Raw genomic sequence first — 57,671 nt, 5'->3', positions numbered from 1 at the left:
CGCCTGCCGACTTGGGCCTTTCTAACCTAGCACTCTCCGACGTGCTGGGCGGTGACGCCGCACACAACGCCGCCATCATCCGCCGGGTTTTGGGCGGGGAGCGAAGCGCTTATCGCGAAGTGGTGCTGGCGAATGCAGGCGCGTGCATTTATGTAGCCGGCCGGGCCGAATCGCTCCGCGACGGCGTGAGGGTGGCCGCCGAGACGATCGATTCCGGCCGCGCGGCCGACAAACTGGGGCAATGGATCGCCACGACAGGAGAGTTGAGCCATGTTTCTTGATCGAATCGTTGCCACCAAACGGCAAGAAATGGAAGTTTTGCGGCGGGAGCTGCAGGTTGCGGAAGCGGAGAAAGCCATTTCGCAGCTGGCGCCTTGCCGGGGGTTTGAAAAGGCGCTGCGCAGCCGGCGCCGCCCCGTAGGGCTCATCGCCGAAGTGAAGAAGGCGAGCCCGTCGAAAGGACTCATCCGCGCGGACTTCGATCCCGTCTCGCTCGCACGCTCGTACGAATTAGCGGGAACGGATTGCATTTCGGTGTTGACGGATGCGCAGTATTTTCAAGGCAGCAACACCTATTTGAAGCAAGTTAGAGATTCCGTGTCCGTACCGCTCCTGCGCAAAGATTTTATGATCGACGAGCTGCAGATTTACGAGGCCAGGCTCATCGGGGCGGACGCCGTGCTGCTCATTGCGGCGATCCTGACGCCGGCACAGCTAAGATCCTTTCACGATCTGGCCTGCGCCCTAGGATTGGACGTGTTGGTCGAAGTCCATAACCGGCCGGAGCTGGAGACGGTATTGGAAATCGGCACCGCCACGCTGATCGGTGTGAACAACCGGAATCTTCATACGTTCGAAACGGACCTGAACGTGACCCGGGAGTTAATCGGGTTGATGCCGAAAGGTGTCACGGCGGTGAGCGAGAGCGCCATCTCTTCCCCTGACGATATCGCGTTTGTGCGAGAGGCGGGAGCGCAAGCCGTTCTGGTGGGCGAACACTTCATGCGCCAGCCCGATCCGGGCGAAGCGGTGGAACGCCTTCTTGGCCCCGTATCCGCCGCAAAAGAAGGTTCGGCACGATGAGCAAAGGAATTGAACGGATAACCAACGTGAAAATATGCGGCATCCGGGATGAACGGACGATCCGGGACATGGACGGGCTGCCGGTTCATTATATCGGCTTCGTATTTGCGCCGAGCAAGCGCCAAGTGACTGTAGAGCAAGCGGCACATCTTCATGAAGCTGTGCGCAAAGGGAAGAACCGAAGCGGACAGCCTCCTCGGACCGTAGGCGTGTTCGTCAACCCGTCGCTGGAGCAGCTGGCGTACGTGCTCGACCGGGTACCGCTGGATGCGGTTCAGCTTCATGGTCAGGAGTCGCCGGCGTTTTGCCGGGAAGTCGGTGAGCGGTTCGGGGTGGAGGTTTGGCGGGCGCTCTCAGCGGACGAACCGGATGACGGCGGCCGGGACGAAGCACATTCCGGACCCTCCAGGCTTGATGAATACGAAGGCGTTGTGTCGACGATCTTGATCGACACGGCCGGAGGCGGAACGGGTCGGACTTTCCGGTGGGAACTCATTCCATCCTATCAGGAGCGGGCCGCTCTACTCGGCATTCGATTGTTTGTAGCCGGAGGGCTGGGGCCCGATAACATAACGGAGCTGTTGTCCGGCTATCAACCGGACGGCGTGGATGTATCCAGCGGCGTCGAAACCGACGGTGCGAAGGACAGCAAGAAAATCGCCGCATTCGCGGAAAGGGTGAACCGATCATGATACAAGTGCCGGATCAGCACGGACGCTTCGGTCCGTTCGGGGGCAAATACGTGCCGGAGACGCTGATGAACGCGTTAATCGAGCTGGAAGAGGCGTATAACCGGTATAAGGACGATCCCGATTTTGTCGCCGAGGTCCGTTATTTGCTGAAACAATACTCCGGACGTCCGACGCCGCTCTACTATGCGGAACGGTTAAGCGAGTACGCCGGCGGGGCGAAGATTTACCTGAAGCGGGAAGACTTGAACCATACAGGGGCGCACAAAATCAATAACACGATCGGCCAAGCCGTTCTGGCGAAGCGGATGGGCAAAAAGAAAGTAATCGCCGAAACCGGAGCTGGACAGCACGGCGTCGCATCGGCGACCGTTGCGGCGCTCATGGGGCTCGAGTGCAAGGTGTTCATGGGCGAGGAAGATACGAAACGCCAGCAGCTCAACGTATTCCGGATGAAGCTGCTCGGCGCTGAAGTCATTCCGGTCATGTCCGGCACACGCACGCTCAAAGACGCCTGCAACGAAACGCTCCGTTACTGGGTCAGCAATGTCGACGATACTTACTACATTCTCGGCTCCGTTACCGGACCGCACCCGTATCCGATGATGGTGCGCGATTTCCAGCGAGTCATCGGACTTGAGACGCGAGAGCAAATCGTCGAAGCCGAAGGCCGGCTGCCCGACGCCGTCATCGCGGCTGTCGGCGGAGGAAGCAACGCGATCGGCATGTTTCACCCGTTCATCGATGACGCGGGCGTAAGGCTGATCGGCGTCGAGGCCGCGGGACGCGGCGTTGAAACGGATGAGCACGCGGCTACGATGACGAAAGGACGCCCCGGCGTATTTCAAGGATCGCTCAGCTACGTCCTGCAGGACGAAGGCGGTCAGGTGCTGCCCGCGCATTCCATTTCCGCGGGACTGGACTATCCCGGCATCGGCCCCGAGCATGCTTACCTGAAGGACATCAAGCGGGCGGAGTATGAACCGATTACCGACCGGGAAGCGTTAGAAGCCCTCGTGCTGCTCTCCCGGACGGAAGGCATCATCCCGGCGCTGGAGTCGGCGCACGCCGTTGCGCAAGCGTTGAAAACGGCCAAAACGATGAAGCGGGACGAAATCCTGATCATCAACCTCTCCGGCCGGGGAGACAAAGACGTGGAATCGATCATGAAGTATGAAGAGGAAGGGGGCGTCAAGCTGTGAACAAGGTGATGACTCCGAACGCCATCGATGCTGTCTTTGCCGAACTCAAAGCCAAAGGGGAGACGGCGCTTATTCCGTTCCTCACCATGGGAGACCCCAATCTCGACACTTCCGTTGCGCTCGTGCAGGCCGCGGAAGCAGCCGGCGCCCACATGATCGAACTGGGCGTTCCGTATTCCGATCCGCTTGCGGACGGTCCGGTCATTCAACGGGCCTCCGAGCGGGCGCTCCGAAACCGGATTTCCTTGACGGACTGTATCGGCGTCGCCTCCAAAGCGCGCAGTCTCGGCGTCAAGATGCCCTTTATCCTGTTTACCTACTATAATCCCGCTCTCCAGCTCGGACTTGAGCGATTCTTTGGACTGCTCCGGGAACACGGCTTCAGCGGCGTCATCATTCCCGACCTCCCGATGGAAGAGGATGAGGAGACGAGGGCGATGGCCGAGCAAGCCGGCATTCATCTCATTCCGCTTGTGGCGCCCACATCCGACGCGAGAGTGGAACGCATTGCCGCCCGAGCCAAAGGTTTCGTGTACTGCGTCTCTTCTCTTGGGGTGACCGGAGTGCGTTCGAGTTTTCATGAAGGCATCGACCGCTTTCTGCAGACCGTCCGGCAAGCCGCCAACGTTCCGATCTGCGTCGGTTTCGGGATTTCTTCCCGCGAGCAGGCCGAACGCTTCGCGGGACAATGCGACGGCGTCATCGTGGGCAGCGCTATCGTTCGCCAAGTGGAGGAAGTGCTTCCGGATCTGACTTCTCCCAACGACGCAGTGAAAGGCCGAGGACTCCGTTCCATCCAACAGTTCATCTCCGGACTGAAGCCGCGGGGCTTGGGTTAAAGCGCAATTGTCATCTATACACGGAGAATCGTTTATGTCACAATAGAATACAAAATTCCGATGCGGAGCGCCTACGCTCCGTTTTCCGTTCACGCAGGATCAGGAGGGGTTCCCATGCAGCCGAAACCAAATATCGTTCATCTGCCGGTTTACCAGCCCGGCAAACCCGTGGAAGATGTAAAACGTGAGCTGGGACTAAGCGAAGTCATCAAGCTTGCATCCAATGAAAATCCGTACGGAGCTTCACCGAAGGCCAAGGAAGCGATCGTGCGGGAAGCCGAAAATGTGAGCATCTACCCGGACGGCGCCGCCGTGGAGTTGACCGCCGCCGTCGCCCGTCATTACGGAGTGCAGCCGGACCAAATCATTTTCGGTGCGGGCTCGGACGAGATCATTCTTATGATCGCCCGCGCGTTCATCGTGCCCGGAGACGAAACGATCATGGCGGAGTCCACTTTTCCGCAATACAAGCACAATACGCAGATCGAGAATGCGGTCATCATCGAAGTGCCGCTGAAAGACGGCACGCACGATCTTCCTGCCATGCTGGACAAAGTAACTGGCAAGACGAAAGTCATCTGGGTGTGCAATCCGAACAACCCGACCGGCACGATCGTCTCCGCGGAAGAACTCGAATCGTTTCTGGACAACGTTCCCTCCTCCGTTCTGGTCGTACTGGACGAAGCCTACTGCGAATACATCGAGGATCCGGCGTTTCCCGACGGCATCCGCATGGTGGATAAATATCCGAACGTCATTACGCTGCGCACGTTCTCCAAAATTTACGGACTTGCTTCGCTGCGGATCGGGTATGGAATCGGCCGATCCGGCGTGATCCGCTCGATCAATCAGGTTCGCGAACCGTTCAACACGTCGCGCTATGCCCAGGCAGCGGCCCTTGCCGCCATACAAGACCAGACGTTCATTGAGGAATGCCGCCGCGCGAACCTCGAAGGCCTCCGCACGCTGCGTGCCGCTTTCGAACGGCTCGGCCTGCAAGCATTCCCGGCATACGGCAATTTCATAATGGTAGACGTGCAGCGTCCGGCAACCGAAGTGTTCGACGCCTTGCTCCGTAAAGGGATTATCGTTCGTGCCGGGCATCGCGGTTACCCGAATCACATACGTATCACGGTCGGGACTCCGGAGCAGAACGCCAAAGCCATCTCCGCTTTGGAGGCTGTTTTGAAGGAAGCTAAGGTGTAATGGAATGAACAACGAAGACATCAGCGGTTTTAGCCGAAGCACTCCGCAAACAGACGCCCATCCGATCCGGATCGCGATTTTCGGCGTAGGGCTCATCGGCGGGTCTTTGGCGCTTTGCTTCAAGGACAAGCCAGGGGTAACCGTGGTCGGGCATTCTGTAAACCCGGCATCCGTGGTGAAGTATAAGGCCCGAGGGGTAGTAGACGAAGCTACAGTCTCGATCGAGGAAGCTGCCCGCGAAGCCGATTTTTTGTTCCTTTGCGTGCCGGTAGGCAGGCTGGAGGATTATATCGACCAATTGTCCCGGCTGCCGCTGAAGCCGGGCTGCATCGTGACCGATGTAGGCAGCACGAAAGTGTCGGTGGTCCGCCATGCCTCCGTGCTGGAAAGACGGGGAGCAGTGTTTATCGGGGGACATCCGATGGCCGGCTCGGAGCGTTCAGGCGTGGAAGCGGCCAGCTCTCATCTGTTCGAGAACGCCTACTACGTGCTGACTCCTGGTGAGACCACGCCGGCGGAGGCGGTGGAGAGGCTGGAGCGCCTGCTTCGCTGGACCAAGGCCCATATCGTGAAAACGGACCCCGTTCTCCACGATGATATCGTCGGTGCGATCAGCCATCTTCCGCACATGATCGCCGTCGGGCTCGTGAACCAGATTGCCGGTTACAACGAAACGAACGAGCTGTATGCCAGTCTCGCGGCCGGGGGGTTCCGTGACATTACCCGGATTGCCAGCGGCGAACCGCTGATCTGGCGGGATATCCTGCTGAACAACCGGGAAGTGTTGTTGAAGCTGCTGACGGAATGGCAGGCGGAGATGGATCACTTCCGCAAGCTGCTCTTGAGCGGAGACGGGGAAGGGGTGGCGGACGCCTTCCGCCGCGCCGGCGGGTTTCGCAGCCAACTCCCGGAATGGCGCAAAGGCATGATCAGTTCCTTGTTCGAATGTTACGTGGATGTGCCGGATCATCCGGGCATCATCGGCAAAATCGCCACGGAGCTCGGCCAGGCCCGCATCAATTTAAGCAATTTGCACATTATCGAAAGCCGGGAGGATGTACCAGGCGTGCTGCAGCTATCGTTCCGGCAGGAGGACGATCTCGAGAAAGCAGTCGCGCTGCTGACATCTCTGCAATACTCGGTGCATTTTTAACCGGACGGGGAGCGTACACGCGCTCCTTTTTTTATCCCTAAATTTATTATGTAAACGCTTATTGACAAAATGAAAACGTATACATATAATAAAAGTACAGTATGGTTTCTCTCCACTCCTATCCAATACTCGCACTCTGTGCAGCCACCCGTCAGGGTGGTTCTTTTTTTTGTCCCTCGAAAAATTGCGCCGTCCTGCCAGAATGCGTTCCACGGCGTTAAAGAGTGAGGAAGTTTCCGTAAATTGGACATAAACTTCCGTATCCACTGTGCCGAATAAACAGGTATGATGCTGTAATGGAAGTACGGTTGAGTCCGAACAGACACTTTTTTGCGTTATCTTTGAGAATATTTTAAACTCAACCAAGCCGAGGCTGTGTTACAATAACGGATATGATTGTAAATATCTGGTTTCACTAGATGCAACTGTGCCTTTCAGCGCAACTTTTTCGTTTTTGGCCGGTATAATACGATACGCCGGCTGAGAACGATCAACCCTGCCACGGGGGAGGGTCGCGGTTATGATGACCGATTCTCAGCTCATCCGGGAAATCAAAGACGGCAACGTAGAGATGTATTCCGTCTTGATGACCCGATATCAAAAAAAGATATTATCTTTTATTTATCATATGCTGAAGAGCGCGAAGCTCGAGCTGCTGGCCGAAGACCTTTGCTCCGAAACGTTCTACAAAGCGTATCGAAGCTTGCATTCGTTCCGGGAAATTGACGCCTCGTTTTCCACATGGTTATATACCATTGCGAGAAACACGGTGCTCAGCGAGCTGCGAAAGCAAAAAACGGCACACGTTTCTTTAGACGATTCCACCTACATACCTGCCGCCCCCCCGGAAGCCTCGCCGGATCAGCGATTGCTCCGCAACGAGAAAGTGACGATGGTTCGCGAAGCGATCAACAGCCTGCCCGAGAAACAGCGTTCCGCCTTGATTCTGCGGGAGTACGACGGCATGGATTATCAGGAAATCGCGAACATATTGGGTCAGTCGGTCAGTTCCGTGAAGTCGTTGTTGTTCCGGGCACGAGCCAGTGTCAAATTGCAACTGGAATCGTACTTCAGCGAACCGGCTATAATGAAGGAGTACGAGGAGATGAAATTTCGATGAAATGCGAACAAATTTCCGAATGGATCGCAGAGTATCGTGATTTTCCGGAGGATTCGCATGAACGTCTGGCGGTAGATCTTCACATCCCCGGCTGTGCCGCCTGCGCGGAAGAATTCCGCTTATGGGAAGAGAGCGCGGAATTGATTCGGGCGTTGTCCGGTGCCGATCAGCTGGAGGATCCGAACCTGCCGTCCCGGGAACTGAACCAATCGGTCATGAGCCGAATTTATTCCGAGCAATCCTGGTACATGCCGGCCATACGGCGAACTTACGCCTTCTCGTTCGCGTTTCGCCGTACAGTCGCGCTGCTGCTGGCCGGTCTGTTGGCCATTTTCGGCAGTGCGTTCCTGTATACCGCCTGGAACCGCATAGCGGGGGATCAAGGCAGCCCGGGCGGTCTAATGGAGAGCGCGGGCACTTTCGACGGCCAGTCGATTACGGTTGACGTTCCGGTCGCCAGCTTGAGCGATCCGGTCGTGCTTCACGTAACGCCGGTGATGCCGGAATATTGGGTGGCGCTGTCCATGCTGGGCATGATCATGACGCTGCTCATTCTGAACTGGTTCTCCCGCGTCCGCTCATGACGATGAAGGCGACCCGTATCGGATGGATTCGCCATGGCATTACGGCTTGGAACCGGCTGGGCAAAATCCAGGGCGTAACGGATATTCCCCTCAGTCCGGAAGGCATCGATCAAGCCCGGAAGCTGGCGGATCGCCTTCTTCGCGACGGAGAGGAGTGGAACGGCGTCTATTGCAGCGATTTGACACGCGCGTATCAGACCGCGGAGATCATCGCAAATCGGCTGGGCATTCCGCTGCGGCCGGAGCCGCGTCTGCGGGAGCGCTCGTTTGGCGCAGCGGAAGGCACTACGGAGGCGGAACGTCTGGCCCGGTGGGGAACGGATTGGCGACGGCTCGTACCCGACCAGGAAACGGATGAACAGGTACGCGCCAGAGGCCACGAATTTGTGAAAGACCTTATGCTCCGGCATCCCGGAGAGGCGTGGCTCGTCGTCACCCACGGTAGTTTTTTGGCTCGGATGCTTCAGTCGATGTGCCGGGATTTGAAAGATTCCCATCTGTCGAACGTGTCTCTCTCCATTCTGGAGAGACGGGAGCAGGGATGGGTTCCGCTGCTTCATAACTGCACGGCGCATTTGGATTTGGACCGTGTGGAAGCGGCCGAATAAGATGAACCTTTGCCGATCGACGGCTGAACGGAGAAATCCGCTCAGCCGTTTTTCTTTATACGTTTAAACCGCTTGCCGGGGGCCGATACTGGAAAGTAAATCCATCCGAAGCGGGGAATGCCGATGAATCTGGCCGATATGCTTTGTTACGCCGATATTGACCAATTAACCCGGATCGCCCAAGCCTATCAATGCAGCTGCAGCAGCCACTCCAAAAACGAGCTGATTCAGTCCATCCTGACGGCGGTGCAGCGGCGCGATAATTTGGAGTCTCGGGTGGAGGAAATGAGCGGAGACGATCTGCGGTTCCTCAATTCGTTATTGTTCGAGAATCGCAGCGCCTACAGTTTGGAAGAGTTGAAAGCGAGGGCGGCCGGGACAACCGCGAAGCTGACCCAAGAATCCGTGACGGCTCCATCGCCGGCCATGCCCGCCGCTCCGCCGGCCGCGCCGGTGAAAAGCGGACGTTCCCGCAAAAAAAGGACGCCTCCGTCCTCTGCACCGGCAAGTCCGGAAGATGAGGCGCGCCAGACGATTTCGCGGTTCAAGCGTTTCGGCTGGCTGTTCAATGGATTCTCCCATCAAACCCGGTATCTGTACCAGGTCCCGGACGATATGAAGCGGAGTTTGACCGAAGCACTCGAACGCAAGTTCCGGATCGATCTGCAGGAACGGGACGAACCTCCGGTGTACCGAGACGAACGCGTCCTGCTTTCCATGGATTTGCCGGTTTTTCTTCGTTACGTCCGGGATCACGACGTTCCGCTCACCGGCGACGGAGCGATGTACAAACGACAGCTCGGTCAAGTGCTGGATTTGATGTCCGTACAAGAGCAAATTCCCGGTAAAGGGGGATGGCGTTTCGGCTACGGACGGAGGTTTCCCGATTACCCCGACCGCTTCTCGCTGCTCTACGATTATGCCTATTATGAGCGGTTGATTCGGGAGAATCCCGACCGGTTAATCGTAACCGAAGAAGGCTTGAACGCGGCGGACGGGCGGCCGGGAATCGATCCTTCATCGCTCTATCGATTCTGGCTTCGGCTGTATAAAGGCCCCATTCCGAACTTGGCGGCGCTCGCCCAATGGATTTCACGGCTCTGCACCGGATGGACGACAACGGCTTCTTTGTTCGGCATTTTAAGGCCGCTCATCCGATCCTATTATTACGACACCGAGAAAGATGTGCTGGAACGCCGAGTACTGGCCATGATGCTGCATTTGGGATTGATCAGCTGGGGAGAAAGCTCCTTTGGCGAACCGGTCGTACGCATCACTCCTCAAGGGCGCGCGATCATATCGGGAAACGCCTTGCTATTCGAAGACAAGCTGCAGATGGACGAACAGTTGCCTGCTTACGGCGGGTAAACGGCTTGAATTAGGCCGGGTTACAATGCTGGGAATGGGGCTTTCGTCCCTGAGCGATGCCGGTTGTACTGAATATGCTTTAGTAAGTAAGAGCCGGCGCAATCCAAAGGAGCTAAGACGGCAGGAAGGAAACCGAAACGGGTTCCCGATTGCCGGATTTCGGAGGTGCAACGAGTGGACAACATGAAAGTCGCCTACGAGACGATGCTGGGACTGGCGGCCGAAATGGTCCTGGACGAAGCGCTGCGCAAATACCGGACAGAAAAAATATACGAAGCCATCGACCTCGCGCTTGCGGAAGGGGACGCCGACACGTTCAAGCGGCTGACCGACGAGCTCAAATCGATACTGGCTTGATCGGCCGCCGGCGACGGGAACGGCACAAGACGAAGCGGCTCAGCCGTCCGAATACTGCGGACGGTTTTTTTATTTGCCCGCCGTGGCCGCTCTTTTCATGACTTGCGATTTGCAGTAGGATGAAGAATATAACCTTCTTTCGGAAAGGATGCACCGTACGCTTATGCCGTTGATCGATTTTCCGCTCGATGTTCTACAATCCTATCAAGGAATCAACCCGAAACCGTCCGATTTCGACGCTTACTGGGATCGCGCTCTGCAGGAAATGAGAGCGGTGGAACCGCAGCTTGAGTTCGTTCCGTCCGCATTCCAGGTTCCGTTCGCCGACTGCTTCGATCTCTATTTCACCGGCGTGCGCGGTGCCCGCATTCATGTCAAATACATCAGACCCAAAAACGTCCCCGAGCCACACCCGGCCGTCCTGCAGTTTCACGGTTATACGGGCGACAGCGGAGACTGGGCCGGCAAGCTTATCTACGCTTCACTTGGATTCAGCGTACTGGCGATGGACTGCCGGGGGCAAGGCGGCAAGTCAGAGGATGCCGGCGGGGTGAAGGGGAATACGCATCATGGGCATATCATTCGGGGATTGGATGATCACCCGGACAATTTGTTATTCCGGCATATTTTCCTAGACACCGCGCAATTGGCCGGCATCGCGATGGGATTGCCGGAAGTGGATCCAGATTGTGTAGCGGCAATGGGAGGCTCTCAAGGAGGCGCGCTCACGTTGGCCTGCGGGGCGCTTGAACCGCGGGTTGCGAAGCTGGCGCCGGCTTATCCGTTCCTGTCCGATTATCGCCGCGTATGGGAGATGGATTTGGCCAAGGATGCTTATCAGGAGATCCGGGACTATTTTCGGAGATTCGATCCCCAGCACAAACGCGAACACGAAATTTTCGAAAAACTCGGGTACATAGATGTGCAGCATTTGGCTTCGCGAATCCGGGGAGAGACGGTGATGGCGGTCGGCCTGATGGATACGATCACGCCTCCGTCCACGCAATTCGCGGCCTACAACAAAATCACGGCGCCGAAAAGCTTGGAAATTTATCCTGACTTCGGGCACGAATGGCTGCCGGGATTCGAAGACCGGACGATCGCATTTTTCGCCGATTGGTTCTGCCCACGGGACAACATGAAAGGATAAGATCGACATGAAATTCAGCGAATTAGACGAAGCCGGCTGGCCGGATTTGCAGCCGTATATGGATACGTGTCTGCTCCCGGTCACCGGCCTTACCGGCGAGGAAGCACCGTGGGAGATGGCCGATCTGGCCGCGCTCACGGGCGATTGGCTGTACCCGCTCGAGCAGGCTTTCAAGGGCCGGACGGTGACGCTGCCCGCATTCCATTATTACGACGGAAGCCGGGAAGCGGAAGAGCGATTGGCCGGCTTGTGCGGGCAGTTTCGATCGGCCGGTTTTCGATTCGTCATTCTCGTTTGCGGGCGGCCCGGCTTGCTGAAGGCTGCCGCCGGAGCGGATCTAATCGTAGGGCCGAATGAGGGCGGCGAATCGCCGGATCCCGAGGAGCTGCACAGCGCGGTGGCGGCACTTTGGCGGAAAGCAGCCGCGTCCGGGTCATCCGCCCAGCCATTCGGACAAGCCTGAACGCATAGCTCCCATTGGGTTAGGGTAAACAATAGCTAGAGGCGACGAAGGGGAAATGTGACAATTTGAGAACATTTTACGTTTCCTATCGGCGGCAACCGGGCAAACGCGCCCTTGCGATTCTTGACGCTCCATTTGACGTGGGCTATGATAATGATGTCCTTGTAAAGAGAAGGAAAAGTCCGTGTGGACGCAGTTTGTTGGCGTAAAGGGGGTTGAAAAATGGACCAGAATCAGCAGCAAGACACCGCACATCGGCCGGTCAAACGCAAAGAGATGACGCGGCGTCAATTTTTGTCGTACACCCTCGGCGGGGCTGGAGCCTTCATGGCGGGCGGAGCCATCCTGCCGATGATCCGCTTTGCCGTCGATCCTCTTTTGCAACCGAAACAGCAGGGCAACTTCGTGAAAGTCATCGAAGAAAGCAAAGTGACGAACGAGCCGCAGCAGGTGGATTTCAAAGTTCACCAAGTGGACGGCTGGTACGAGAGCGATCCGAAGCTGCAAGCTTGGATCACGAAAGGCGACGACGGCACGATTTTCGCCTTGTCCCCGATTTGTAAGCATCTCGGCTGCACGATCGGTAAGTACGGCAAGGAAATTCCGAACCAATATCTCTGTCCGTGCCACGGCGCCCGTTATGACAAGAACGGGAAGACGCTGGCGGTGGCGCCGAGATCGCTGGACGAGTATGAAGTGAAGACCGACAACGGCTGGGTGTATCTCGGACCGCTGAAACCTAACTCGCGCGTGAAGTAGAAGGAGGGCGTTTCGTCTCATGTTAAAAGGCATGTACAACTGGATTGACGAACGTCTGGACATTACGCCGATGTGGAGGGACATTGCGGACCACGAGGTGCCGGAGCACGTTAACCCGGCGCATCACTTCTCCGCTTTCGTCTATTGTTTCGGCGGATTGACGTTCTTCATTACCGTTATTCAAATTTTGTCGGGCATGTTCTTGACGATGTATTACGTACCCGACATTATTAACGCTTATTACAGCGTCGATTACCTGCAGCACCAGGTTGCGTTCGGACAAATCGTCCGCGGTATGCATCACTGGGGTGCCAGCTTGGTTATCGTCATGATGTTCCTACATACCCTTCGGGTGTTTTTCACGGGTTCCTATAAGGCGCCGCGCGAAATGAACTGGGTTGTCGGAATGCTGATTTTCTTCGTGATGCTCGGTCTCGGGTTTACGGGCTATTTGCTGCCTTGGGACAATAAAGCATACTTTGCAACGAAGGTCGGGTTGGAAATCGCCGGCTCCGTACCTTATTTGGGCGAATACATCAAGATCCTGATGAACGGCGGAACCATTGTCGGCGCTCAGACCTTGACGCGCTTTTTCGCGATTCATGTGTTCTTCCTGCCCGGCGCGCTGCTCACGCTGCTTGCCGCTCACTTCTTCATGATTCGCAAACAGGGCATTTCCGGTCCACTGTAAGAGAGAGGAGTGGCGATCACAAGCAATGGCACATAAACAAGATCCGAATGAAAAAGTCGTTTACGTCGGCGACTCGCGGATTCGCAAACGCGACCGCGCGCCCGCATATCCGCCGGACTTCTCGGCCTATCCCGGCAAATCGGAGGCGTTCATCCCGAACTTCCTGCTCAAGGAGTGGATGGTGGGCGTCGTCGTTTTGGTCGGATTTTTGGTCCTGGTTATCTCCGAACCTGCTCCGCTCGGTTATCCGGCGGATCCGCTCAACGGTTCGTTCATTCCGATACCGGACTGGTACTTCCTGTTTTTGTATCAGCTGTTGAAATACCCGTACACCTCGGGAAGCTACGTCGGATTCGGCGTCGTGGCGATGTCGGGCTTGCCGTTCATCGCGCTGCTGCTGGCCCCGTTCCTCGATTCGGGTAAAGAGCGCAGATTTTACCGTCGTCCGATCGCTTCTTCTTTGATGCTTTTGTCGCTCGTAGCGGCCAGTTATTTGACCTGGGTTTCTTGGAACCACTACCAGCATGAGCTGGCAATCAACAAGGTCACGCCAGAGCACATCGAACGCGAAGAGAAAGCGCGTGAAGCGAGGGAGAAAGGTCTGCCGCGTCCGGTTCCGGGCAAGGAGAAAATTCCTGCGATGGTGGCGGCCGACGATCCGGCATTCAAAACGATGCAGGAAGCGCAATGTATCGCGTGCCACGGCACCGAGCTCGAAGGCGGCGGCGCACCTGCGCTTCGCGGCGTAGGAGACAAGCTGAGCAAGCAGGAGATTCACGACACGATTCTCAACGGCCGAGGCGGCATGCCGCCTTTCAAAGGCCAGCTGACGGAAGAGCAAATCAATTCAATCTCGACCTGGCTTGAGAAACAAAAAGCCGGAGCCGAGTAATAACGCTTCACAAAACAGCGGCACTTCGGTGCCGCTTTATTCTTTATCCCCCAAAAGTGACGCTATTCTTCGAAGCTTTTTCCGATTACTTTTGGGGGGGCCCCCAATAAACCTTAAACAAAGTGAGGCTAAAACGTTGAGCTGGCGATATTTCATAAGCCGCAATTTCCTCATGAGTCCGTCCCTGCTATGGCTGATGATGCTCATTTACATTCCGGGGACGGTCTACGGCTATTATTGGTATAAGGATCAACTGATCGCGACCTGGCAAGAGCATCCTCATTGGCAAATCGTGTTCGTGCCGGACAGTCCGACGGCTTCCTTGTGGTTTGCGCTTGCGGTGCTGTGGCTTTGGCTGTCTCCGGATCGTCCTCGCGGCAACTGGGTCGCCGGGGTGAGAGGCGTAATTGAAGCGCTGGGCGTGGTCACTTCCGTGAAATACGGGATATGGGCGACGGCGATCATTTTTGCCGGATATGCACAAGGTTCGTCTCTCGATGCGGCTTCCTGGATGTTAATTATCGGTCATTCCGCGATGGCCGTGTGCGCGCTGCTGTACGCCAGGTTTTTCCGCTTTGGCGGCATGGCCCTTCTGGCCGCGGCGGCCTGGACATTCCTCAACGATACGGTCGATTACACGTTCCATGTATTCCCGTATTTGCCCTATCAGCTGGATGACGATCTAACAGCCATCTGCATTTTTACCTTCCTGCTCACCGCCTTCAGCGTTATGGCAGCCGGCTTGGCAAGATTTCTGCCGCGCTCTTCCCGATACATGACCGGCAAGCCGTCGGACAACCCGGTCTAAAAATGGACATCCCCTCATACCCTTAAGGCAGGAGGGGATGTCCATGCGTTTGCAGGATATCATACGTGGATTGTTCATTACGGTGATCGCAGCGGCCGCGTTAACGGGATGGATCGCGGAATCGGCTGCCGCCGCCTCGGGAGCTTCGGTCCCGTCTCCGGCGGGAGACCGTACGCATAGAGAAGCGGAGGCGTTTCTTCGCGCCGCCGAAGCCTTATATAACGCCGCACTTACCGGCAACATATTCGAAACCCGCTTGTCGCTCAGGCAGACGGAAACCCGGCTTCGGTCTCTCCCGATGGATAAAATCGCGACGGCGGAAGGCATTGAAGCGTTGGCGGAAAGCGTGACGCGCATGAAGAGGGCGGTAGCCGCCGTATCCGCAAATCCGCAGAAGTGGGTCGACGGCGCGGCGGAAATCCGGCTGGCGGCGGACGCGTTGGCGCATCGTGAAGCTCCGCTATGGCGCCAATACCGGAACGTGCTGCGGGAAGATGTCACCTTTTTGGCCGTTTCCGTGGAGAAATCGGGCGCTTCGACGGAGTCCAGAGCCCGATTCGAGAAAGTAAAAGGGCACTATCAATTGATCCGGACGTCCGTGATGCTTCACTCGGAACCGTCCGTCACGGAGAGAGCCGATTCGATCATCCGCTACGCCGAGAGGCTGCTGAGCAACGCGAATACCGACCCTGCGATGCTGCGCGAAATGGCCTTGCCTTTGAAAGAAGCGATGGACAGCCTGTTTCCCGGCCGCGGTAACGACCGCCCGGCGGTCGTGCCCCCTGTTGCGGCGCCGCCATGGGGTTGGTCGGCCTTCATGGGTACCTTTATCGTATCGGTATTGACCTGGGTCGGTTGGCGCCGTTACCGGGCGATCGACCGGGTTATTCCTCGCGAAAGCCTTCCCCCAGAACGTCATGTACGTCGTTAATCACGATGAAAGCCCGTTTGTCATGCTGACGAACGAGGCTTTTTAATTTGCGGATTTCAAATCGGCTGACAACGCAGTACACCATGGTTCTGTCATCCTTCGAATAGGCGCCGACGGCGGGCAGGAGGGTCACTCCGCGTTCAAGCTCTTGCGCGATCTTTTCGGCCAGCTTTTCCGGAGCTTCGCAAATGATGTTGAACGCTTTGGCCGCATACACGCCTTCCTGGATCGAATCGATGATTTTTGAAGAGATAAAAACGATCACGAGCGTATATAATACTTTTTCTTTGGGGATGAAAATGAGCGAGGCTCCAAGGATCAGGATATCCAGGGTCAGGAGGATCTGCCCCATGCTCCATCCTTTCCAACGGTGAAGAATCCGGGCAATGATATCCACGCCGCCGGTTGTTCCGCCTGCACGGAACACAAGACCGAGTCCCGCACCCAGTGTAACGCCGGCATAAAGCACGACCAAAATGAAATCGTGCTCTGTCGTAAAAGGAACGAACCAGCCCATGGCCACGCCTTGCTCCAGAATCCACAAAACCACGGACAAAAGGACGATGCCGCCGACCGTATAGACCATGGCTCCGCGGCCGAGTTGGCGCCACCCGATCAGGAAGAGGGGCACGTTGAGCACGAGCGTTGAAATCGAAACCGGAATGTTTGCCGCGTAATTCAGTAGCACCGAAATGCCGGTGACACCGCCTTCCATGAGCAAATTCGGCAAAATAAAATATTGCAGGCCGAAAGCGTATAGCGCCGTGCCTAGTGCCAGCAGGCTCCAGGTGCGGGCGGCGTTCCAAAACCGTTGGTTGTTCACAGGTGAAGATCCTCCTCGGGATGGCCGGTTGGGGCGGAAAAATGGATTTGTTTTCGACAACATCTTAGGCTAACATAGGAATAAACTGACGGAAAGGGAGCGAAGCATGGGAGAATCCCGTATCGCCAGTCTAAACCTTGCCGAGAAATCGCTCGCCGATATTCAGCGCGAGGTCGACGCTTACATATCGCAGTTTAAGGAAGGCTATTTTTCTCCCCTGTCTATGCTGGCCCGGATGACGGAAGAAGTGGGCGAGCTCGCGCGGGAAGTGAACCACCGCTTCGGAGAAAAGCCGAAAAAAAAGGATGAGGCGGAAAACTCCATTGAAATGGAACTGGGCGACGTATTATTTATCGTCCTTTGCTTCGCCAATGCTTTGGGGATCGATTTGACCGAAGCCCATAATAGGGTCATGCACAAATTCAACACGCGCGATGCGGACCGCTGGACAAAGAAGGACACCGAGCGCGCGTAGCTTTCATATGCTGTACCATCCCCGGACGAGAACGAAAGGAGGGTGGTCAGCATGCACGGGGACACGTATCTCCGACAGGCTTACGACGCTATTTTTCGCGGAGATTTCGAATCCGCGATCCACTGCTTTCAGCAGGCGATCGAGCAGGAGCCGGACAACGCGTCTTTTTATTATAAAGCGTCCATCACATGCGCGAGAAGCGGAAAATTGACATTGGCCGCAGCTTATGCGAAACGCGCTGTCGAACTGGATCCCGAAAACCTGGATTACACTTTGAACAGCCAATCGATTGAGGCCAAGCGGCTCATTGCTGAAGCGCGCACACTTCTCGAGGGTGAGATCCCCGATCCGGACCAAGCGAAAAAGCTGTTGTCGGATGCGGACGCGCTGGATCCGCTGGCTGTCGAAGCGAAGCTGCTGCTGGGGCTAGCCTGCCGGATGCAGGAAGATTACCGGGGCGCTGTCGCGTATTTCCAGGATGCGCTGCGGCTCGATCCCCAGTTGGCGGAAGCGCAACGGCTGCTGGAGCAAACGAGAGCCGAATGGCGCAGCTGGGTTCGATCGCAATTACGGCCTACTACGATAAGAAACAGGTGATTTCATTGTCCGAACGAATTAAAGTGGCGGTTGCGGGCGCCACCGGCCGAATTGGCCGGGAAGTCGTCCGAATGGTGTTGGAAGATCCGGGACTTCAGCTGGCCGCGGCGGTCGCCCGCTCGGCTGGCCCGGTCGATGCCGGCAGTCTGGTCGGCAAACCCGATACCGGTGTTACGGTTTCATCCGATCTTTCGGAGGCGCTCGCGGCTTCCCGCCCTGACGTGCTGGTCGATTTCACCAGCCCGAAGGCGGCAATGCCGAACGCGGAGACGGCCATTGCGCACGGCGTGCGGCCGATTATGGGCACGACCGGATTTACGCCGGAGCAAATTGCCGAATTGGACAAGCAGTGCCGTGACCGGGGCATCGGTGGACTCATCGCGCCGAACTTCAGCATCGGGGCGATTTTGATGATGAAGTTCTCGTCGATGGCTGCGAAATATTTTCCCCATGTGGAAATCATAGAATACCACGGCGACCAAAAATTGGACGCGCCTTCCGGCACGTCGATCAAAACGGCGGAATGGATCGCCGGGTCCCGCGAGGAAATTCGGCAAGGCAACCCGAACGAAGAAGAAGTAATCGAGGGTGCCCGCGGCGGTTATTATAACGGTTTTCGCATACATAGCGTCCGCTTGCCGGGCGTATTCGCACAGCAGGAAGTCATTTTCGGCGCTTTCGGCCAAACGCTCAAAATCCGGCACGATTCGTACGACCGGGCGGGATACATGCCGGGTGTCAATACGGCGATCCATAAAGTGATGACCGCTACCGGTATGGTGTACGGTTTTGAGCATTTCCTGGATTAAACAGTTGCGCCATGACGGAGAGGAGCAGTCTAGCTCATGTTGGAGATCGCATTAATCGCACACGATCGTAAAAAAGACGAAATGGTCAATTTCGTCATCGCCTATGAGCACGTGCTTAAGCCTCATAAATTGTATGCCACGGGCACGACCGGACAGCGCATCATGGACGCGACGGACTTGTCCGTCCATCGCTTCATGTCCGGGCCGCTTGGGGGAGACCAGCAAATCGGCGCGTTGGTCGCCGAAAATCTGATCGATTTGATCATTTTCCTGAGAGACCCGCTGATGGCGCAGCCTCACGAGCCGGATATCACTGCGCTTTTGCGGCTATGCGACGTGCAGGGAATTCCGCTCGCCACTAATGTCGCCACCGCCGAGCTTCTCGTCAAAGCGCTGGAACGCGGCGATTTTGCTTGGCGGGAATTGGTTCACAAATATAAACCCGGGGTCGACAAATGAGCGGGGAACAAGTGCTCAAGCTCGATCTGCTAGTGTTCGCGGCCCATCCGGACGATGCCGAAATCGGAATGGGCGGAACCATCATCAAGCACATACGTGCCGGAAACAAGGTCGGGCTGATCGATCTTACGTATGCCGAGATGTCGTCGAACGGGGACGTCGAAACAAGGCAGCGCGAAGCCGCGGAAGCGAGCCGTTTGCTGGGACTGACCGTCCGGGAAAATCTCGGACTGCCCGACCGGCGCCTGGCGTCCGTTCCGGAACAGCTCGACAAAATGGTGTCGGTTATCCGGAAGTACCGTCCGCGCCTCGTATTCGCTCCTTATTTTATCGACCGCCATCCCGACCATATGAACTGCAGCCGCATGGCGGAGGAAGCCGTGTTTAACGCCAAATTGCGGAGATATATGCCGGAAGAGCCGGCATGGGCGGTGGAGATGCTTTACTTTTACTTCATTAACGATATGCATGCGCCGGGAATCATCGTGGATATCGGCGATGTACAGGAGCAAAAAATGGCTGCGCTGCGCGCGTTCCGCTCGCAATTTGAGCCTGTCGGCCATCAGCCGGACTGGGTGGAAACTCCGCTGACCCGCGGCTACCTCGAAAACGTCGCGGCGAGAGATAAGCTTTTCGGCCAGCCGCACCGGGTCGCGTATGCGGAAGGATTCATCCCCAAAGGGGCCGTGAAGCTGGATCTGTTGTAGCCCGGTCTTGCGACTCGCAAGTTGTGGCAAGAAAGCAAGCCATTAGGGAATACAATACAGTTAAGCCGCGCGTGAAGACGGCCTGCCGACAGGCAAGCCGAATTCCGAAATGGAGGAATCCCGATGAATCGGCCACTGAAGATCGGCATTACTTGTTATCCGTCACTGGGGGGTTCCGGCGTGGTAGCCACGGAACTCGGCAAAATATTGGCCGAAAAAGGCCACGAAATTCATTTTATCACCAACAGCATCCCGTTCCGGCTCGGCAAATTCCACCGCAACATTTTTTATCATGAGGTGGAAGTGTCCGATTATTATGTATTCCGTTATCCTCCATACGATCTTTCGCTCGCCAGCAAAATGCATCAAGTCGCGCAGCTGCAGGGCTTGGATATTCTACACGTTCACTACGCGGTTCCGCATGCCATCTGCGCCTATTTGGCCAAGCAAATGTCCGGGAACCGGCTGAAGGTTGTCACCACGCTTCACGGCACGGATATTACGGTTCTGGCGCAAGATGAGACGCTGAAGGACATTATCCGTCTCGGCATACGGGAGAGTGATGCGGTAACCGCGGTCAGCAACGATCTGATCAAGGAAACGCGGGAGCTGCTGGACATTTCGGAACCGATTGATTTGACCTACAATTTCGTCGACAAGCGAATTTATTATCCGAGAGAATGCACGGATCTTCGCTGCGACTTCGCGGAACCTCACGAGAAGGTGCTCATGCACATTTCGAATTTCCGGCCCGTGAAGCGCACGATGGATGTCGTCGACATTTTCGCCAAAGTGAACGAGCAAGTGCCTGTCAAGCTGCTGCTGGTCGGAGAAGGGCCGGATCTTCCGAAGCTGCAGAACAAAATTGCCAATATGGGCTTAACGCACCGCGTGCATTTTTTAGGGAAACAGGACGATGTGGCGCAGGTAGTATCTATTGCGGATCTCATGCTGCTGCCTTCGGAGAAAGAAAGCTTCGGCCTGGTGGCGCTGGAAGCGATGGCTTGCGGAGTTCCAACCATCGGATCGCAGGCCGGAGGAATTCCCGAGCTCGTCCAGCATGGGGTGACCGGGTATCTGGCGCCGATCGGAGCCACGGACGAAATGGCCGCCTACGCGGTGGAGTTATTGAAGGATCAGAAAAAGTATGCGGCATTCCGGGAAGCGTGCTTGAAACGGGCCCGGACGGAATTTTGCGATGCCGTCATCAGCAAGAAGTATGAAGAAATTTATTATCGTGTGCTTGGGATGCCGGTTGAGCTGCCGGAGCCGGTGTGTTAAGCGTGGTGTGAGTTGCCGGGGAAGGCGGGGGCCGCCCGGTTCGGAGGTGAGTGTCGATGACGGCTCGGGACGAGACGGAATCGCTATGGAATAGCGGACTCGAGATCGTCCGCGTGCTGTACAGCCGGGGTCACGAGGCTTACCTGGTGGGAGGCAGCGTGCGCGACCGGTTGCTCGGCCGCTCCCTGCACGACATCGACATCGCGACCTCCGCGCTTCCGGAGGAAGTGACGGCCGCATTCAACCGGACGATCCCGACGGGGCTGAAGCATGGAACCGTGACCGTATTCGAAGGCGGACGTCACTTTGAAGTGACGACGTTCCGCACTGAGTCCGGTTATTCGGATGCCCGCCGTCCCGATCGGGTCGCGTTCGTACGGGATTTGCGCGAGGATTTGTCCCGGCGCGATTTTACGATAAACGCGCTGGCGGTCGGTGTGGACGGCGAGCTTACGGATCCGTTCGACGGCCGGCGCGATTTGCGGGATGGCCGCATTCGCTGCGTCGGCGACGCGGATCGGCGGTTCGGCGAGGATGCGCTGCGGATGCTGCGGGCGATCCGGTTCGCCGCGGAGTTCCGGTTCTCGCTGTCGTTGTCGGTATGGCGCGGCATCCGCAGGCAAGCGGAGCGATTAGGCTTGGTCTCCATGGAACGGGTTGGCGCGGAATGGGACAAGATGATGGCTGGCAGTGATCCGGACCGGGCTTGCGGGCTTCTCGCGCGAAGCGGGCTGCTTTCGTGCGTGAAAGAGCCGCTTCCGGAGGTGGTTACGGCGGGGCCGGGCGGGTTGACGGTGCGTGGTGAGGAATGGCCGCATGGCCTGCGCTGTCTCCGTGAGATCGGGGACACGGACGTGCGGTGGTCGGCGTTCTTGGCGGCAGTTGGCGCTTCGCCGGAGGAAGCGGGGGCTCTGTTCCGCACCCTCCGGTTCAGCGGCAGGCGGGAATCCCGGGTGACGGCGGCCGTCGTATTTCAACGTCGAATGGAGAGTTCGCATGACCGGGCTTCTTTTATTACGGCGATTCTTGATGTGGGACGCAGTGCGGCTCGGGATTGGCTGGACATGCAGGCGGAGGGCGGGCGATTCCGCGATTGGCTCGCCGAGTTGACGGTCGACACGATGGGACAATTGGCCGTCAAAGGTGACCAACTGGCGCTGCGGCTGGACAAGCCGGCCGGCCCCTGGGTCGCGCGATTGCTGCGCTACCTGCTCGGAGAAGTCGCGCACGGCCGTCTGACGAACGAGAAAGCCAAGCTTCTGAAAGCCTCAGAAGAGTGGCAGGACGCGGAGCAGTAGGAGCTACAGAGAGCGATTAGCTGACTTATGATTAAAATCATCGGATCAAGTGAAGCGGAAAGGAGGAACGGGGATGACCAAAGAGACGCTGTTGTCGCTGCTGGAGGCAGGGAGCGGGGAATATGTTTCGGGCGAGGAAATCAGCCGCAAACTGAACGTGAGCCGCACAGCGGTGTGGAAGCAGATACGCAGACTGGAAAGCGAAGGCTACACGATCGAGGCGGTTCCCCGGCTCGGCTATCGGCTGACCGGTCGGCCCGAGCGTCTCTCACTGACTGATCTTCTCCCGAAGCTGACGACCCGGACATTCGGACGCAACTTGAAGCTCATGGACGAAGTCACCTCGACGCAGGACGAGCTGAGAAAGCTCGCGGAGGAAGGAGCGCCCGAGGGTACGCTGGTCATTGCGGAACTTCAGACGAAGGGCCGCGGCCGTATGGGCCGCTCCTGGCATTCCCCATCCGGCAAGGGCATCTGGATGAGTTTGCTGCTTCGGCCGCAAGTCCCGCTGCAACTTACGCCGCAGCTCACGCTGTTGGCGGCGGTCGCTCTCTGCCGGGCAATCGGGCGGGTTGTTCCCCTCGAAATCGGCATCAAGTGGCCGAACGACCTGCTTGTAGACGGCCGGAAAATCAGCGGAATTTTACTGGAGTCTGCCGCAGAGGACGAGCGGCTCCGGTATATCGTCGTCGGTACCGGGATATCGGCCAACCTGGATGAAGAGGATTATCCGGAAGAGCTGCGCGACAAGGCCGTGTCGCTGAAGATAGCGTCCGGCCGGCCGGTGGACCGGGCGGAGCTGATCGCCGCCATCCTGCAGGAGTTTGAGCAGCTGTATACGTTATACCAGGAGAGCGGGTTCGCTCCGATCCGGGCGTTATGGGAAGCACACGCCATCACCTTGCACAAGCCGGCAGTGATGAACACGCCGCAAGGTCCGGTCGAAGGCGTTCCGTTCGGCTTGGACGATTCGGGCGGGCTGCTGGTACGCATGGCGGACGATTCCATCCGTACGGTGCTGTCGGGAGAATGGGCGGCAGAAACGCGTTAAATGGCCTCGGCGGTACTCCATGGACTCCGTTTCGGTTTCATGATATACTGTTTTCCGCAAGGCGGTATCGGTATTTGGCGACGAACCGCACTTGTTGGAAACACTAAGGCTAAGCCTATCGCAACCGAATACCGTCACAGATTCGCGGCGGATTCTGCTCAGAGCCGAAGGGACCGAGACAGAGGACGTGATCGACGTTCTGGCTTGAGAAACCTTTTTGCGCTGGGCAAAATGGTTTTTTGCGTTTTAACGGCATTTTGCAGGAGGACCATCCCACGTAAGGAGGACCATCCATCCATGACAAAAGCTTTGACCGTACCGAAAATAAAAGCGATGAAACAAGCGGGAAAACCGATCGCGATGCTGACGGCTTATGATTATCCTTCCGCTCGTCTCGCGGAAGAGGCGGGGGTCGACATCATTCTTGTCGGCGATTCGCTCGGCAACGTTGTTCTGGGTTACGACACGACCGTTCCGGTCACGCTGGAGGATATGATCTATCACACCCGGGCAGTCGTCCGCGGCGCGCCCGGCACGATGATCGTGACGGACATGCCGTTTGCCACCTACCGCCTGGGACCCGAAGAAACACTGCGCAACGCGGCCCGCATTATGCGGGAAGGCGGGGCGCATGCCGTGAAGATGGAGGGCGGTGCCGACTTGGCCGAAGAGATCCGCCGCTTGACCGCATCCGGCATTCCGGTGATCGGCCATTTGGGGCTCACCCCGCAGTCGGTGCATCAAATCGGCGGCTACAAGGTGCAGGGCAAGGACAGCAATGATGCGGAGCGTCTGCTTTCAGACGCGAAAGCGCTGGAGCAAGCCGGGGTATTCGGCATCGTGCTGGAGCTTGTGACCGAGCCCGTCGCCGCAGCCGTCACGAAATCGGTGCAGGTGCCCACGATTGGGATCGGCGCCGGCCAAAATTGTGACGGACAGGTACTTGTTTACCATGACATTCTCCGATACGGTTCCGGTATCCGCGACAAGCGGTTCGTGAAGACATACGCCGATGTCGGCGAAACGATCCGAAACGCCATAACGTCTTATGTAGAAGATGTAAAAACGAAAGCTTTTCCGGAAGCCAAACACGGTTTTCCGCTGGACGACTCGCCCTCCAAAGCTGAGGCGCTATCTTCCAGACTATACGGAGGCGAATCGTAATGACACCGAAAATCGTTCGGCATATTGCCGAACTCCGGGAGGAGATCGCCGTCTTCCGGCGCTTGAACCCCGAGAACGCACAGGTCGGACTCGTCCCTACGATGGGATACCTGCACGAGGGCCACGCGAGTTTGATCCGCCGCTCTTCGCAGGAAAACGGTCTGACCGTGCTCAGCATTTTCGTCAATCCGCTGCAGTTCGGGCCGACCGAGGACTACGACCGTTATCCCCGGGACGAAGCGCGGGATGTTGCAGTCGCCAAGGCTGCCGGCGCTTCGATTGTATTCATGCCGTCCGTCGAAGAGATGTACCCCGAACCGAACCGGACGACCGTTTCGGTATCGGGACTTACGGACCGGCTTTGCGGCGCCAGCCGCCCCGGACATTTCGACGGCGTGGCCACCGTGGTGTCTAAGCTGTTTCATATTGTTCTGCCGGACCATGCCTACTTCGGGATGAAAGACGCCCAACAAGTTGCCGTTGTCGCCCGAATGACACGCGATCTCAATCTCCCGATCGATATCGTGCCTTGTCCGACGGTACGAGAGAGCGACGGTCTCGCGAAGAGCTCCCGCAACGTGTACCTGAATCCGGATGAACGGAAGCAAGCGCTGGTTTTGTCCCAGTCTTTGGCGCAAGTGCCGGGCTGGCTCGAGGACGGCATGACGGAAGCCGAATTGGTGGTCCGCATTCGCGGCAAAATCCGTTCTCAACCGCTTGCCAATATTGAGTACGTCGAAGTGCTGACGTATCCGGATCTTGCGCCGCCCGTGCCGGACCGACCGCTCAGTGAGTCGAAGGAGCCTCTTCTGGTGGCGCTGGCGGTGCGATTCGGCAAAACGCGTCTTATTGATAATATGCTCATGTTTCCTGCGGAGGTGAATTAACATGTTTCGTCAAATGATGAAAGCCAAGCTGCACCGGGGAACGGTGACCGAGGCGAATTTAAACTATGTAGGCAGCATTACGATCGATGAGGATCTGATGGAACTCGTAGATATATTGCCCGACGAGAAGGTACAGATCGTCAACAACAATAACGGCGCACGGTTTGAAACCTACACCATCCCGGGTCCGCGCGGATCCGGCGTCATTTGCCTGAACGGCGCGGCTGCCCGTCTCGTACAGCCCGGAGACCAGGTCATTATTATCAGCTACGGTTTCTTCACCGACGAGGAAGCGCGCCGTCATAAACCGCGTGTCGCTATTTTGGACGAAGCCAACCGGGTTGTTAAAATGCTGGCGGAGGAACCGCATTCGACCGTGTTGGAACACGTATGAAAGCACCCCCCGGAACGCAGAATGAGCAGTACAGCCACCACTGCGACAAGGGGGAAAATCCATGTCCGTCATCCGGCAATGGTTCGCGGCCCTGCACGAGACGCTTGACCAGTTGATCCTCCGCTTTCCTGATGCCGGCGCGGAAGAGCGCGGGCGGCTTCAGGAGCAATGGGAGATGTTGAAATCCTTCAGCGACGATGTGATTGAAAATTGGCTCCAACTCGAAGATAAAATGTCCTTATTCCGTGAAATTCAACAAGAAGGCGCCATTTTGCAAGAACCGGAGGAACTGCTGGGTCCTTTCCAAAAAGGGCAAGGATATTTTAAGCTCCATATGTTCGCGCAAGCCGCCGAGCAGTTGGAAGATATGGTGGGGCAGTTTCCCGACATGCTCGCCGCCCGTCTTTATTTGGCGATGTCCCGCATGCATCTCGAGCAATGGTCGGAAGCGCAGCGGCATTTTCGTCTGATTGCGGCGTTAGCCGACGAAGCGAAACTGCAAGCGATCGCCTACAACGCGCTTGGCTGCATACAAGCGGTGTTCGCCCACCTCGATCAGGCGCAGCAGCTCTTTCGTAAAGCGATGGAGGCGGATCCGTCGTTCCGGGAGCCGCGGCAAAACTTGGAATGCTGCCGCCGCGGAGGCGAAGAACTCCAGCTTCATTTCGGCAGTCCGGAGCTTCAGGCCATGGTGTAAGGCCCTCGACAGCTTCGCCGGGGAAAGGAAGTTAATCATGAAATTCGCCGTGCTCGATTTTGAGACGACCGGCATATCATCCGATAAAGACGAAATCATTCAGGCGGGACTCGCGGTCGTCGACGAAGCGGGCTCCGTCTTTTCCACGTTCTCGAGCTACGTGCGTCCGGATAAACCGATCCCCGCCGAAATCACACGGCTGACCGGCATCACCGAGGACGACGTGAGGGAAGCTCCCCAGCTTGAAGACGTCCTCGCCGACATGGTCCCGCTGCTGCAAGACGCGGTACTCGTCGGGCATAACGTCGAATTCGACGCCAAATTTTTGCAAACCGCTCTGGATCGGAGCGGTTATTTGCCGTTCACCGGAAGAATGCTGGATACGGTGGATTTGACCCGGCTGTTGTACCCGACATTGCCCTCTTACCAGTTGTCATCGCTGACTCAATGGTTCGGAATCGGGCACGAACGCCCGCATCAGGCAGACAGCGACGCGCTGGCGACGGCGGAACTGCTGCGGCTGGGCATTGACAAATTACGCTCGCTGCCGCTGCTGACTCTCCAGCGCCTGGGCAGCTTGTTTAACCCGGACAGCAGCGATTTAGGCTGGCTGATCGCCCTCACCCTGCAGGAACGCGAGATTCGTCCGGCCCTATCCGAAGAAGGGTATTATTATCACCGTCAGTTCGCGATGAAAGTCGGCGATTGGAACGAAGACAATCAGCCGGCCGGCGAGCAGGCGCCTGCGGAAACCGCCCGCAAATTGGAACAAATGCCCTTCAACGCATTCGCCGAAGAAGTGCGCGGCCGGCTCAAGGAGCTGCTGCCTGCGTATGAAGAAAGAGAAGGTCAGAACCTCATGGCCGGAGAAGTGCTGGAGGCGCTGGAGCACGACTCTCACTTATTGGTCGAAGCCGGCACGGGTACAGGCAAATCTTTGGGATATTTGCTTCCCTCTCTCTATTATGGTCTCCGCGAATCCAAAAAAATCGTCGTGACCACCCATACGATCCAACTGCAGGAGCAGCTGCGCCAACGCGATCTGCCGCTGCTGCAGGAGGTGCTGCCCGTTCCTTTCAAGGCCGCCGTGTTTAAAGGACGGAACAACTACATGTGTCTCCGTAAATTCGAAGGCCGCGTATCGGTGCCCGATTACGCGCTGGGGCCGGAAGAGGCGGTCTCGCGCGGGGCGATGACGGTGTGGCTTTCCGAGACGAGCCGGGGAGAAGGGGAGGAGCTGAACCTCGGACGTCACAAGGACGAATGGGATGCGGTCGCGAGCGATGCGGCTTCCTGCTTGAACCGGTCGTGTCCGTGGTTTCACAAATGCTTTTATCACCGGGCGCGCAATGAAGCGATGAAGTCCGACCTCATCATTACGAATCATGCCCTCGTCTTTACGGATTTACGAGCCGAACACCGATTGCTGCCTTCCTACGACAAATTGATCGTGGACGAAGCGCATCATTTGGAGGACGTGGCCAGCCAGCATCTCGGACAGAAAACCGGCTACACCTCGCTGAGCGTGCCGCTGCAGAGATTATGGCGCGACGCTCGAACCGGATTAATGCCGCAGCTCACGAGCGCGTTGTCGTCCGCGTCCCACCCCCATGCCGCGGCATGGGCCGAAAAGGCGGAGGCTGCGGCGTCGGGTCTGCACGAAATTCGTGAAGCATGGGACCGCTGGACCGAAGCGCTGTACGGCTTGCTGGCTTCGAATGCGGCTGCCGACGAGAGTGGTAATTTCACGCTCAGGCTGAAGCCAGACGATATGCCGTCGGGTTGGGAAACGATCCGGGTCGACGGAGACAACGTGATTCAGCTGCTTTCCGATTTTATACGCCCGATGGAGAAACTGTCTGCCGAAGTGCGTGAGGAAACGGACGAATATGCTGTTCAGGCTTTGCTGACGGATCTGGGCGGCGTGATCAAGGATTTGGCCGGCGTCCGAGCGGATATGGGATCCTTCGTTACGCTCGGAGAGAAAGATTATGTTTACTGGGTAGAAGGCCATTATCAATACAAGGGAAGATCGGTGTGGATGTACGGCGTGCCGGCGGATGTCAGCGGACTGCTGAAGGAGCGATTGTTCGACCGCAAAGAGAGCGTCATTATGACGTCTGCAACACTGACGGTGGACAAGTCGTTTCAATATGTGACAGAATCGCTCGGACTCGCTTCGGCGGAGAAGGACGGCCGGCTTCGCACCGCCGTCGTGCCCTCGCCGTTCCGGTATCGGGAACAAGCGCTCGTGCTCATTCCCCGGAATTTTCCGACGATTAAAGGGCGAGACGGCGATCCGAATTTCCTGCAAGCATTGACCGATTCGCTCAGGGACGTAGTCTCCACGGTAGGGGGCCGGACGTTGGTCTTGTTTACGTCCCACCGGATGCTGAAATCCGTATACGGACCGCTCAAGGAAAGCTTGGAAGCATCCGGCATTCAGGTGCTGGGCCAAGGAGTCGACAGCTCCAGCCGCAGCCGGCTCACCAAGCAATTCCGGGAACAGCCGGCGTCCGTATTGCTCGGGACGAGCAGTTTTTGGGAGGGAGTGGACTTGCCCGGCGACGCGCTGACGTGTCTCGCGATCGTCAGACTGCCGTTCCAACCGCCGAATCACCCGGTGGTGGAAGCGAAGTCGGAGAAGCTTCAGGCCGAGAAAAAAAATCCGTTCATGAAGCTTTCTCTTCCGCAGGCGGTCATCCGCTTCAAGCAGGGATTCGGGCGGTTGGTGCGAACAACGTCGGACCGCGGTATCGTCATTTTGTATGATACACGCGTGCTCGACACGAATTATGGAAAGTATTTTCTATACTCGCTGCCCGGTCCCAAGATGGAACATTTGCCGACGGCCGGAATGGCCGACAGGGTACGGGACTGGCTTGCGCCGCAGCAGCCGGGTGAAGGGGGAGAAACGGAATGAAGCAGGAAAAAATATCCGATGCGGTCGTTCGCCGTTTGCCGGTGTACCTTCGGTACTTGAACGAACTGAGCCTCTCCGGCGTGCAGACCGTTTCCTCTCAAGATCTAGGCGAGAAGCTGAATCTCAACCCCGCGCAAATCCGTAAAGATCTCGCATCCTTCGGCGAGTTCGGCCGCAAGGGCGTCGGCTACAACGCAGCTTATTTGATTGAGAAAATCCGCCAAATCCTGAAGCTGGACAAAACGCTCGGTGTCGCGCTCGTCGGAACCGGAAATCTCGGCCGCGCACTGTGCAATTACAATATGTATACGAAAGACAATATGAAGATCGTGGCGGTTTTCGATGCCGATGCCTCTAAAACCGGCACGCAAATCAATCATTTGACCGTTCAGCCGATGCATGAGCTGAAGGAGACGGTGGATCGTCTCGGCGTCACGATCGGCATTATCACCGTTCCCGCTTGGGAGGCCCAAAATGTCGCGGATCGCTTCGCCGCCGCCGGCATCAAGGGCATTTTGAACTTTGCGCCGGCCGTGTTGAAAGTTCCGCCGGGCGTACGGATTCATTATGCGGATTTCACGGCGGAGCTGCTGAGCTTGGCGTATTATATGGATGACGACAATCGCTTGTCGGAAGGGGAAGTTAACGTATGAAAAGATGGCTGATCCGCAACGGATACTTTGTGACGATGGAAGAGTCGCGCCCGGTTTTCCAGGGCTGGATGGCGGTTGAGGGAACGCTGATCGCCGATCTTGGGGAAGGCGAGCCCTCCGCTGAGGCACTGGAGTCATCGGACGAAGTATTCGACGGCCGCGGCTTGCTCTTCCTGCCGGGCTTAATCAACACGCACGGACACGCCGCCATGTCGCTTCTTCGCGGGTTCGCCGACGATCTCGTCCTGCAGGATTGGCTCCAAAATTACATGTGGCCCATGGAAGCCAAGTTCAGCGGAGAAGATGTGTATTGGGGTTCGGCGCTGGCGGCCGCGGAAATGATCAAAAGCGGTACGACGACTTTCCTCGACATGTATGATCATATGAACCGGGTAGGGGAAGTGGCGGCCAAGTCGGGGTTGCGCGCCGTTCTCACCCGCGGTGTCATCGGCTTATGTTCGGAGGAAGTGCAGAAGGCAAAGCTGCAGGACGCGATTTCATTCGCCAAAGATTGGCACGGCGCCGCGGACGGCCGAATTACCGCCATGATGAGCCCGCATGCGCCGTACACCTGTCCGCCGGATTATATTCTGAAATTCGTGGAAGCCGCCCATGAGCTGGATCTTCCGATACACACGCATATGTCGGAGACGCAAGCGGAAGTGGAACAAAACATTCGCGACTACGGTGTGCGGCCTGCCATGCATCTGGACCGTCTCGGCGTGTTCAGCCGCCCGGCTATCGTCGCGCACGCCGTCCATCTTACGGATGAAGAAATCGCACTGCTCGCGGATCGCGGCGTAGCCGTGTCCCATAACCCGGTGAGCAACTTGAAGCTGGCAAGCGGCGTCGCACGGGTGCCGGAGATGCTGGAGGCCGGCGTCACCGTGTCGCTCGGCACGGACAGTGTCGCCAGCAACAACAACCTCGATCTATTTGAAGAAATCCGGATGGCGGCTTTGCTTCATAAAGGCGTGACGGGAAATCCGACGGTCGTACCCGCAGGGGAAGCGCTGCGCATGGGAACCGTCTACGGCGCACGCGCTGTTGGGCTGGAAGGCAAAACCGGGGTGCTGAAGCCGGGCATGAAGGCGGACTTCATTGCCGTCTCCACCGACAAGCCGCACTTTGTTCCGCGTACCGATTATGTATCACACCTGGTATATGCCGCATCGGGGGCCGACGTGAAGCACGTCTGGGCGGACGGCCGCCAGCTTTTGCGGGATGGCGAACTGCTGACCTTGGACGAAGAGCAAATCCGGTTTGAAGCCCAGGCTTGTTATGAGAGGTTGAGAGGATGAGCCCGAGACGCGCCGATAAGCGAAGCGGCCACACCACGATGTCGATGGGCCGCTGGATGTTTGTTCTTGCCGGTTTTCTGTTATTTTGCGCGGTCATGCTCGTCATTTTCGTAAGATCGGTAAACGCCGGTTACCGTGCGGACGAACAGCATGCGATCGCCGTGGCCAAGGAGCAATCCGGGTTGACGGAGGTTGACGAAGCCGTGCAATATACTTGGGAAGAGCCGGTCTGGGTCGTGAGAGGCCGGGACGGAAACAACCAAACTTGGTTCGTTTGGGAGCGCAAGGACGGCATCTTGAAAAAGCAAGAGAACGGGAACTATTCCGAAGCGCAAATCCGCGAGCGTTTCTCCGCCGAACACCCGACCGCCCAATCGATTCGAGTCGTTCCGGGCTGGTTCGATAACCGGCCGGTATGGGAATTCCGTTATGAAGACCTGGCCGACGGAAATCAACGTCCTTCGATCTCGTTCTATTCTTTCGAAGATGGAACCTTGCTGAATACCTATGTACTGCCCGGATATTGATGCCGGGCAGTTGCTTTTTATGTATACGAATTGATATACATATAATCTACTTGAAAAAGTTTTCGCAGATGAGTGAACTCTCATGAAATTTCGGTTTGAAATATCGTATAATGGGTTAGGAGTTGCCCGATCGCATCTCATAAAATATCGCCCTGACGCCCACACGGGCGTTTTATTATTGGTACGCTTACCATCGTTTCGCTAACCATTTGTCTATCTAAATTTGATATACTCTAATATATGCGTCACTTTTTTGCACATCCATCGACAGATTTCAAATAGATTAAAGGGGGCCTCCTTCATGAAAATCCGAGTCATGCCTCTGGTGCTGACCATCTTGTTGTCCGCGGCTTTGCTGTTCGGCGGCTGGACGGCCTTCCGCCACTTCAGCGTGGAGAAGCCGCTGGACCGGGTGGCGGCATCCGTTCCGGGCGTTCTGTCCGCAACGACCAAGATGTCCACGGGGCAAGTCGTCGTCAATGTTCATTTGTCTCCCGATGCCGATCTTGCGGAGGTTTACCGCAAGCTGAAGCAGGATGGTTCGGGTCAAATCGGCGGCAAAAAGCTGGAATTGAAAGTGGATTCCAACGCATCGCCGCTGCTGGAGAAAGCGTGGAGCTATTCGCTGTTCGACGTGGCGGAAGCGATGGAGACACACCGTTACACCGGTATCCGCGACGCGCTGGACAAGCTGTCCGGGCAGTTTAAAGGCGTGACGGCCTCGACCGATATCGACGCCGACAATGTGTATATTCGTCTGCAGGAAGGCAAATCGGCGAAGTTCGTCGTGCTGCCTCGTCAAGCGGGAACGATGGGGGTGTGGCCGAATGCGTAACTTGAAAAGATACGGCAAAGAAATTGCGATCGGCTTCCTAACCGTATTGTTCGTTTTTCTCCTCTATATCGGAGTCCCGGCGATTCCGCTCGTCAGCGCAGCACTCATGGCGGCGGCGGTCGCTTTTCTCGCCAAATCCCGAGGCGGCATCGCGGTCGGCTCGGTCGGCAAGAAACCGGCTTCCCGCGCCCCTTCTTATCTCTCCTTCGATGATATCGGGGGTCAAGATCACCCGAAACGTGAGCTCATGGAAGCATTGGAGTTTATGGTCAAACGGGAGGAAATTCAGAAGCTGGGCATTCGTCCGCTGAAAGGTATTTTGCTCACCGGGCCTCCCGGAACCGGCAAAACGCTGCTGGCCAAAGCGGCCGCTCATCATACGAATTCCGCGTTCGTCTCCGCTTCCGGCTCCGAATTCGTCGAGATGTATGTCGGTGTCGGCGCCGGCCGGATCCGCGATTTGTTTAAGGAAGCCCGGAGCAAGGCGGTCAAACAGAAACGAAACTCCGCCATCGTGTTTATCGACGAGATTGACGGCATCGGCGGCAAACGAGACGGTGGACAGCAGCGCGAATACGATCAGACCTTGAACCAGCTGCTCACCGAAATGGACGGCATTCAAGGCGACGAATCGATTCGCATTCTGCTCATCGGCGCGACGAACCGCAAAGAGTTGCTCGATCCCGCCTTGCTTCGTCCCGGCCGCTTCGACCGGCATATCCAGGTCGACATGCCGGACAAGACGGGTCGTGAGCACATTCTCCGCTTGCACGGCCGCAACAAGCCGCTTGATCCGGAAGTGTCCTTGGCCAAAGTGGCGGAAGAAACGTTCGGCTTCTCCGGCGCGCAGCTGGAGAGCGTCATGAACGAAGCGGCGATTTATGCGATGCGCGACACAAGCGATCATGTTGATCAAACCCATCTGACCCAGGCGATCGACAAGGTGATGATGGGCGAACGCATGGACCGCGAAACAACGAAGGAAGAACGCGAACGGGTCGCCAATCACGAGCTCGGCCACGCCATCATGGCGGAGCACGTACGCCCCGGAAGCGTGGCGCAGGTGTCGCTGACGCCGCGAGGACAAGCGCTCGGCTATGTCCGTCATCATCCGCGGCAGGACAGCTACCTCTACACGAAAGAGACGCTGGAGCATCAAATCATGATCGCGCTCGGCGGCTGCGTAGCCGAGGAACTCATTTACGGCGGCCGCAGCACGGGCTCCCGCGGAGACTTCGAGCAGGCGACGAACATCGTGAAGACGATGATCGAGTCGGGTATGTCCGGTCTCGGCATCATTCATCCTCAAGCCCTTACGCAGGAAGAATGGTCGCGTGAGAACAACGCCATTTTGAATGAATTAATCGAACGGACACGCGAGATTTTGGGCGCGAACAAGGAGAAGTTCGAGCAGCTGTTGGACATTCTGCTTCAGGAAGAAACGCTGTCCGGCGACCAGCTTCGTGCTTGTCTGTCGCACAGCATGCCCCGTTCGGAAGCTTCATAACAACAACAAGGACAGTCTCATCATCGATGAGGCTGTCTTTTTTTGTCGTTCGCACGAATGGATTATGTTAGCATGGAACAAAGTGGAGTTTTGAGCGTTATAAATATTGAACCGAACCGCGATTCGGATCGTCTATTGAATTGAGGTGTTACAGTTTTGAACTCCGGGATGAATGTAGATTACATAAAATACATGGTTGAATCCGACGATCCGAAAGCGCTGCTCGGAGAGTTGATGACCGCCTACGGCAAAGATGTATGGAATTACGCTTACAGCCTGACGCGCAAGTGGGACTTGGCGGACGACATCACCCAGGAAGTTTTCATTAAGGTGTTCCGCAACATGCATGCGTTCCGGCGGGACGCTTCCGTGAAGACGTGGCTCCTGACGATTACTCGGAACACCGCGATTGACCATCAGCGTTCCGCCTTCGTCCGCAAGGTGACGTTGTCCGATTGGCTGGAAGAGCGGGGAGAAAGGCGTTCGGTCGAATCGGAAGCGATGGAAAAATGGGCGGTGGGCGACATGTGGCGGATGGTGCTGAGGCTGCCAGTCAAGTATCGCGAAGCCATCATCTTGTTCGCTCATTACCAAATGTCAATGAAGGAAATGGCCGAAGTGCTCGGCGTAACCGAAGGAACGGTGAAATCGCGGCTGTTCCACGCCCGCCAAAAACTGTCGAAGATGAAGGAGGAGAGCGCGGATGCATTTTGACGACGAACAACTGAAAGAGCAATTGGCGGGCGGTCCGCTCGCTCGCAACGGATTCGACGACAGGCTCCGACGGAGAATCGAGGAAAGAATCGGCGAGGAGAGCCGCCGCACGCGCAAGCCTTGGAGAACGGTTTGGCGGCTGCCCGCCGCCGTGCTGGCTTCCGTTACACTCGTCCTTCTCGGCATCTGGATTGTCGGTAATTTAAAGGATGGTCCTCAGCCGTCGCCGCTAACGGATGCTTCGTCCGCTTCGCTCGGCGGTCAGAACGTGAGTCCGGCCGTCGGGCAGGAGAAGCGATACGCGCTCTTGATCGGCATCCGTAAGGACGAGCCGCACAAAGAAGGGCAGAAAGACAAATATGCCAAATCCACGTACCGGACCGTATTGGTGGCGCATGACGGCGGACGGCTGGCCAAGGTGGCGGACGGCAAAGGGCTTTTCGTACCGCACAAACTCGATTTTTGGAAGCTCGATACGATATCTCCGGGAGAAGGCCGGCAGGCGATTTTTGCCGCGCAAGCGACGAATGTATCGTCCAATATGAAGTCCGGTCCAAACCCGCCGGTGCCCGGCAATCGGCTGTCGGAAAAGGTGCTGTTCGCCGGCAACCAATATGTATCTTTACAAACGACGATTCAGCAGCGCTCCGGCCGTATAAAGGACATCTGGCAAGTGAAACCGATTGAGCAGATCAACAACAAATCGGCGGATCCCGCCGCCGACCCGCATATCCGCATTCGAGACGTATTTCCGAACTGGGAAGGTGAAGTCGGGGCAGGGGACGAATGGGGCGTCGACCGCAACCCCGGTCAATGGGTGCCCGTCATCTATGACGGTTCGGGCGATGAAGCGCCGCTGCCGGCGCTGCTGCCGGCCGAAATCGTCAATCGCGATACTTTGCTGCTGAGTTGGGGGCAGATTCAACAACTGGAGCCGTCCGCCAGCGATGCGTTCTCTTACGGGAACCTGCTCGGTGTCCGGGTGGGCGGTGCGATTCGGGTGTACGAACTGGAGAACGGAACGCTCGTACGCCAAACGTTAACTTTCCCGCTGGCCGCCGGCGAACATATCGTGATGCTGCAGTGGGCGGAAGGAAGCTACGTCGATAAGTGGATCCGGGAAATGCAATTTTTGTCGCGTTCCTCATAATATTGGGAAAGCCGGCCGAGAAACGGCCGGTTTTTTGTACTCGCCTCTTTCCTGTCCACGGCCGGATTATGATAAGATGGGAGAGACCCATTTTCGTCATTTATCGGGTCGGAATTCACTCAGCAAAGGTGTGGGCTGGAGGGACTGGACATGTTTCGCAAAATCGGAGTCGTAGGCGCGGGAACGATGGGGCGCAGCATTGCGGAGATGCTGGCGGAGAAAGGCCTGGACGTTTTTCTGCTGGAACAGACCCCGCAGCAATTGGAACAAGCGATGAGTTTGTTGGAAGCCAGCTTGGATCGCCAAATGGAGCGCTGGGCGATTACGGCTGCGGAGAAAAAGCTCATTTTAAACCGAATACATAAGTTGAACGCTGTGCAAGAACTGGTGAACTGCGACTTGGTCATTGAGACCGTCACGGAAGATTTGGACCGTAAAAAAGAAATATTTCAAGAGCTGGACCAGGTTCTGCCGCCGGATGCAGTAATCGCGAGCAACACATCCACCTTAAGCCTGACGGAGCTTGCCGGTGTTACAGAACATCCGGAGCGCGTCATCGGCATGCATTTTGTGTATCCGGCTTTTCGCATCGATGTGGTGGAGATCATACGCGGATTGCAAACTTCAGACGACACGTTTGTCCGCACCAAATCGTTTACGGAAGAAGTACTCGCCAAAAAAGGCGTAATGGTTTACGAATCGCCGGGATTCGTCACGACCCGCCTCATTTGCCTGCTCATTAACGAGGCGCTTCACTTGCTCGAGGAAGGGGTGGCCTCGCCGGAGGATATTGATAATGCCATGAGGATCGGCTACCAATTCGAACACGGACCGCTCGAGATGGCCGACCGGTTCGGCCTCGATTCCATTCTGGCCGCGCTCGATCGAATGTTCCGGGAATTCGGCGAACTGAAATACCGCCCGTCCTTCGTGCTGAAGAAAAAAGTGCGCGCGGGACAGCTCGGCGTCAAAACCGGAATCGGATTTTTCCAATACGACAAGGATGGTGATCGCATTACATGAACGTATTGGTCATCAACTCCGGCAGCTCCTCGCTTAAATATCAGCTGTACGATATGAAGATCGAATCCGTTCTCGCGAAAGGGCGGGTCGAGCGGATCGGCATGGAGACGTCCATTTTGTCCCATGAGGCGGAGGGAAAGCCGGAAACGCGAGAAGTCAGCGAAATTCTGGATCATACGACGGCCATCAAAAAAGTGCTGGACATGCTGACGCATCGGGAATTTGGGGTGTTGAGGACGATCGAGGAAGTCGATGCCGTAGGCCATCGCATCGTGCACGGAGGGGAGTCTTTCCGGGAATCGGTGCTCGTCACGGAGGATGTGAAGCTCGAAATCCGCAGGCTGTTCGATTTGGCTCCTCTTCACAATCCGGCGCACATGATGGGCATTACGGCGGTGGAGCGAAACTTGCCTGAAGTGCCTCAAGCGGTGGTGTTCGATACCGCTTTCCACCAAACGATGCCGCCCGTCTCGTTCATGTATGCGATTCCGATGGTCTTTTACAAGAAGCACAAAGTTCGGAGATACGGCTTTCACGGCACTTCGGTGGATTACGTCAGCAGATGCGCTTCCGATTTCCTCGGGCGGCCTTTAAGCGAACTGAAGCTCGTCGTCTGCCATATCGGGAACGGCGCCAGCTGCACGGCCGTGCTGCACGGCAAATCCCACGATACCAGCATGGGAATGACGCCGCTGGAAGGGCTCATGATGGGAACGCGCAGCGGAGATCTGGATCCCGCCATCGTCACGTTCGCGATCAACAAAGAGGATTTGACGCTGAACGAAGTGAATTCCATGTTGAACAAGCATAGCGGATTGCTTGCCGTGTCCGGCGTCAGCGGCGATGTGCGGGAAGTGGTCGAGGCGATGAACAACGGCAGCGAGAATGCCAAACTCGCGTTCGAGATGTACGCGAACCGCATCCGCAAATATATCGGTGCTTACGCCGCATCTATGAACGGCATCGATGCGCTCGTCTTCACCGCGGGTGTCGGTGAAAATTCGGCGCTGCTTCGGAGCGAAGTGTGCAAAGGACTCACATTTTTGGGGCTTGCACTGGATGACAAGCGCAACGAGGAACGGTCGGATCAGGCAAGAAGCATCAGCACGGCCGATTCGCGTGTCGATGTGCTGGTAGTTCCCACCAATGAAGAATTGCTGATTGCCCGCGACACATACCGACTCGTGCGGGAAACGCCGCATACATAAAAAGAAGGTAGAGGAAGGGGAAAGGTTGCAATGGAAAACAAACAAAAAATTGTGATCGCAGAAGTCGGCCGGCATCTCGGAGAGAGCGTGACGTTCGGCTGCTGGCTGACGCGCCGCCGTTCCAGCGGCAAAATTCAGTTTTTGCAGTTGCGTGACGGGACAGGCTACATTCAAGGGGTATTGGTAAAGGAAGAAGTGCCGGAACAAGTGTGGGAGGAAGCAAGCCGGCTCACCCAGGAGAGCTCACTCTACATCACCGGCGTCGTGCGAGAAGATCCCCGCAGTCCGTCCGGATTCGAGCTTTCCGTCACCGGCGTGGAAGTGATTCAGGTTACCCAAGATTATCCGATTACGCCGAAGGAGCACGGGGTCGACTTCCTGATGGACAACCGGCATTTGTGGCTTCGCGCGCCAAGACAGCGGGCGATTCTGAAAATTCGGGCGCAGATCATTTCGGCGGTCCAAAGCTTTTTTGACGAGAGAGGCTTTACGCTCGTCGACCCGCCGATTCTGACGCCGTCATCGGCGGAAGGGACGACGGAGCTGTTCCATATCAAATATTTTGATGAAGACGCCTACTTGACGCAGAGCGGCCAGCTCTACATGGAAGCCGCAGCGATGGCGCTGGGGAAAGTGTATTCCTTCGGCCCTACGTTCCGGGCGGAAAAGTCCAAAACGCGCCGTCACCTCATCGAGTTCTGGATGATCGAGCCGGAAATGGCCTTCGTCGATCACGAAGAAAACTTGCGCGTTCAGGAACAATTCGTCTCGCACGTAGTAGGCGAAGTGCTGAAAAACTGCCGGCCCGAGCTGGAAACGCTCGGCCGCGACATTGCGGCGCTCGAGCGGGTGAAACCGCCGTTCCCGCGCATCACGTACGATCAAGCGATCGACATGCTGAAAGAATTGGGCATGGAGCTTCCTTGGGGCGAGGATTTCGGCGCTCCGCATGAAACGGCGCTGGCTGAGAAATTCGACCGTCCGATGTTCATCACCCATTATCCGACGGGAATCAAGGCTTTCTATATGAAGCCGGATCCGAATCGTCCGGAAGTGGTGCTGTGCGCCGACATGATCGCTCCGGAAGGTTACGGGGAAATCATCGGCGGCTCGCAGCGGATCGACGATCCGGAGCTGATGGAACAGCGCTTCAAGGAGCATGATTTGTCATCGGAAGCTTATCAGTGGTATATGGATTTACGCCGCTACGGCACGGTGCCGCATTCCGGATTCGGTCTCGGCTTGGAGCGTACCGTAGCCTGGATTTGCGGACTGGATCATGTACGGGAGACGATTCCGTTCCCTCGCATGCTGTACCGGCTTTATCCATAACGCCTAGATCTCGCAAAAGGGGGATACAAAGATGGAAGGCCGGGGCGGCATTGCGCGCGGTTTGGCGGAAGCATACTTGGACGGTGCGGTGAGCATTCCCTATGCGCTTCTGCGCACGTATCGGGCGTTGAAACTGAGCGACACCGAGGGTATGCTGCTCATCCAGCTGATGGCATTCCGTCAGTTAGAGCAAAACGAGTTCCCGACGATGGAGCAGCTTCAGGAGCGGCTCGGGTCGTCGCCCGCCGTTGTCGGACAAGCGATGCAGAAGCTGGTGAAACAAGGGCTGGTGGCTATCGACGAAGTGTTCGATCCGGTGACCGGGGTCCAATCGGACCGGTACAACTTGTCCGGTCTGTTCCAGAAAATCGGAGCGCTTCTCGCCGCAGGCGAACTGCCGCTCCGCACCGGCGGCGGGGAAGTGTCCCTCGGGGCGGGCGATCCCGCGGATTCCCTTTATCCCCTGAGGCAGTCGGTAACCAAGACTTCGGTGTTCGGCGGCGCCACCAATCTGTTCGCCGTTTTCGAACAAGAATTCGGACGGCCGCTGTCGCCGATGGAAGTCGAAACGATCAACGGCTGGCTCGACAAAGACAAGTACGATGAGGATCTCGTCCTTTTCGCCTTGAAGGAGTCCGTGTTTGCGGGCAAGCTTCATTTTCGCTACATCGACCGCATCTTGCTCGATTGGGGCCGGAACCGGGTCACCACGGTCGAAGAGGCGCGTGCGCACACGCAAAAATTTCGCACGGGCCGGTAGGTCTGGAAGACCAATGGGAAGAGATTCTAGCCTAACTTTGCTGTAGTTGTATTTCGCCAAATTACGGAGGCGGATAAGGCGCTGGAATGTGCTGCAACTTCATTTCGCCAAATTGCAGCAACCATTTCGAAGCCTTCCGGCGGCAAGCAGCTCTCCAATTTCGCGAAATAGAATTGCGCATAGTGTTCATATGAAATTTTGTCTGCAGGTTGGCGAAATAGAGCTACAGCACACGGAACGAGCCGGCGATCAGGCTTTTTGAACGAACCTTCCTTTTGGGGAGGTTCGTTTTTGTTATTGTAACTTTTTGGTGTGCGGAATCGTATGTATCAAATGGGTAGTTCACGGCAAGTAGGCCGATGATGGGGGAGTGGTCGTCATGTTTCCACCGAGCGATGCGGGCTTCGGATTTTTCGGGATACTTTTTCCTTTGGTGTTCTTTGTCATTATCGGAGTCATTGTGTTCAGTATTGGGAAAGGGATCCTCCAATGGAGCCGCAATAACGCGCAGCCTGTATTGACGGTAGAAGCGCGGCTGGTAAGCAAACGGACGGATGTATCTCACAGTCACGGAGGCGGCGTAAACGATCATTCCGTCCATTCCAGCACCTGGTATTACGCCACATTTGAAGTGGAAAGCGGGGACCGGATGGAGTTTGCGATTCAAGGCCACGAATTCGGCCTGCTCGCGGATGGTGACTTCGGCAAGCTGACCTTTCAGGGGACTCGTTATTTGGGCTTCCAGCGTGAAAGAAGCGTCGAGGCATTTTGAGATCAGGATCCATATGAACACGTTAAACGGAGTGCCAATTGTCAACAATGACGGCACTTCGTTTTTGTTTTGCAAGCAAAATAAATTTTCCTCTAGAGGAAATTTCCCTTGACGGAAATTTCCCGAAGGTGTAAATTGGAATCAAACAAACATTGGATTCATTTGGAAAGGAGGCAATCCCGATATGACATTCGCAACGCTCAGTGCGCTCGCTGAGCCCAACCGGTTCAACATCGTCGAATTGCTGCGCGATTGCGGTGCGCTGACGGTCGGCGAAATCGCTCAGAAGCTTGGACTTCGGCTCCCTCAATCATCCAAGCATCTGCACGTACTAGCTGAAGCCGGCCTCGTCAATGTGCAAATTGATGCAAACCGCCGAATTTACTCGCTGTGTCCGACGCCGCTGATCGAGATGAATCACTGGTTGGAGACCTTCACTCAGATCAAGGAAGAGCAGTTTGACCGGCTTGAACAATTGCTGAAAAAGGTGCAAGAGAGCGAGAATGTCCAAAACAACGGCTGATGGATGAAAAGGAGAGATTAAGATGTCCAAAACTAGCGTTATCGCCGAACAAGGAAAGCAGGAAATTGTGATTACCCGTATCTTCGATGCCCCTCGTGATCTCGTTTTTCGAACGTACACGAACCCGGCTACAGTTCCGGACTGGTGGGGACCGAGAAATCTGAAAACGACGGTGGATCGGATGGAAGTGGAAAAGGGCGGCGTTTGGAGATACATCCACGATGATCCCGACGGGAATGTGCATGCTCACCACGGCGTTTATCATGAAGTGGCCGCTCCGGAGAGGATCGTCAACACTTACGAATACGAGGGATACCCCGGCTCGGTCGGACTCGTGACGACGACGTTCGAGGAATTGCCGGGCGGTAAAACGAAGTTTACGGAAGTTTCGCTGTACCCGTCAGTGGAGGTACGCGAAGGAGTCCTGCAATCCGGCATGACGGAAGGCGCCATGGAACTGATGGATCGACTGGATGAGCTGCTCGCGAAACTCCAATCCCAGTAAGGAGTGAGAGATCACGTGAAATGGATCAGCTATATAGTGCAAGGGATACTTTCGGCCAGATTTCTCATGGCGGGATTGGCGAAGCTGTTCTCGAGCGAGGAACAAATCGGTGAGTTCTACACGGATCAGTTAGTGTGTACTTGATCCTGCTGATCATGCTGCTTGTGCGGTTGATCCGGTCGGAAGCCGTATTGAAAAACATCCTATATAGGGAAGTGTGAATGAAAAATGGCGGCCCATTCGGCCGCCATTTTGACGCTTATCGAATCGCCTTCAACAATTCCCACCGGTACGCATACTCGAATAAAAATTCGAAGGCTTCCAGGTGGCGTTTGGCTTCGAACCCGTCGCGGCCCCAGGCGTAGATGCCGTGCTTGCGCAGCAGGATGCCGGGTATCCGCGATTCCAGCCGATCCGTAATTTCGGGTACGATTCGGGGGACGTCGGCGAAGTTGGAGACGATCGGTACATCGATATGAGCTTCTTCGTCCCAAATGTTAAACGCCTTGATCAACTCGACTCCATCCACGGGTACGGACTTTCGATCCCCAAAATACTCAGACACCAAATTGTTGAACACAGAGTGGGTATGGTAAATCGCGCCGCAGCCGGTCAGACGATAGATTTCACAGTGGATGACCGTCTCCGCGGACGGCTTTAAGCGCGTTGTTTCGCAAGGCTTGCCGGATTGATCGACGAACAGGAAGTCCTCCGGCGTCGATAACGATTTATCTTTCCCGCTTGCGGTTATCGCAAAATGAAACGAATCCGGTTGGAATTCGCCCACGCGCATAGACAAGTTGCCGCTCGTGCCGGCGAACATACCGCGCGCCGCAAAATCCGCTTTGACCGACGACAATTCGCGAAGTACGCGCTGTTTCTCTTCCAAAGCAATATCGGCAAAGTTCATCGGGCCATTCCTCCCTGGTCCAAGTGACGGACGATATCGTGGAACGTCTCGAACGGAATGTGAGGAAGACCGAGCTCCCGACATTTGTTCGTTAAATGCGATCTGGAGAAAACAAGGTCGGCCAGCTTGGCTCCCGCAAAATCGGTGACGCTGTCGCCGATCAGAATGCGGTAATAATCGTCGCGCGTGAAACGGCGGATCACGCTTACTTTGCACATGCCGCAATCGTTATCACATTTTTCGTCGCAGGCATGCGGCCAAGTAATCCGGATTCGTTCTCCTTCAAAATCGCTGCCGTTGCAATAAATATGATCGGCGGGGATGCCGAACGGCTCGAGCAGCGGATAAACGAAGAAATCGATGCCGCCGCTGGTCACGTAGAAGGGAACGTCATGCTCTTTGCACCAAGCCAGCAGTTCGGCAAAACCCGGGCGGATGCCCGCCGTTTCGATCACGAACGAGCGGATTTCTTCTTTTAATGACGAAGGAAGCAGCGCGAACATTTCCCCGACGCCTTGCCGGATCGACTTGGTCTCGCTCACAATCTCATCGATAATGGCTTCCACGCCCTTCGGCTTGTACTTTTGCATGATGGCGACGATATTATCGCTTAACGTAATGGTACCGTCGAAGTCGCAGAAAAGGACCGGCGGTCTTGGAAAAAGGGTTTCGGACTGGGCGCCGGACTGTGCTGAAACACTCAAGATGTGCGTACCCCCCAACGTTGGATGGCGGAGCGAAGCTCCGGATGCGTCTCGGCGTAAGCCTCCAGGCTGACACCGCTTCTTACCGCGTCGACCGCTTGACGGAAAGCTTGTCCGCCTGCCGCGGCGCCTCCGGGATGACCGTGAACACCGCCGCCCGCATTGACGACGACTTCCGGTCCGAAGTCGTGGAGAATGAGCGGGACGAGTCCGGGATGAATACCGGCGGACGGAACGGGAAAGACGGGTGCCTGAGGAAGCTTGTCATTCAAGAGGGAGTCCCGCACCGCCAAATTTTCTTCCTTCGGCATCACAACGGATCCGTAGGGGGAAGGGAACAACGACAAATCCGCGCCGGCGATCCGCATGAGCTTGCCTAGAAGCAAAGGTGCGGCGATGCCGTGATAGGGCGACGGATACACGGCGCCGGCCATAGCCGGGTGAGCGGCGATCGGCACGCGAATTTCCGGGTCGGCGGCCAGCTCGGCCAAAGCGTCGAAGCCGTAGGCGAGCACGTTAAACAATAGTCCGTTCGCTCCCGCGTCGATGGCGCGTTTGGCATTGTCCCTCAGCTTGAAAGTAGGCCCAGTCAGGTTGGTGAAATAAATCAGCTGTTGACCGGTTGTTTCCCTTGCTTGCTTGGCGGCTTCCTGGCAAACGTTGACCCGCTTCTCCAACGGAGAGAGCGGATTTTCGAACAAAATCTCGTCGTCCTTGATCAAATCGACTCCGCCGAGCGCCTGCTGCAGGAACTGCTCCCGCAATCCTTCCAAATCATAGCCGATCACGGATTTAAATATGCTCATCACCAACGGCCGATCGTGGACGCCAAGCAACGCTCGAACGCCTTTTGCACCGAACTTCGGTCCGGGGAACGCGCTGAGAAATTCCCCCGACGGCTGAAGGTCGAGCAGCTTGATCTTTCCGTCCATCGAGAGTTTACCGAACGCGGTGACGAGCAGGGCAGGCAAATCCCGGCTGAAGTTAATATCGGGATATGCGATCGTGATGTCCGCGTAACGTTCGTCTCCGCCGCTTGAGTCCGGCTCATGGACATCGATCGAAACGACTTGGCCGAGATGTTTTTCCATCCGCCGCTTGGTTGTTTCCGGAAGCTCTGTCCAACTGCCGACGGTCAAACCGACTGCGATGCCGAGCGCTTTTTTCTCGAAATCGGCTTGTTCGTCAAATACCCGATAGGTCGCCGTGCTATATCCGTTCATACGTTTCAAGACACCTCTTTATCATCGATTCCTCAGCTTTCAATCGCTTCGCTGCGTATCGCTTCGCCCATCTCCCGCGCTCTTTCGGCACAGCGGAGAATGGCGGCATTCATGCCTTCTTGAAAACGATAACGTTCGAGCGTGTCGATCGCGGCTTGGGTCGTTCCGCCGGGTGACGTCACTTTTCTCCGCAGCTCCTCCGGATTTTCCCCGGTGCTCGCCACCATTTCGGCGGCGCCCCGCACCGTCTGAACCGTCAGCTCCCGCGCAGCTTCCGTCGTCAGGCCGAGCTCCACGCCGGTCGAGATCATCGCTTCCATCAAATAATAGACATAGGCGGGACCGCTTCCGGACACGCCGTTCACGGCTTCGATCAACGGCTCATCGACAACGGTCGCGATCCCGACGGCCCCGAACATCGCGAGTGCCATCTCTTGCTGTACCGCCGAAACGGAAGAGGAGAAGCTAATGCCTGTGGCCCCGAGCCCGATGGTGCTGGACGTATTGGGCATCGTACGGACGATGGCTCGTTGGCCGCCCAGCAGCGTCATGATTGTATCGATGGACAGGCCGGCGATCGCCGAGACGATAAGCTGTTCCTGGCGAAGAAGAGGGGCTAGGGCGCGAAGAGCGGATGCCGAATCTTTCGGCTTCATGCCGAGCACCACGATATCGGCAGTGCGAAGCGCATCTTGTTTCGCTTGTTCTCCGATGGCCGGGACGACTCCGTACTGTAAATGCAGCTCCCGGAGACGCTCCGCATTTTGCCGGTTCGTGACGATGATGCGGTCCGCCCGGGTGAGCCCCGCTTCGATCAGTCCCCGCAATATCGCTTCGGCCATCGCGCCCGCCCCGTAAAAACAAATCGAAACATTGCCGATTGCTGAACTTGCTTGTTTCATGCTGCGTACTCCTTACGTGCGAATTTGGCCGGTGCCGAAGATCCGGTACTTGGTAGAAGTCAAAGCAGGCAGCCCCATGGGCCCGCGGGCATGCAGCTTCTGCGTGCTGATGCCGATCTCCGCGCCGAACCCGAATTCGAACCCGTCTGTGAACCGTGTCGAGGCATTGTGGTATACGGCCGCTGCGTCAACTTCGCGCAAAAACCGGTCCGCATGAGTTTGTGATTCCGTGACGATACATTCCGAATGCTTGGTGCCGAACCGGCGAATGTGCGCCAGCGCTTCGTCCAAATCTTTTACCACTTTGACGTTCAAAATGTAGTCGTTATATTCGGTCGCGAAATCTTGCTCCGCCGCAGGCATGACACCCTCGGCCAGTTCCCGGGTTCGCTCGTCGCCTCTTAATTCGACGCCGGCGCTTTGGAAAACGCCAGTCAGCGACCGAAGGTGGCGTAATGCGAATGCTTCGTGCACGAGCAGTGTCTCCATGGCGTTGCAGACGGATGGGCGCTGCACTTTGGCGTTTAAGGCGATCGCCTGCGCCATGTCTGGGTCAGCACTCTCGTCGAGATAAGTATGACAAATGCCGGCTCCGGTCTCAATCACGGGCACGGTCGCATTCTGAACGACATTCTGAATCAGCGAAGCGCCGCCCCTCGGGATGATGACATCGAGCAGTCCGTTCAGCTTCAGCATCTCGTCGACTGAGCCCCGGCCCGGATCCTCGATCAATTGAAGGGCGTCCGCAGGAATTTCGGAACCGGCCAACGCTTCGCGAAGCACTTCGACGATCCGCCGATTCGAGGACAGCGCCGACGAACCGCCGCGCAATACGACGGCATTGCCTGTTTTCAAGCATAGTGCGGCCGCGTCTACCGTCACGTTCGGGCGGGCTTCATAGATGATGCCGATCACGCCGAGCGGTACCCGCAGCTTCTCGATACGAAGCCCGTTCGGCCGGTCGATTCGTTCCAGAACATCCCCGACCGGATCGGTCAGATCGACGATTTGCGTTACCCCTTCCGCGATAGCCGCAATCCGTTCTTCCGTCAGCTTCAGTCTGTCGAGCAGGGAGGAGGAAGTGCCTTGTGCCCGCCCCCGCTCCAGGTCCTCTTCGTTGGCCGCCAGAATGGAACCCGTATGGGCAAGCAGCGCCTTCGCCATCTTGCGCAAAGCGTCATTTTTGGTTTCAGTGGAAAGTTGACCGAGTACGGCAGCCGCACTTTGCGCCGCTTGGGCTTTCCTTACGACTTCACTCACGGGAACCAGCCTCCTTCAGGATCGGGGTTGCCACCCATTCGTCGCGGTGGATGACTTCCACGCGTGGAACTTCTACCCGCCGCATCGCTTCTTCGCTGCCAAGTCCGGCTACGGCGGTAATTTGCCATGCGTCATATTGCGAAACGCCGCGTCCGAGAATGCCGCCTTCCGGTCCGGCCACCTCGACGACATCGCCGCTGTGAAAATCTCCTTCGGCACGTATGATTCCCGCGGGCAGAAGGCTTTTGCCGCCGCGCAGCAGCGCCGTCTCGGCACCCGCGTCTACGACGATCGTACCTTGAGGAACCGCCAAGAAGCCGATCCAATGCTTTTTGGCCGAGAGGGATTGAAGGGAGGAGGTGAAGTACGTGCCTTTGCCTTCCCCCTGTACCGCGGAAAGCAAGTCGCCCGGCTCCGAGGCCCGGCCGACGAATGTCGGGATCCCGCCTTGCATGGCGATACGCGCCGCCTCAATTTTGGAGCGCATGCCTCCGGTACCGACCGAAGAGCCTGCGCCGGAAGCGATCCGGTATAACTCTTCAGAGATGATGTCAACCCGGCCGATCTTGACCGCGTCCGGCGCTTTCCGCGGATCTGCCGTGTACAGTCCGTCCATATCCGTTAAAATATACAGCCCGCCGGCCTTCACCAAGTTGGCGACTAAGGCCGACAGCGTATCGTTTTCGCTGAACTTCAATTCATCCACCGCGACGGAATCGTTCTCGTTAAAAATCGGGAGAACCCGCTGTTTGAGCAGTTCTTCGATCGTCCGCCGGGCGTTCTGGGACCGCCCCCGGTTGCCGAAGTCCGGCCTCGTGAGCAGGATTTGCGCGACGGTGATGCCATGAGCCGCGAACGCTTCCTGATAAGCTTCCATGAGCAGCGCTTGGCCGACCGCAGCCGCGGCCTGTTTCTCGTGTACCAGTTTCGGCCGCGCACGGTATCCGATCCGGCGGAAACCCGCCGCGATGGCGCCCGAAGTGACCAGCAGCACCTGCATGCCGGACGCGTGAAGAGCCGCAAGTTCATTCGCGACGAAACGGATTTTGTCCCGGTTTAATCCGCCCTCATCCGACGTCAGCGAGCTGCTTCCGATTTTGACGACGATTCGCTGGGCTGTCATCGCACCTCACCTTTCTTTCCTAGACAATACAAAAAGCTCCCGTCCTCAAAGGACGGAAGCTCGGCTTCCGCGGTACCACCTTCGTTGACGGCGCATGCGCATTATGCATGATCTACCGTCCGCTTTCATCCTGATAACAGCAGGTACTGTCCGGTTCTTCGCCGGCCGCTCGGGGGTGGGGGGAAGCGGGAGCAAGGTAAATTCTTTCAGCCTTCGGAATTTACTCTCTGGTCACGCCCGGTATCGCTTCTTCGTTCCCGTCAACGCGTTTTCCTCAGAATACCATGCACAAATCGGCTTGTAAAGGAAGCGCAGCTTCCCGCAATCCTATAATTTTCGATTGACGGCGATGCGCGGGATAGTGCCTAAGATTCTGTTCGAATGATGTCGAATCAGATAGAATGAAGATTCTATCATTCGCTGCAGGTGATGACAATTGAAGAAGTACCAGGACATCTTGCTCGGCAACATCGAAAAGACGCTGGAATCATGGCTGGATCAAAATGAAGGGCCAATCGCCCATGAGGTTGTGCGGCGATTTTTACACACCGTCACCGGCACCGCAGGCTCCATCGGTTTGCCGGATATTTCGTCGACGGCGTCGGCCTTGCTGCGGAGGCTGGACGAAAACGCGCCCCAGTCGTGGAAGAAGGAACAGCTTCGTGTCTATTTAAACGATTTTATTCAGGCCTATCATGAAGAGCGGGGCACGGGGAGCGTTCCGGCGGGCGCAGTGCCGGTCGAGCCGGAAATTCCCCATGACGAAGCTCCGGTCGTGTTGATTTTGGACGACGACCCTGCCTTTTCGGCGTTTCTGAAAGAAGAGCTGCAACGCGCGGGATATCGAGTGCTGACTGCGTCGCAAACCGCCGAGGCGGTTCGTTTGGTTCACGAAGATCAACCCGATGCGATGATTTTCGATCTTCACCTCCAAGAGGAGAGAGGATTCGATGCGCTTCGAGAATTAAGCGGCAAGCTGGCCTCCATGTTCATCCCGACCACCATGATGAGTGTCGACGATACGAAAGCCAACCGGCTTGAAGCCTACGAGCTGGGGGCTGACGATTTCGTCACCAAGCCCTTGGATATGCAAGAACTGCTGGCTCGCCTGGCGCGGCAGCTGAAGCGAAAACAATTGTTTGCAAAACCGGTACAGCCTGTTCAGAAGGCGGAACGGAAGACGATTCGGGCGGCGATCATCGACGACGATGCTGTGGTGCGGACGATGCTGCAGGACTATGTGAAAGATTGTTTTCCTTCCGATGTTCAGCTTGAAATCCGTTCCTTCCGCGACGGAGAGCGGTTTATCCAAGACGCCTGGTTCGGGGAACCCGTTCCTTGTCTGGTGCTGTTGGACCGCATGATGCCCCGTATGGACGGGATTGAGGTCCTTTTGCGGATCCGCCGTTCATCGAATTCATCTTTTTTCACTGTGCTGATGCTGACCGGCAGAAAATCGGAAAACGATATCGTCAAAGCGCTCGAGCTGGGAGCCGACGATTACGTGACCAAACCTTTCAGCCTGAAAGAGCTGGAGTCACGCATTCGGCTTCTGGCCAGAAGAATGGCCTGACCATGCTTCAGCCCATTCAAATGCTGATGCTGTTGTCGGCCTCCCTGTTTGTTCTCTTGATGCTGACATTGGTCTACCTGATTTTGCGTAAATCCGCGGACAATCGAATTTCCCGCATCCGTTCCGCTTATATGGAGCAGCAGCAGAAGCACGTATACGATTATTTGCTGACCGGGGAAGAGACGCGGTCTCTATTGCCGCATGGCAACAAGTTGAAGGCGGAAGCGCTGGAGCAGCTGCTTCTGCATTGTGCGGGATTGTTTAAGGGAGAGGACATGGAGGCGCGGATCCGATCCTATGCTTCCAAGAATTTGACCGATATGTACAAAGGCTTGTTGGCCAGTCGCAGCTGGAGCTCGAGAATGAATACGCTATATCGCGTGGACAAATTCGACATGTCTCATCTGGCGGCGGAGTTGGAAGAAGCGGCACGGAACCGCCGGACGACACCCGAGGAGCTTGCATTAATTTACAAGCTTCTGGCGAGATGGGGCAGAGCCGCGGTGCCGGATCTCCTTCTGCGGCCTGGCAACGCCTTGTCGGATTATCAAAGGCGGATCATTTTTTCAGCCATGACGCCTGAGCTGTTTGAGCATTTTGTTGTTCGAATGCATCGGTTGCCGGCGGATTGGCGATATTCTTTGATCGATGTAATCGGCATTCATCGGAAATCGGAATATACCGCCGGCTTGCAGAAGCTGGCGGATGAACAGGATATCGAGCTGCGAATCCGCGCCTTAAAGGCACTCAGCTTTATGGACAACGTCTTGCCGGGTGAGCAATATATCCTCCACGCCCGTTCGGACGCCTGGCAGGAGCGGATGATGGCGGCGAAGCTGTTCGCCTCGTTCCGCAGCGGCCTGTACACCGATGAATTGGTCCGCCTGCTGGGCGATCCGGTATGGTTTGTCCGTTCGCAAGCCGCTCAATCGCTCTTTTCCTTTCCACAAGGGATCGCGAGGCTGCAGGAAGCCGCAGCGACCTCCGAGGACCTGTACGCACGGGAAATGGCCGCGGAATGGCTGGAGAAAGGAGGGGCGAAAGTTGACGCCGAGTGAAATTGTGCGGAAATTCATTCTCTATTCGGGGAACTTTGTCCTCATTTATATGCTCATTGTCCTTTTATTTTATGGATTTTTCATGGTCGCTTCGCTTATCTATCTTCGACGTATCCGAAAACTGGACGAAAGCTTTCCTTACGACGAACTGCTCAACGTCAGCTATACGCGTCCGATTTCGATCCTGGTACCGGCTTTCAATGAAGAAGCCGGCATATGCGGCAGCGTTCGCTCGCTTCTGAGCATCGAATACCCCGAGTTTGAAGTGATTGTCATTAACGACGGTTCCGCGGACGGAACGCTTCGGACGATGATCGACAGCTTCCGGATGGAGCCGGTCAGCCGCGCGGTAAGAAAAAGACTCGACACAGAGCAAGTAAGGGCCGTTTACCGTTCCAACGTTTACGATAATCTCTATTTGGTCGACAAAGACAACGGAGGCAAAGCCGACGCGTTAAACGCCGGCATCAATTATTCCGCTTATCCTTATTTCTGCTCGTTGGACGGAGACTCCGTATTAGAGCGGAGATCGTTCCTGAAAGTGATGAAGCCGATTTTGGAGTCCGGGGAAGAAGTGATCGCATCCGGAGGAAGCATACGCATCGCCAACGGCTGCGAGATCGAGAGCGGCGAAGTGGTCAAGGTCGGTCTATCCCGCAGACCCTTGGTGGTGATGCAGGTCATCGAATACTTGCGCGCCTTTTTGCTCGGCCGTGTCGGCATGAGCCGGCATAACCTGCTGATCATCGTGTCCGGCGCATTCGGCGTCTTTAACAAGCACTGGGTCATCGAGGCGGGCGGTTACCGCCGCAACACCGTGGGAGAAGACATGGAGCTGGTGATGCGGCTGCACCGGATGAACAAAGACCGGAAGCTGAACAAACAAATTTTGTACGTTCCCGATCCGGTTTGTTGGACGGAAGCGCCGGAGTCGATGAAATATTTGCGGCGGCAGCGGAGCCGCTGGCACAGGGGACTATTGGAGAGCCTTCTCGTTCACCGGGATATGCTGTTTCGTCCGAAATACGGTTCTCTCGGATGGATTTCCTTGCCGTATTTCTTATTCATTGAATTATTCGCTCCGTTGGTGGAAGCGTTGGCTTATGTCGTGCTGGTCGCCACGCTGTTCGTTTCTTCGGTTTATTGGGAGTTTTCCGTTCTGCTGTTATCGGTATGTCTGCTTTACGGATCCATGTTTTCGATGGCAGCCGTGGTGGTGGAAGAATGGAGCCTGCGAAAATATCCGAAGGCCCGCGATATTCTCCGGCTATTCGTGTACGCGCTCACCGAGTCGTTCTGGTACCGTCCGCTTACCGTTTGGTGGCGTTGTGAAGCGTTTGTCCAATGGATGGCAGGCAAAAGAGGATGGGGAGAAATGAAGCGCAAAGGAGTGTCGGCATGAGAGCCAAAAGGCCCGTTTCACATTCCGGACGCCGCCGGGTTGCAGGGATCGCTGCAGCCGCGCTCTGCGGGCTTGCCGCACTTGCTTGGCTGTTTGCTCGGGGAACCGGAGCAGGAAGCGAACACAGCTCCGTGTGGTCGAATCAAGGCACCAAGATGTTCGCCAGAGCGGACGCGGGAGACAACGATTTGCAAGTGTACCATGACGGCGAATGGCAGCCTATTTTGCTCAAAGGCGTCAACATGGGGATCGCCAAGCCGGGGTATTTTCCGGGGGAAGCGGCGATCACCCAAGCGGAGTATGCTCGGTGGTTCCGTCAAATCGGCGAGATGAATGCCAACGTCGTCCGTGTGTATACGATACACCCTCCCGGTTTTTACGAAGCGTTAAAGGAATATAACCGAACCGCGAAACAACCGTTGTACCTTCTGCAAGGCGTATGGGTAAATGAAGAGAATCTCGTGCAATCCGCAGATGCGTTCGCTGCCGTTAATACGGACGATTTTCAGGCGGAAATCCGGAGAACGATCGATTTGGTTCACGGAAACGCCGAGCTTCCGGCGCGTGCGGGACATGCTTCAGGACGTTACGTAGCCGATGTGTCCTCCTATGTAATCGGCTGGGTTCTCGGAATCGAATGGGATCCGGCCATGGTAGCATCCACCGACGCGAAGCATGCGGGAATCTCCCAGCATCAAGGCCGTTATTTCAGGACGAATAACGCGTCTCCGTTCGAAATTTGGCTGGCCGGCGCCATGGAAACCGCCGCTGCCTACGAGCAGGACAAGTACGGCTGGCAGCGCCCGATCAGCTTTACGAACTGGGTGACGACGGATCTGCTTAAGCACCCTTCGGAGCCATTGCCCGAAGAGGACATGTCCGTTGTGGATCCGAACCATATTTCCCCAACGGATGCCTATCAGGCGGGGCAGTTCGCCTCTTATCACGTGTATCCGTACTATCCGGATTTTCTGAATTATGATCGCAAACTGAATGAATATGTGGATTCCCGCGGTGAAAAGAACGGTTACGCCGGTTATCTGAATCAGTTGAAATCCGCTCACCATATGCCTGTCCTCATTGCGGAATTCGGCGTACCTTCTTCGCGCGGAATGGCCCACCGGAATGTAAACGGTCTGAACCAAGGTTTTCTCACCGAAGAGGAACAGGGAGAAATCGACGCCCGCCTTTGGCAGGACATCCGGCACGAAGGGATGGCCGGAGGGCTGGTGTTTACTTGGCAGGACGAGTGGTTCAAACGAACCTGGAATACGATGGACTACGACGACCCGGAGCGCCGGCCCCTCTGGTCGAACGCGCAAACGGGGGAGCAGCAATTCGGTCTGCTCGCATTCGATCCCGGCAAGAACGGGCCGGTAATCCGTATAGATGGAGATGCCGCCGATTGGGACAAGGCGGGGATCCCGAGCATCCCGGCGGACAGCCCGGACGCTTCCGTTACGCAATATGCCGTCACGAGCGACGAACGCTATGTATATTTTCGGCTTGATATGAAACAGACGGTTGACTGGACCCGCACGAAAGTCGGGATCCTGATCGATTCCATCGACGGTCAGGGACAGCAGTCCGTTCCCGGGATTACGGGTTTAACGAGCGATGCCGCATTCGATTTCTCCATCGAGTTAGCCGGTCCCGGCCGCTCTCGGGTACTGACCGACAGCTATTACGATCCGTTCGAGTTTCAATATGGCCATGAGTTGAGAATGGTTCCTTTACCGGATACGGCAGGGACCCGCAATAACGGCCGTTGGAATCCGATCCGGCTTGCGCTCAATAAAGAACTGGTAATCCCCGACCGTCAAGGAGAGGACCGCGTCCGCCCGTTCGAATCGTACGAAACGGGAGAGTTGAGATACGGCAACGGGAATCCGGAAGCCGCCGACTACGATTCTCTTGCCGACGTGTCGGTGAAAGACCGTGTGATCGAAATCAGAATCCCTTGGCAGCTCTTGAATGTGAAAGATCCGAGCAGCCGCAAGATTATGGGGGATTTGTGGAAGGAAGGGCTAAGCGCCAGCCGGGAAACGGACGGGTTCCGTATTGCCGTCACCGGCGGCAATGGCGCGCGCGATACGATACCCGCCGCTCAAAACGGGATGCTTCCGAAAGAGAACATGTTCGTGTACCAATGGGACAAGTGGAGCGCGCCGCAATACCGGGAACGATTGAAGACGTCCTATTACGTGATGCAACAACAGTTTGCACAATCCGATAGGGGGAATCCGTAATGGCCCGATTGCTGCTTGCGGAAGATGAAGAAGCGCTGCGGATGCTGATTGTCGATACGTTGGAAGAAGAGGGACATGTCATGGACGTCGCTTGCGACGGCGAGGAAGCGCTGCGGAAAATTTCCGTTAACCGCTACGACTTGATCATTCTGGATCATATGATGCCGAAGCTGACCGGGCTGGAGGTCATTGAGCGTCTGCGTTCCATGCCGGAGCATGCTTCCTCGCGTGTGCTCATGCTCTCCGCCAAAAATCAGCAGACGGAACAAAACCATGTCATGGACGCCGGAGCGGATGCTTTCATGTCCAAGCCGTTCAGTCCGCTGGCTTTGATCGGAAAAGTTGAGGAGTTGTTGAATGCTTAACTTGGGGCGGTATATCCGCAAGAGCATCAAGCGTCGGTTTCAAACGATGCTGTTCCTTGGGCTTTCCCTCGTGGTGCTGGGCTCCTCTTTCGTTCTTTGGAGGGCTTACGACACCTACCGTTCTTACGAGATCAGCATCAAAGAAGTTCAGGATAAACTGTTGCTCATAACCGATATGGCCGACCATTCGAACGAAATCATAATGAAGACGCGCGGTTACTATATCTTCCTCGACAAGCTGGATTATAAGGGCATCTTCACCGCGCGGGATCAATTGAATTCGACGCTGGCTAAACTAAGAACGTATCCGTTGACCCCTGCTGAAGCCGATCTTACGGACAAAGTGGACGCTTTCTTCGATAAATATTTTCGCACCACCCTTTCGAAAGGACTCGCCTTGGCGGACAAAAGAGATTTCGAGTCGCTGAAGGACTTGGTTTATACGAACGGCGTCAATCCGATCAACACGTTGCTGCAAGAAGCTCGGCTTGCCAAAAAGCAGGCCGAACGGCTGCTTGTTACCGAGAGCGACAGGCAGATACGCAGCCTTGTTGTTCAAGGGGCTTACTTTGTCGGTTATATTTTGATCATCTTATTCCTGCAGCTTTACATGGCGCGTATGCTGTCCAAAGACATCAGCGGGCCTATTACGTCATTGGCCAGACTGACCTCTGGCGGCGATCGAATGGAGTTCCCCGCATCTCTGACGGAAAGACCGGACGAGGTCGGCATTCTAACCCGGGCGCTCAAACGGATGATTCATGACATCCAGGAAAACGAAGAGGAATTGACCGCACAAAACGAAGAATTGTTCGCCCAGCAAGAAGAGCTGCAAGCCCAACAGGACGAACTGCAAACCGCGCTCGGTAAAATGGAACAGAATGAAGCGTATCTTCTCACGCTGAACCGTTTTACGAAAATGTTGTCCAACACCGACGCTAAACGGGATCTGCTCGAACGAGCGATTCGTAAATTGACCGAAATGAGCGGCATGGAAAAGGGTGTCATCGTGACGCTCGACAATCCTCCGGCTTATGCGTCTTTCGGTATGGGAGAAAGCGAAGCCGCCCGAGCAGCGCAGCGTGTGCGCGACGGGGGTCTGCAGCGTGCCGTGCAAATGCGGCGGCCTTATATCAGGGAGCGGGAAGTCTCCGAAGCAGAACGCGGATATTTGGAAGAAGCGATGCGGGGATACGACTTGTTCGTGCCGGTGTGGGATGAGAAAGAGCAGCCGGCAGCTTGTCTGATCCTGACTCGTGTAGGCAAGCCGATTTCGGACAAAGAGCAGGAGGAATTTGCCGGTTACGCCTCCCAGATCTCTCTTGCGCTTAGTAAGCTGAAATTGCACGAAACGGTCATGCACCGAAATCAAATGATTATGGACGTTCTCGATGTCATGCATACAGGCGTGCAGCTTACGGACGCAGACGGCAGAGTTCTCCAGATAAACGCCAAAATGGGTGAAATTTTGGGCGTGGATCCGAAAACGATCGATTTCGATCGCACCTCTTTCGCAAGCCATATTTCATTCATGCGAACACACACCGAAGAGCCCGAACGGGTTGAAGCGTTTATCCGGGAAGCCCTCACGGAGAATGCGAGCCATAAAATGATGAGATATGCCGTTAGCGGACCTGACGAGCGGATCATCGAGCTTTACTTCGAGCCGCTATATCATAATGGAGTGCGAACCGGCACTTTGTTTGTTCATCGCGACATCACCAAAGAACATGAAGTGGACCGGATGAAATCGGAATTCGTCAGCACGGTCAGCCATGAATTGCGCACGCCGTTGGCCAGCGTGCTCGGATTTGCGGAGCTGCTTCTTCACAGGGAAATGTCTCCCGAACGCAGGCGGAAATACGTCACGACGATCCATCGGGAAGCGCTGCGGCTGACGAATCTGATCAACGATTTTCTGGATTTGCAGCGGATGGAATCCGGCAAACAAACGTACGACATGAAGCCGGTGGACTTGGTTCCGATTCTGAACGGCTTGACCAAGCAGCAGCAAGCGGTAACCAATAGACATCGTCTGACGTTCCACCGGACGCTCCCAACTGCCGTCGTGCTTGGAGACGAAGAGAAACTGCGGCAAGTGCTCGTCAATCTTCTCGGCAACGCGGTGAAATATTCGCCCGAAGGGGGCAACGTCGATATCCGCTGCAGCAGGGACAGGGGCTGCATCCGGATCGAAGTGCAGGACGAAGGGCTCGGCATTCCGGAGGAAGCGAAAGGCCGGTTGTTCGAGAAATTTGCCCGGGTCGACAACAGCGACCGCCGCGAAATCGGTGGTACCGGACTTGGGCTGGCCATCGTGAAAGAAATCGTGGAACGACATCAGGGAACCGTAGAAGTGAAATCCGTGTTAGGCGGGGGAAGCACCTTTACGGTTGTGCTGCCGGCGGTGGAAAATGAGCTTTCCATGGCGTCGGGGGAAGAAGAGGCTTCCGCCGCCCGCGAGCAAGCCGGGAAGAACCGCATTGTGCTGGTCGAGAATGACCCCAGCATGGCTGAGATGCTGAGTGAAGAACTGCGGGAAAATGGCTATCACGTGGAAGCTTGCGATAATGGCGAAGCCGGCTGGCTCGCTGTTCGCGGGAACCGGCCGGCTGCGGTCGTCG

59 protein-coding genes (2 of these 59 cut by a window edge) are annotated in these 57,671 nt (G+C 56.4%); 52 read left to right on the top strand and 7 right to left on the bottom strand.

The genetic code is table 11. The features are described from left to right. From trpD to E5161_RS02765, 19 genes are all read left to right on the top strand, one after another. Positions 1-281 carry the 3' end of an anthranilate phosphoribosyltransferase gene (gene trpD / locus E5161_RS02855; protein WP_136776149.1) on the top strand. It extends 784 nt beyond the left edge of the window, so 281 of the gene's 1,065 nt are visible here — the last part of the coding sequence; its start codon lies off the left edge, out of view; the stop codon is at positions 279-281. Beyond that, positions 271-1,083, top strand: coding sequence for an indole-3-glycerol phosphate synthase TrpC (gene trpC / locus E5161_RS02850; protein ID WP_136776148.1), 813 nt, complete (start codon positions 271-273; stop codon positions 1,081-1,083). The genes trpD and trpC overlap by 11 nt, the downstream gene beginning before the upstream one ends. Continuing rightward, the gene (locus tag E5161_RS02845; RefSeq protein WP_136776147.1) at positions 1,080-1,775 is read left to right on the top strand and encodes a phosphoribosylanthranilate isomerase; all 696 of its coding nucleotides are present in this window, start codon (positions 1,080-1,082) and stop codon (positions 1,773-1,775) included. The genes trpC and E5161_RS02845 overlap by 4 nt, the downstream gene beginning before the upstream one ends. Then, on the top strand, positions 1,772-2,974 hold the full coding sequence (trpB, locus tag E5161_RS02840; RefSeq protein ID WP_211246671.1) for a tryptophan synthase subunit beta: 1,203 nt from the start codon (positions 1,772-1,774) through the stop codon (positions 2,972-2,974). Before E5161_RS02845 ends, trpB begins: the two co-directional genes overlap by 4 nt. Positions 2,975-2,982: 8 nt before the next feature. Next, a complete protein-coding gene (gene trpA, locus E5161_RS02835) occupies positions 2,983-3,813 on the top strand; it encodes a tryptophan synthase subunit alpha (RefSeq protein WP_136776412.1) in 831 nt (276 codons plus the stop codon). 114 nt (positions 3,814-3,927) lie between these two features. Further along, positions 3,928-5,019 (top strand): histidinol-phosphate transaminase, encoded by a 1,092-nt coding sequence (gene hisC, locus E5161_RS02830; protein ID WP_136776145.1) that lies wholly within the window; start codon positions 3,928-3,930, stop codon positions 5,017-5,019. Between the two features lie 4 nt (positions 5,020-5,023). After that, positions 5,024-6,172: a prephenate dehydrogenase gene (locus E5161_RS02825; protein WP_136776144.1), complete on the top strand. Its 1,149-nt coding sequence runs from the start codon at positions 5,024-5,026 to the stop codon at positions 6,170-6,172. Between the two features lie 523 nt (positions 6,173-6,695). Then, positions 6,696-7,292: an RNA polymerase sigma factor gene (locus tag E5161_RS02820; RefSeq protein ID WP_136776411.1), complete on the top strand. Its 597-nt coding sequence runs from the start codon at positions 6,696-6,698 to the stop codon at positions 7,290-7,292. Beyond that, the gene (locus tag E5161_RS02815) at positions 7,289-7,876 is read left to right on the top strand and encodes an anti-sigma factor family protein (protein WP_136776143.1); all 588 of its coding nucleotides are present in this window, start codon (positions 7,289-7,291) and stop codon (positions 7,874-7,876) included. The genes E5161_RS02820 and E5161_RS02815 overlap by 4 nt, the downstream gene beginning before the upstream one ends. After that, complete coding sequence (locus E5161_RS02810; protein WP_246042072.1) at positions 7,873-8,484, top strand: histidine phosphatase family protein; 612 nt, start codon at positions 7,873-7,875, stop codon at positions 8,482-8,484. Before E5161_RS02815 ends, E5161_RS02810 begins: the two co-directional genes overlap by 4 nt. 123 nt (positions 8,485-8,607) lie before the next feature. Further along, on the top strand, positions 8,608-9,852 hold the full coding sequence (locus tag E5161_RS02805) for a hypothetical protein (protein ID WP_136776142.1): 1,245 nt from the start codon (positions 8,608-8,610) through the stop codon (positions 9,850-9,852). A gap of 174 nt (positions 9,853-10,026) precedes the next feature. Beyond that, positions 10,027-10,209, top strand: coding sequence for an IDEAL domain-containing protein (locus tag E5161_RS02800; RefSeq protein ID WP_136776141.1), 183 nt, complete (start codon positions 10,027-10,029; stop codon positions 10,207-10,209). A 163-nt stretch (positions 10,210-10,372) separates the two neighbouring features. Beyond that, entirely contained in the window at positions 10,373-11,359 is a 987-nt protein-coding gene (locus tag E5161_RS02795) for an acetylxylan esterase (RefSeq protein WP_136776140.1), read from the top strand. Positions 11,360-11,366: 7 nt separating this feature from the next. Continuing rightward, positions 11,367-11,822, top strand: a complete 456-nt coding sequence (locus E5161_RS02790) for a DUF2487 family protein (RefSeq protein ID WP_136776139.1) — start codon at positions 11,367-11,369, stop codon at positions 11,820-11,822. 222 nt (positions 11,823-12,044) lie between these two features. Continuing rightward, the gene (locus E5161_RS02785; protein ID WP_136776138.1) at positions 12,045-12,581 is read left to right on the top strand and encodes a QcrA and Rieske domain-containing protein; all 537 of its coding nucleotides are present in this window, start codon (positions 12,045-12,047) and stop codon (positions 12,579-12,581) included. 19 nt (positions 12,582-12,600) lie between these two features. Next, positions 12,601-13,272, top strand: a complete 672-nt coding sequence (gene qcrB, locus E5161_RS02780) for a menaquinol-cytochrome c reductase cytochrome b subunit (RefSeq protein WP_136776137.1) — start codon at positions 12,601-12,603, stop codon at positions 13,270-13,272. A 25-nt stretch (positions 13,273-13,297) separates the two neighbouring features. Continuing rightward, the gene (locus tag E5161_RS02775) at positions 13,298-14,164 is read left to right on the top strand and encodes a c-type cytochrome (RefSeq protein ID WP_136776136.1); all 867 of its coding nucleotides are present in this window, start codon (positions 13,298-13,300) and stop codon (positions 14,162-14,164) included. 136 nt (positions 14,165-14,300) lie between these two features. Next, positions 14,301-14,972: a DUF1405 domain-containing protein gene (locus E5161_RS02770; RefSeq protein ID WP_136776135.1), complete on the top strand. Its 672-nt coding sequence runs from the start codon at positions 14,301-14,303 to the stop codon at positions 14,970-14,972. Between the two features lie 43 nt (positions 14,973-15,015). Then, the gene (locus E5161_RS02765; RefSeq protein WP_169306559.1) at positions 15,016-15,903 is read left to right on the top strand and encodes a sporulation protein YpjB; all 888 of its coding nucleotides are present in this window, start codon (positions 15,016-15,018) and stop codon (positions 15,901-15,903) included. On the opposite strand, the gene E5161_RS02760 is transcribed toward E5161_RS02765, so the two are convergent. Next, positions 15,857-16,726: a YitT family protein gene (locus E5161_RS02760; protein ID WP_246042071.1), complete on the bottom strand. Its 870-nt coding sequence runs from the start codon at positions 16,724-16,726 to the stop codon at positions 15,857-15,859. The genes E5161_RS02765 and E5161_RS02760 overlap by 47 nt on opposite strands. 106 nt (positions 16,727-16,832) lie before the next feature. Between E5161_RS02760 and E5161_RS02755 the strand changes: the two genes are divergently transcribed. The 27 genes from E5161_RS02755 to E5161_RS02625 all read left to right on the top strand — a co-directional run bounded on the left by E5161_RS02755 (position 16,833) and on the right by E5161_RS02625 (position 42,278). Further along, entirely contained in the window at positions 16,833-17,201 is a 369-nt protein-coding gene (locus E5161_RS02755) for a nucleotide pyrophosphohydrolase (RefSeq protein WP_136776132.1), read from the top strand. Between the two features lie 51 nt (positions 17,202-17,252). Continuing rightward, positions 17,253-17,798, top strand: a complete 546-nt coding sequence (locus E5161_RS02750) for a tetratricopeptide repeat protein (RefSeq protein WP_136776131.1) — start codon at positions 17,253-17,255, stop codon at positions 17,796-17,798. 5 nt (positions 17,799-17,803) lie between these two features. Continuing rightward, positions 17,804-18,607, top strand: a complete 804-nt coding sequence (dapB, locus tag E5161_RS02745) for a 4-hydroxy-tetrahydrodipicolinate reductase (protein ID WP_136776409.1) — start codon at positions 17,804-17,806, stop codon at positions 18,605-18,607. A 36-nt stretch (positions 18,608-18,643) separates the two neighbouring features. Beyond that, a complete protein-coding gene (gene mgsA / locus E5161_RS02740) occupies positions 18,644-19,066 on the top strand; it encodes a methylglyoxal synthase (RefSeq protein ID WP_136776130.1) in 423 nt (140 codons plus the stop codon). Further along, positions 19,063-19,773: a bacillithiol biosynthesis deacetylase BshB1 gene (gene bshB1, locus E5161_RS02735; protein WP_136776129.1), complete on the top strand. Its 711-nt coding sequence runs from the start codon at positions 19,063-19,065 to the stop codon at positions 19,771-19,773. Before mgsA ends, bshB1 begins: the two co-directional genes overlap by 4 nt. A gap of 123 nt (positions 19,774-19,896) precedes the next feature. Further along, positions 19,897-21,054, top strand: a complete 1,158-nt coding sequence (gene bshA, locus E5161_RS02730; RefSeq protein WP_136776128.1) for an N-acetyl-alpha-D-glucosaminyl L-malate synthase BshA — start codon at positions 19,897-19,899, stop codon at positions 21,052-21,054. Between the two features lie 56 nt (positions 21,055-21,110). Continuing rightward, positions 21,111-22,352 carry a CCA tRNA nucleotidyltransferase gene (locus tag E5161_RS02725; protein WP_136776127.1) on the top strand — a complete coding sequence of 414 codons (1,242 nt, stop codon included), beginning with the start codon at positions 21,111-21,113 and terminating at the stop codon, positions 22,350-22,352. Between the two features lie 73 nt (positions 22,353-22,425). Then, complete coding sequence (locus E5161_RS02720) at positions 22,426-23,403, top strand: biotin--[acetyl-CoA-carboxylase] ligase (RefSeq protein ID WP_136776126.1); 978 nt, start codon at positions 22,426-22,428, stop codon at positions 23,401-23,403. Between the two features lie 297 nt (positions 23,404-23,700). Continuing rightward, the gene (gene panB, locus E5161_RS02715) at positions 23,701-24,567 is read left to right on the top strand and encodes a 3-methyl-2-oxobutanoate hydroxymethyltransferase (protein ID WP_136776125.1); all 867 of its coding nucleotides are present in this window, start codon (positions 23,701-23,703) and stop codon (positions 24,565-24,567) included. Further along, positions 24,567-25,454, top strand: a complete 888-nt coding sequence (gene panC / locus E5161_RS02710) for a pantoate--beta-alanine ligase (protein WP_136776124.1) — start codon at positions 24,567-24,569, stop codon at positions 25,452-25,454. Before panB ends, panC begins: the two co-directional genes overlap by 1 nt. 1 nt (position 25,455) lies before the next feature. Next, positions 25,456-25,848, top strand: coding sequence for an aspartate 1-decarboxylase (gene panD, locus E5161_RS02705; protein WP_136776123.1), 393 nt, complete (start codon positions 25,456-25,458; stop codon positions 25,846-25,848). A 61-nt stretch (positions 25,849-25,909) separates the two neighbouring features. Further along, positions 25,910-26,545, top strand: a complete 636-nt coding sequence (locus E5161_RS02700; protein WP_136776122.1) for a tetratricopeptide repeat protein — start codon at positions 25,910-25,912, stop codon at positions 26,543-26,545. A gap of 37 nt (positions 26,546-26,582) precedes the next feature. Continuing rightward, positions 26,583-29,468, top strand: coding sequence for an ATP-dependent DNA helicase DinG (gene dinG, locus E5161_RS02695; RefSeq protein ID WP_136776121.1), 2,886 nt, complete (start codon positions 26,583-26,585; stop codon positions 29,466-29,468). After that, a complete protein-coding gene (locus E5161_RS02690) occupies positions 29,465-30,121 on the top strand; it encodes a redox-sensing transcriptional repressor Rex (protein ID WP_136776120.1) in 657 nt (218 codons plus the stop codon). Before dinG ends, E5161_RS02690 begins: the two co-directional genes overlap by 4 nt. Continuing rightward, positions 30,118-31,422 (top strand): amidohydrolase, encoded by a 1,305-nt coding sequence (locus E5161_RS02685; RefSeq protein WP_136776119.1) that lies wholly within the window; start codon positions 30,118-30,120, stop codon positions 31,420-31,422. Before E5161_RS02690 ends, E5161_RS02685 begins: the two co-directional genes overlap by 4 nt. After that, the gene (locus E5161_RS02680) at positions 31,419-31,949 is read left to right on the top strand and encodes a cell wall elongation regulator TseB-like domain-containing protein (RefSeq protein ID WP_136776118.1); all 531 of its coding nucleotides are present in this window, start codon (positions 31,419-31,421) and stop codon (positions 31,947-31,949) included. Before E5161_RS02685 ends, E5161_RS02680 begins: the two co-directional genes overlap by 4 nt. A 301-nt stretch (positions 31,950-32,250) precedes the next feature. Beyond that, positions 32,251-32,784 (top strand): hypothetical protein, encoded by a 534-nt coding sequence (locus E5161_RS02675; RefSeq protein WP_136776117.1) that lies wholly within the window; start codon positions 32,251-32,253, stop codon positions 32,782-32,784. A 1-nt stretch (position 32,785) separates the two neighbouring features. Beyond that, positions 32,786-34,291, top strand: a complete 1,506-nt coding sequence (locus tag E5161_RS02670; protein ID WP_136776408.1) for an AAA family ATPase — start codon at positions 32,786-32,788, stop codon at positions 34,289-34,291. A 156-nt stretch (positions 34,292-34,447) separates the two neighbouring features. Then, positions 34,448-35,005 carry an RNA polymerase sigma factor gene (locus E5161_RS02665; RefSeq protein WP_246042070.1) on the top strand — a complete coding sequence of 186 codons (558 nt, stop codon included), beginning with the start codon at positions 34,448-34,450 and terminating at the stop codon, positions 35,003-35,005. Next, positions 34,995-36,155, top strand: a complete 1,161-nt coding sequence (locus E5161_RS02660) for a hypothetical protein (RefSeq protein WP_136776116.1) — start codon at positions 34,995-34,997, stop codon at positions 36,153-36,155. Before E5161_RS02665 ends, E5161_RS02660 begins: the two co-directional genes overlap by 11 nt. A 150-nt stretch (positions 36,156-36,305) precedes the next feature. Continuing rightward, entirely contained in the window at positions 36,306-37,178 is an 873-nt protein-coding gene (locus E5161_RS02655) for a 3-hydroxyacyl-CoA dehydrogenase family protein (RefSeq protein ID WP_136776115.1), read from the top strand. After that, entirely contained in the window at positions 37,175-38,386 is a 1,212-nt protein-coding gene (locus E5161_RS02650) for an acetate/propionate family kinase (RefSeq protein ID WP_136776114.1), read from the top strand. The genes E5161_RS02655 and E5161_RS02650 overlap by 4 nt, the downstream gene beginning before the upstream one ends. A 30-nt stretch (positions 38,387-38,416) precedes the next feature. Beyond that, complete coding sequence (gene asnS / locus E5161_RS02645; RefSeq protein ID WP_136776113.1) at positions 38,417-39,718, top strand: asparagine--tRNA ligase; 1,302 nt, start codon at positions 38,417-38,419, stop codon at positions 39,716-39,718. A gap of 31 nt (positions 39,719-39,749) precedes the next feature. Further along, a complete protein-coding gene (locus tag E5161_RS02640; RefSeq protein WP_136776112.1) occupies positions 39,750-40,478 on the top strand; it encodes a DnaD domain-containing protein in 729 nt (242 codons plus the stop codon). Positions 40,479-40,857: 379 nt separating this feature from the next. Continuing rightward, on the top strand, positions 40,858-41,250 hold the full coding sequence (locus tag E5161_RS02635; protein ID WP_136776111.1) for a DUF2500 domain-containing protein: 393 nt from the start codon (positions 40,858-40,860) through the stop codon (positions 41,248-41,250). A 184-nt stretch (positions 41,251-41,434) separates the two neighbouring features. Beyond that, positions 41,435-41,773: an ArsR/SmtB family transcription factor gene (locus E5161_RS02630; RefSeq protein ID WP_136776110.1), complete on the top strand. Its 339-nt coding sequence runs from the start codon at positions 41,435-41,437 to the stop codon at positions 41,771-41,773. A gap of 22 nt (positions 41,774-41,795) precedes the next feature. Beyond that, positions 41,796-42,278, top strand: a complete 483-nt coding sequence (locus E5161_RS02625; protein ID WP_136776109.1) for an SRPBCC family protein — start codon at positions 41,796-41,798, stop codon at positions 42,276-42,278. Positions 42,279-42,537: 259 nt separating this feature from the next. Here E5161_RS02625 and mtnB read toward each other — a convergent pair whose 3' ends face one another. The 6 genes from mtnB to proB are packed head-to-tail and all read right to left on the bottom strand — an operon-like array spanning position 42,538 to position 48,400. Next, positions 42,538-43,188 (bottom strand): methylthioribulose 1-phosphate dehydratase, encoded by a 651-nt coding sequence (mtnB, locus tag E5161_RS02620; RefSeq protein ID WP_136776108.1) that lies wholly within the window; start codon positions 43,186-43,188, stop codon positions 42,538-42,540. After that, positions 43,185-43,892, bottom strand: a complete 708-nt coding sequence (locus E5161_RS02615; RefSeq protein WP_136776107.1) for a 2-hydroxy-3-keto-5-methylthiopentenyl-1-phosphate phosphatase — start codon at positions 43,890-43,892, stop codon at positions 43,185-43,187. The genes mtnB and E5161_RS02615 overlap by 4 nt, the downstream gene beginning before the upstream one ends. Beyond that, positions 43,889-45,115 (bottom strand): 2,3-diketo-5-methylthiopentyl-1-phosphate enolase, encoded by a 1,227-nt coding sequence (locus tag E5161_RS02610; protein WP_136776106.1) that lies wholly within the window; start codon positions 45,113-45,115, stop codon positions 43,889-43,891. Before E5161_RS02610 ends, E5161_RS02615 begins: the two co-directional genes overlap by 4 nt. A 32-nt stretch (positions 45,116-45,147) precedes the next feature. Continuing rightward, positions 45,148-46,017 carry a pyrroline-5-carboxylate reductase gene (proC, locus tag E5161_RS02605; RefSeq protein WP_136776105.1) on the bottom strand — a complete coding sequence of 290 codons (870 nt, stop codon included), beginning with the start codon at positions 46,015-46,017 and terminating at the stop codon, positions 45,148-45,150. Between the two features lie 12 nt (positions 46,018-46,029). After that, the gene (locus tag E5161_RS02600) at positions 46,030-47,277 is read right to left on the bottom strand and encodes a glutamate-5-semialdehyde dehydrogenase (RefSeq protein ID WP_136776104.1); all 1,248 of its coding nucleotides are present in this window, start codon (positions 47,275-47,277) and stop codon (positions 46,030-46,032) included. Further along, a complete protein-coding gene (gene proB, locus E5161_RS02595) occupies positions 47,270-48,400 on the bottom strand; it encodes a glutamate 5-kinase (protein WP_136776103.1) in 1,131 nt (376 codons plus the stop codon). Before proB ends, E5161_RS02600 begins: the two co-directional genes overlap by 8 nt. A 436-nt stretch (positions 48,401-48,836) precedes the next feature. Between proB and E5161_RS02590 the strand changes: the two genes are divergently transcribed. The 6 genes in view from E5161_RS02590 to E5161_RS02565 are tightly spaced (at most 49 nt apart) and all read left to right on the top strand, a layout consistent with a single transcriptional unit that may run on beyond the window. Then, positions 48,837-49,973: a response regulator transcription factor gene (locus E5161_RS02590; protein ID WP_136776102.1), complete on the top strand. Its 1,137-nt coding sequence runs from the start codon at positions 48,837-48,839 to the stop codon at positions 49,971-49,973. A 2-nt stretch (positions 49,974-49,975) separates the two neighbouring features. Then, positions 49,976-51,031 carry a HEAT repeat domain-containing protein gene (locus E5161_RS02585; protein WP_136776101.1) on the top strand — a complete coding sequence of 352 codons (1,056 nt, stop codon included), beginning with the start codon at positions 49,976-49,978 and terminating at the stop codon, positions 51,029-51,031. Between the two features lie 49 nt (positions 51,032-51,080). Beyond that, complete coding sequence (locus tag E5161_RS02580) at positions 51,081-52,433, top strand: glycosyltransferase family 2 protein (protein ID WP_136776406.1); 1,353 nt, start codon at positions 51,081-51,083, stop codon at positions 52,431-52,433. Further along, a complete protein-coding gene (locus E5161_RS02575; protein WP_246042069.1) occupies positions 52,430-54,682 on the top strand; it encodes a hypothetical protein in 2,253 nt (750 codons plus the stop codon). Before E5161_RS02580 ends, E5161_RS02575 begins: the two co-directional genes overlap by 4 nt. Then, positions 54,682-55,047 carry a response regulator transcription factor gene (locus E5161_RS02570; protein WP_136776100.1) on the top strand — a complete coding sequence of 122 codons (366 nt, stop codon included), beginning with the start codon at positions 54,682-54,684 and terminating at the stop codon, positions 55,045-55,047. Before E5161_RS02575 ends, E5161_RS02570 begins: the two co-directional genes overlap by 1 nt. Next, positions 55,040-57,671: the 5' portion of an ATP-binding protein gene (locus E5161_RS02565; RefSeq protein ID WP_136776099.1), read on the top strand. The gene runs 233 nt beyond the window's last position; 2,632 of the gene's 2,865 nt are visible here — the first part of the coding sequence; the start codon lies at positions 55,040-55,042; its stop codon lies beyond the right edge, outside the window. The genes E5161_RS02570 and E5161_RS02565 overlap by 8 nt, the downstream gene beginning before the upstream one ends.

The organism is Cohnella pontilimi (assembly GCF_005049045.1).
Lineage (GTDB): Bacteria > Bacillota > Bacilli > Paenibacillales > Paenibacillaceae > Cohnella > Cohnella pontilimi.
The sequence above is the reverse complement of the archived record's forward strand: the minus strand, read 5'-3'. Positions and strand labels throughout refer to the sequence as shown.

Bases quoted from the DNA above. Each gene is read 5' to 3' on its own strand.
- trpC (WP_136776148.1), top strand. From the start codon at position 271: ATGTTTCTTGATCGAATCGTTGCCACCAAACGGCAAGAAATGGAAGTT.
- E5161_RS02845 (WP_136776147.1), top strand. From the start codon at position 1,080: ATGAGCAAAGGAATTGAACGGATAACCAACGTGAAAATATGCGGCATC.
- trpB (WP_211246671.1), top strand. From the start codon at position 1,772: ATGATACAAGTGCCGGATCAGCACGGACGCTTCGGTCCGTTCGGGGGC.
- trpA (WP_136776412.1), top strand. From the start codon at position 2,983: ATGACTCCGAACGCCATCGATGCTGTCTTTGCCGAACTCAAAGCCAAA.
- hisC (WP_136776145.1), top strand. From the start codon at position 3,928: ATGCAGCCGAAACCAAATATCGTTCATCTGCCGGTTTACCAGCCCGGC.
- E5161_RS02825 (WP_136776144.1), top strand. From the start codon at position 5,024: ATGAACAACGAAGACATCAGCGGTTTTAGCCGAAGCACTCCGCAAACA.
- E5161_RS02820 (WP_136776411.1), top strand. From the start codon at position 6,696: ATGACCGATTCTCAGCTCATCCGGGAAATCAAAGACGGCAACGTAGAG.
- E5161_RS02815 (WP_136776143.1), top strand. From the start codon at position 7,289: ATGAAATGCGAACAAATTTCCGAATGGATCGCAGAGTATCGTGATTTT.
- E5161_RS02810 (WP_246042072.1), top strand. From the start codon at position 7,873: ATGACGATGAAGGCGACCCGTATCGGATGGATTCGCCATGGCATTACG.
- E5161_RS02805 (WP_136776142.1), top strand. From the start codon at position 8,608: ATGAATCTGGCCGATATGCTTTGTTACGCCGATATTGACCAATTAACC.
- E5161_RS02795 (WP_136776140.1), top strand. From the start codon at position 10,373: ATGCCGTTGATCGATTTTCCGCTCGATGTTCTACAATCCTATCAAGGA.
- E5161_RS02790 (WP_136776139.1), top strand. From the start codon at position 11,367: ATGAAATTCAGCGAATTAGACGAAGCCGGCTGGCCGGATTTGCAGCCG.
- E5161_RS02785 (WP_136776138.1), top strand. From the start codon at position 12,045: ATGGACCAGAATCAGCAGCAAGACACCGCACATCGGCCGGTCAAACGC.
- qcrB (WP_136776137.1), top strand. From the start codon at position 12,601: ATGTTAAAAGGCATGTACAACTGGATTGACGAACGTCTGGACATTACG.
- E5161_RS02775 (WP_136776136.1), top strand. From the start codon at position 13,298: ATGGCACATAAACAAGATCCGAATGAAAAAGTCGTTTACGTCGGCGAC.
- E5161_RS02765 (WP_169306559.1), top strand. From the start codon at position 15,016: ATGCGTTTGCAGGATATCATACGTGGATTGTTCATTACGGTGATCGCA.
- E5161_RS02755 (WP_136776132.1), top strand. From the start codon at position 16,833: ATGGGAGAATCCCGTATCGCCAGTCTAAACCTTGCCGAGAAATCGCTC.
- E5161_RS02750 (WP_136776131.1), top strand. From the start codon at position 17,253: ATGCACGGGGACACGTATCTCCGACAGGCTTACGACGCTATTTTTCGC.
- mgsA (WP_136776130.1), top strand. From the start codon at position 18,644: ATGTTGGAGATCGCATTAATCGCACACGATCGTAAAAAAGACGAAATG.
- bshB1 (WP_136776129.1), top strand. From the start codon at position 19,063: ATGAGCGGGGAACAAGTGCTCAAGCTCGATCTGCTAGTGTTCGCGGCC.
- bshA (WP_136776128.1), top strand. From the start codon at position 19,897: ATGAATCGGCCACTGAAGATCGGCATTACTTGTTATCCGTCACTGGGG.
- E5161_RS02725 (WP_136776127.1), top strand. From the start codon at position 21,111: ATGACGGCTCGGGACGAGACGGAATCGCTATGGAATAGCGGACTCGAG.
- E5161_RS02720 (WP_136776126.1), top strand. From the start codon at position 22,426: ATGACCAAAGAGACGCTGTTGTCGCTGCTGGAGGCAGGGAGCGGGGAA.
- panB (WP_136776125.1), top strand. From the start codon at position 23,701: ATGACAAAAGCTTTGACCGTACCGAAAATAAAAGCGATGAAACAAGCG.
- panC (WP_136776124.1), top strand. From the start codon at position 24,567: ATGACACCGAAAATCGTTCGGCATATTGCCGAACTCCGGGAGGAGATC.
- panD (WP_136776123.1), top strand. From the start codon at position 25,456: ATGTTTCGTCAAATGATGAAAGCCAAGCTGCACCGGGGAACGGTGACC.
- E5161_RS02700 (WP_136776122.1), top strand. From the start codon at position 25,910: ATGTCCGTCATCCGGCAATGGTTCGCGGCCCTGCACGAGACGCTTGAC.
- dinG (WP_136776121.1), top strand. From the start codon at position 26,583: ATGAAATTCGCCGTGCTCGATTTTGAGACGACCGGCATATCATCCGAT.
- E5161_RS02690 (WP_136776120.1), top strand. From the start codon at position 29,465: ATGAAGCAGGAAAAAATATCCGATGCGGTCGTTCGCCGTTTGCCGGTG.
- E5161_RS02685 (WP_136776119.1), top strand. From the start codon at position 30,118: ATGAAAAGATGGCTGATCCGCAACGGATACTTTGTGACGATGGAAGAG.
- E5161_RS02680 (WP_136776118.1), top strand. From the start codon at position 31,419: ATGAGCCCGAGACGCGCCGATAAGCGAAGCGGCCACACCACGATGTCG.
- E5161_RS02675 (WP_136776117.1), top strand. From the start codon at position 32,251: ATGAAAATCCGAGTCATGCCTCTGGTGCTGACCATCTTGTTGTCCGCG.
- E5161_RS02660 (WP_136776116.1), top strand. From the start codon at position 34,995: ATGCATTTTGACGACGAACAACTGAAAGAGCAATTGGCGGGCGGTCCG.
- E5161_RS02655 (WP_136776115.1), top strand. From the start codon at position 36,306: ATGTTTCGCAAAATCGGAGTCGTAGGCGCGGGAACGATGGGGCGCAGC.
- E5161_RS02650 (WP_136776114.1), top strand. From the start codon at position 37,175: ATGAACGTATTGGTCATCAACTCCGGCAGCTCCTCGCTTAAATATCAG.
- asnS (WP_136776113.1), top strand. From the start codon at position 38,417: ATGGAAAACAAACAAAAAATTGTGATCGCAGAAGTCGGCCGGCATCTC.
- E5161_RS02640 (WP_136776112.1), top strand. From the start codon at position 39,750: ATGGAAGGCCGGGGCGGCATTGCGCGCGGTTTGGCGGAAGCATACTTG.
- E5161_RS02635 (WP_136776111.1), top strand. From the start codon at position 40,858: ATGTTTCCACCGAGCGATGCGGGCTTCGGATTTTTCGGGATACTTTTT.
- E5161_RS02630 (WP_136776110.1), top strand. From the start codon at position 41,435: ATGACATTCGCAACGCTCAGTGCGCTCGCTGAGCCCAACCGGTTCAAC.
- E5161_RS02625 (WP_136776109.1), top strand. From the start codon at position 41,796: ATGTCCAAAACTAGCGTTATCGCCGAACAAGGAAAGCAGGAAATTGTG.
- mtnB (WP_136776108.1), bottom strand. From the start codon at position 43,188: ATGAACTTTGCCGATATTGCTTTGGAAGAGAAACAGCGCGTACTTCGC.
- E5161_RS02610 (WP_136776106.1), bottom strand. From the start codon at position 45,115: ATGAACGGATATAGCACGGCGACCTATCGGGTATTTGACGAACAAGCC.
- proC (WP_136776105.1), bottom strand. From the start codon at position 46,017: ATGAAACAAGCAAGTTCAGCAATCGGCAATGTTTCGATTTGTTTTTAC.
- proB (WP_136776103.1), bottom strand. From the start codon at position 48,400: ATGACAGCCCAGCGAATCGTCGTCAAAATCGGAAGCAGCTCGCTGACG.
- E5161_RS02585 (WP_136776101.1), top strand. From the start codon at position 49,976: ATGCTTCAGCCCATTCAAATGCTGATGCTGTTGTCGGCCTCCCTGTTT.
- E5161_RS02580 (WP_136776406.1), top strand. From the start codon at position 51,081: ATGCTCATTGTCCTTTTATTTTATGGATTTTTCATGGTCGCTTCGCTT.
- E5161_RS02575 (WP_246042069.1), top strand. From the start codon at position 52,430: ATGAGAGCCAAAAGGCCCGTTTCACATTCCGGACGCCGCCGGGTTGCA.
- E5161_RS02570 (WP_136776100.1), top strand. From the start codon at position 54,682: ATGGCCCGATTGCTGCTTGCGGAAGATGAAGAAGCGCTGCGGATGCTG.